General features: G+C 56.5%; 44 protein-coding genes, 2 tRNA genes and 1 rRNA gene (1 of these 47 running past the window's edge). 17 read left to right on the top strand and 30 right to left on the bottom strand.

All coding sequences use genetic code 11. From position 1 onward, the window contains the following. The 3 genes in view from LN415_02585 to LN415_02575 are tightly spaced (at most 4 nt apart) and all read right to left on the bottom strand, a layout consistent with a single transcriptional unit that may run on beyond the window. Nucleotides 1-512 carry the 5' portion of a HesA/MoeB/ThiF family protein gene (locus LN415_02585; GenBank protein MCJ2555979.1) on the bottom strand. 274 nt of this gene lie to the left of the window's left edge, so 512 of the gene's 786 nt are visible here — the first part of the coding sequence; the start codon lies at nt 510-512; its stop codon lies off the left edge, out of view. After that, nucleotides 500-970, bottom strand: coding sequence for a hypothetical protein (locus tag LN415_02580; GenBank protein MCJ2555978.1), 471 nt, complete (start codon nt 968-970; stop codon nt 500-502). Before LN415_02580 ends, LN415_02585 begins: the two co-directional genes overlap by 13 nt. 4 nt (nt 971-974) lie before the next feature. Further along, nucleotides 975-1,220 (bottom strand): hypothetical protein, encoded by a 246-nt coding sequence (locus tag LN415_02575; GenBank protein ID MCJ2555977.1) that lies wholly within the window; start codon nt 1,218-1,220, stop codon nt 975-977. Between the two features lie 162 nt (nt 1,221-1,382). Between LN415_02575 and LN415_02570 the strand changes: the two genes are divergently transcribed. Next, complete coding sequence (locus tag LN415_02570; GenBank protein MCJ2555976.1) at nt 1,383-1,673, top strand: hypothetical protein; 291 nt, start codon at nt 1,383-1,385, stop codon at nt 1,671-1,673. A 12-nt stretch (nt 1,674-1,685) separates the two neighbouring features. On the opposite strand, the gene LN415_02565 is transcribed toward LN415_02570, so the two are convergent. The 8 genes from LN415_02565 to LN415_02530 form a co-directional block, all read right to left on the bottom strand. Then, on the bottom strand, nt 1,686-1,940 hold the full coding sequence (locus LN415_02565) for a hypothetical protein (protein ID MCJ2555975.1): 255 nt from the start codon (nt 1,938-1,940) through the stop codon (nt 1,686-1,688). Between the two features lie 54 nt (nt 1,941-1,994). Next, complete coding sequence (locus LN415_02560; protein MCJ2555974.1) at nt 1,995-2,420, bottom strand: NusA-like transcription termination signal-binding factor; 426 nt, start codon at nt 2,418-2,420, stop codon at nt 1,995-1,997. Nucleotides 2,421-2,429: 9 nt separating this feature from the next. Continuing rightward, nucleotides 2,430-2,702 carry a 50S ribosomal protein L30e gene (locus LN415_02555; GenBank protein ID MCJ2555973.1) on the bottom strand — a complete coding sequence of 91 codons (273 nt, stop codon included), beginning with the start codon at nt 2,700-2,702 and terminating at the stop codon, nt 2,430-2,432. Nucleotides 2,703-2,704: 2 nt separating this feature from the next. Then, the gene (rpoA2, locus tag LN415_02550; protein ID MCJ2555972.1) at nt 2,705-4,177 is read right to left on the bottom strand and encodes a DNA-directed RNA polymerase subunit A''; all 1,473 of its coding nucleotides are present in this window, start codon (nt 4,175-4,177) and stop codon (nt 2,705-2,707) included. A 2-nt stretch (nt 4,178-4,179) separates the two neighbouring features. Further along, nucleotides 4,180-6,936: a DNA-directed RNA polymerase subunit A' gene (locus LN415_02545; protein ID MCJ2555971.1), complete on the bottom strand. Its 2,757-nt coding sequence runs from the start codon at nt 6,934-6,936 to the stop codon at nt 4,180-4,182. 4 nt (nt 6,937-6,940) lie between these two features. Further along, on the bottom strand, nt 6,941-10,534 hold the full coding sequence (locus tag LN415_02540) for a DNA-directed RNA polymerase subunit B (GenBank protein MCJ2555970.1): 3,594 nt from the start codon (nt 10,532-10,534) through the stop codon (nt 6,941-6,943). A gap of 4 nt (nt 10,535-10,538) precedes the next feature. Continuing rightward, entirely contained in the window at nt 10,539-10,790 is a 252-nt protein-coding gene (locus LN415_02535) for a DNA-directed RNA polymerase subunit H (GenBank protein MCJ2555969.1), read from the bottom strand. 58 nt (nt 10,791-10,848) lie between these two features. Continuing rightward, nucleotides 10,849-11,035: transfer RNA gene (locus tag LN415_02530), tRNA-Lys, on the bottom strand. A gap of 282 nt (nt 11,036-11,317) precedes the next feature. Between LN415_02530 and LN415_02525 the strand changes: the two genes are divergently transcribed. The 4 genes from LN415_02525 to LN415_02510 all read left to right on the top strand — a co-directional run bounded on the left by LN415_02525 (nt 11,318) and on the right by LN415_02510 (nt 17,155). Beyond that, nucleotides 11,318-11,485 (top strand): zinc finger domain-containing protein, encoded by a 168-nt coding sequence (locus tag LN415_02525; GenBank protein ID MCJ2555968.1) that lies wholly within the window; start codon nt 11,318-11,320, stop codon nt 11,483-11,485. A gap of 9 nt (nt 11,486-11,494) precedes the next feature. After that, a complete protein-coding gene (locus LN415_02520; GenBank protein ID MCJ2555967.1) occupies nt 11,495-11,758 on the top strand; it encodes an elongation factor 1-beta in 264 nt (87 codons plus the stop codon). Between the two features lie 119 nt (nt 11,759-11,877). Beyond that, nucleotides 11,878-15,726 (top strand): hypothetical protein, encoded by a 3,849-nt coding sequence (locus LN415_02515; GenBank protein ID MCJ2555966.1) that lies wholly within the window; start codon nt 11,878-11,880, stop codon nt 15,724-15,726. Nucleotides 15,727-15,808: 82 nt separating this feature from the next. Next, nucleotides 15,809-17,155, top strand: coding sequence for a mechanosensitive ion channel family protein (locus LN415_02510; protein MCJ2555965.1), 1,347 nt, complete (start codon nt 15,809-15,811; stop codon nt 17,153-17,155). Here the strand turns inward: LN415_02510 and LN415_02505 are convergent. Beyond that, a complete protein-coding gene (locus LN415_02505) occupies nt 17,148-19,424 on the bottom strand; it encodes an amino acid permease (GenBank protein ID MCJ2555964.1) in 2,277 nt (758 codons plus the stop codon). The two genes, LN415_02510 and LN415_02505, sit on opposite strands and share 8 nt — an antisense overlap. Nucleotides 19,425-19,554: 130 nt before the next feature. Here LN415_02505 and LN415_02500 point away from each other — a divergent pair, with 130 nt between their 5' ends. The 3 genes from LN415_02500 (at nt 19,555) to rrf (ending at nt 21,712) form a co-directional block, all read left to right on the top strand. Continuing rightward, nucleotides 19,555-20,508 (top strand): radical SAM protein, encoded by a 954-nt coding sequence (locus tag LN415_02500; GenBank protein MCJ2555963.1) that lies wholly within the window; start codon nt 19,555-19,557, stop codon nt 20,506-20,508. A gap of 67 nt (nt 20,509-20,575) precedes the next feature. Then, nucleotides 20,576-21,484, top strand: coding sequence for a hypothetical protein (locus LN415_02495; GenBank protein ID MCJ2555962.1), 909 nt, complete (start codon nt 20,576-20,578; stop codon nt 21,482-21,484). A 106-nt stretch (nt 21,485-21,590) separates the two neighbouring features. Then, nucleotides 21,591-21,712 (top strand): 5S ribosomal RNA (rrf, locus tag LN415_02490). A gap of 79 nt (nt 21,713-21,791) precedes the next feature. Here rrf and LN415_02485 read toward each other — a convergent pair. The 3 genes from LN415_02485 to LN415_02475 form a co-directional block, all read right to left on the bottom strand. Further along, nucleotides 21,792-26,162 carry a DUF11 domain-containing protein gene (locus LN415_02485; protein ID MCJ2555961.1) on the bottom strand — a complete coding sequence of 1,457 codons (4,371 nt, stop codon included), beginning with the start codon at nt 26,160-26,162 and terminating at the stop codon, nt 21,792-21,794. 101 nt (nt 26,163-26,263) lie between these two features. After that, entirely contained in the window at nt 26,264-26,971 is a 708-nt protein-coding gene (locus tag LN415_02480; GenBank protein MCJ2555960.1) for a winged helix-turn-helix transcriptional regulator, read from the bottom strand. Further along, complete coding sequence (locus LN415_02475; protein MCJ2555959.1) at nt 26,958-27,836, bottom strand: circadian clock protein KaiC; 879 nt, start codon at nt 27,834-27,836, stop codon at nt 26,958-26,960. Before LN415_02475 ends, LN415_02480 begins: the two co-directional genes overlap by 14 nt. A gap of 147 nt (nt 27,837-27,983) precedes the next feature. Here LN415_02475 and LN415_02470 point away from each other — a divergent pair, with 147 nt between their 5' ends. The 3 genes from LN415_02470 (at nt 27,984) to LN415_02460 (ending at nt 32,908) form a co-directional block, all read left to right on the top strand. After that, entirely contained in the window at nt 27,984-28,307 is a 324-nt protein-coding gene (locus tag LN415_02470; GenBank protein MCJ2555958.1) for a hypothetical protein, read from the top strand. Nucleotides 28,308-28,382: 75 nt separating this feature from the next. After that, a complete protein-coding gene (locus LN415_02465; GenBank protein ID MCJ2555957.1) occupies nt 28,383-31,673 on the top strand; it encodes a DNA polymerase II large subunit in 3,291 nt (1,096 codons plus the stop codon). A 65-nt stretch (nt 31,674-31,738) separates the two neighbouring features. Beyond that, on the top strand, nt 31,739-32,908 hold the full coding sequence (locus tag LN415_02460; GenBank protein ID MCJ2555956.1) for a glycosyltransferase family 4 protein: 1,170 nt from the start codon (nt 31,739-31,741) through the stop codon (nt 32,906-32,908). Between the two features lie 2 nt (nt 32,909-32,910). Here LN415_02460 and LN415_02455 read toward each other — a convergent pair whose 3' ends face one another. Together LN415_02455 and LN415_02450 are read right to left on the bottom strand one after the other, a co-directional pair. After that, a complete protein-coding gene (locus LN415_02455; protein ID MCJ2555955.1) occupies nt 32,911-33,702 on the bottom strand; it encodes a methyltransferase domain-containing protein in 792 nt (263 codons plus the stop codon). Between the two features lie 4 nt (nt 33,703-33,706). Beyond that, nucleotides 33,707-34,852 (bottom strand): glycosyltransferase family 4 protein, encoded by a 1,146-nt coding sequence (locus tag LN415_02450; GenBank protein MCJ2555954.1) that lies wholly within the window; start codon nt 34,850-34,852, stop codon nt 33,707-33,709. Nucleotides 34,853-34,989: 137 nt separating this feature from the next. On the opposite strand from LN415_02450, the gene LN415_02445 reads away from it, so the two are divergent. Next, entirely contained in the window at nt 34,990-36,678 is a 1,689-nt protein-coding gene (locus LN415_02445; GenBank protein ID MCJ2555953.1) for a hypothetical protein, read from the top strand. Nucleotides 36,679-36,724: 46 nt separating this feature from the next. After that, on the top strand, nt 36,725-37,927 hold the full coding sequence (locus LN415_02440; GenBank protein ID MCJ2555952.1) for a cysteine desulfurase: 1,203 nt from the start codon (nt 36,725-36,727) through the stop codon (nt 37,925-37,927). A gap of 300 nt (nt 37,928-38,227) precedes the next feature. On the opposite strand, the gene LN415_02435 is transcribed toward LN415_02440, so the two are convergent. Together LN415_02435 and LN415_02430 are read right to left on the bottom strand one after the other, a co-directional pair. After that, nucleotides 38,228-38,647 (bottom strand): hypothetical protein, encoded by a 420-nt coding sequence (locus LN415_02435; GenBank protein ID MCJ2555951.1) that lies wholly within the window; start codon nt 38,645-38,647, stop codon nt 38,228-38,230. Nucleotides 38,648-38,704: 57 nt separating this feature from the next. Further along, on the bottom strand, nt 38,705-39,166 hold the full coding sequence (locus LN415_02430; GenBank protein MCJ2555950.1) for a carboxypeptidase-like regulatory domain-containing protein: 462 nt from the start codon (nt 39,164-39,166) through the stop codon (nt 38,705-38,707). Between the two features lie 384 nt (nt 39,167-39,550). On the opposite strand from LN415_02430, the gene LN415_02425 reads away from it, so the two are divergent. After that, nucleotides 39,551-40,288, top strand: coding sequence for a Fic family protein (locus LN415_02425; protein MCJ2555949.1), 738 nt, complete (start codon nt 39,551-39,553; stop codon nt 40,286-40,288). Nucleotides 40,289-40,314: 26 nt separating this feature from the next. Here LN415_02425 and LN415_02420 read toward each other — a convergent pair. Then, a tRNA-Thr gene (locus LN415_02420) sits at nt 40,315-40,387 on the bottom strand. Between the two features lie 132 nt (nt 40,388-40,519). Between LN415_02420 and LN415_02415 the strand changes: the two genes are divergently transcribed. From LN415_02415 to LN415_02405, 3 genes are read left to right on the top strand one after another with little or no spacing between them, the layout of a single operon-like run. Next, entirely contained in the window at nt 40,520-42,145 is a 1,626-nt protein-coding gene (locus tag LN415_02415; GenBank protein MCJ2555948.1) for a hypothetical protein, read from the top strand. Between the two features lie 40 nt (nt 42,146-42,185). Beyond that, nucleotides 42,186-43,199, top strand: a complete 1,014-nt coding sequence (locus tag LN415_02410) for an archaeosine biosynthesis radical SAM protein RaSEA (GenBank protein ID MCJ2555947.1) — start codon at nt 42,186-42,188, stop codon at nt 43,197-43,199. Nucleotides 43,200-43,229: 30 nt separating this feature from the next. Further along, a complete protein-coding gene (locus LN415_02405; GenBank protein ID MCJ2555946.1) occupies nt 43,230-43,541 on the top strand; it encodes a DUF5611 family protein in 312 nt (103 codons plus the stop codon). A gap of 130 nt (nt 43,542-43,671) precedes the next feature. On the opposite strand, the gene rpl12p is transcribed toward LN415_02405, so the two are convergent. The 10 genes from rpl12p to LN415_02355 all read right to left on the bottom strand — a co-directional run bounded on the left by rpl12p (nt 43,672) and on the right by LN415_02355 (nt 57,651). Beyond that, nucleotides 43,672-43,974, bottom strand: a complete 303-nt coding sequence (gene rpl12p / locus LN415_02400; protein MCJ2555945.1) for a 50S ribosomal protein P1 — start codon at nt 43,972-43,974, stop codon at nt 43,672-43,674. A gap of 19 nt (nt 43,975-43,993) precedes the next feature. Beyond that, complete coding sequence (locus LN415_02395) at nt 43,994-44,977, bottom strand: 50S ribosomal protein L10 (protein MCJ2555944.1); 984 nt, start codon at nt 44,975-44,977, stop codon at nt 43,994-43,996. Nucleotides 44,978-44,987: 10 nt separating this feature from the next. Further along, the gene (locus tag LN415_02390; GenBank protein ID MCJ2555943.1) at nt 44,988-45,626 is read right to left on the bottom strand and encodes a 50S ribosomal protein L1; all 639 of its coding nucleotides are present in this window, start codon (nt 45,624-45,626) and stop codon (nt 44,988-44,990) included. An 86-nt stretch (nt 45,627-45,712) separates the two neighbouring features. After that, nucleotides 45,713-46,198, bottom strand: coding sequence for a 50S ribosomal protein L11 (locus LN415_02385; protein ID MCJ2555942.1), 486 nt, complete (start codon nt 46,196-46,198; stop codon nt 45,713-45,715). Next, nucleotides 46,198-46,647 carry a transcription elongation factor Spt5 gene (locus tag LN415_02380; GenBank protein ID MCJ2555941.1) on the bottom strand — a complete coding sequence of 150 codons (450 nt, stop codon included), beginning with the start codon at nt 46,645-46,647 and terminating at the stop codon, nt 46,198-46,200. Before LN415_02380 ends, LN415_02385 begins: the two co-directional genes overlap by 1 nt. Nucleotides 46,648-47,129: 482 nt before the next feature. After that, nucleotides 47,130-47,354, bottom strand: a complete 225-nt coding sequence (locus LN415_02375) for a protein translocase SEC61 complex subunit gamma (protein ID MCJ2555940.1) — start codon at nt 47,352-47,354, stop codon at nt 47,130-47,132. 13 nt (nt 47,355-47,367) lie between these two features. Then, entirely contained in the window at nt 47,368-48,477 is a 1,110-nt protein-coding gene (gene ftsZ, locus LN415_02370; protein MCJ2555939.1) for a cell division protein FtsZ, read from the bottom strand. A 144-nt stretch (nt 48,478-48,621) separates the two neighbouring features. Then, entirely contained in the window at nt 48,622-49,728 is a 1,107-nt protein-coding gene (ftsZ, locus tag LN415_02365) for a cell division protein FtsZ (protein ID MCJ2555938.1), read from the bottom strand. A 114-nt stretch (nt 49,729-49,842) separates the two neighbouring features. After that, on the bottom strand, nt 49,843-51,144 hold the full coding sequence (locus LN415_02360; protein MCJ2555937.1) for an HD domain-containing protein: 1,302 nt from the start codon (nt 51,142-51,144) through the stop codon (nt 49,843-49,845). Between the two features lie 687 nt (nt 51,145-51,831). Continuing rightward, entirely contained in the window at nt 51,832-57,651 is a 5,820-nt protein-coding gene (locus tag LN415_02355; GenBank protein MCJ2555936.1) for a hypothetical protein, read from the bottom strand. Between the last annotated feature and the right edge of the window lie 20 nt (nt 57,652-57,671).

The following is a 57,671-nucleotide window of genomic DNA, read 5'->3' as shown; positions in this document are numbered from 1 at the left end:
CACCTGAAGCAAGGTGTTTTCCCCGGGATGACGACATGGACGCTTCCGTTAACCCCGTCGGTCGACGCCCCGCCGTCGATCAGCGGCTTCCCCGACTTGACGCACTGGGAGTTCATAAAGACCCTGACCTGGAACGTGTCGACGCATCCCAGCACGGCGTCGCTCTTGCCGACTTCCTCGACGAACAGATCGTAGCCCTTTCCGTCCGTTATGTCAAACGGATGACCTATGCCAGTTACCTCCGGATTCGCCTTCCTCAAGTGGGCCTTCAGCGCATCCACCTTCTTCATCCCAACTTGTGACGTGTCGTAGATGAGCCTGTTAAGATTCGCCTCCTCGAGCGTGTCGTAATCCATCAGCACGATCTTGCCGACGCCGCACCTGGCGAGTATCTCAGCGCTCACCGCACCGAGCCCGCCGACGCCGACGATGAGGATCCTCTTCTCCTTAAGCTCCGAGAAATCTGCAAAGGGGAACTGCATGAAGCGGGAATACCTCTCTATTTCAGCCACCCCTCTTTGCGCATATCGTGAAGAACGCTCTGGACCCAGTAGCTGACCTCCCGCTTGAGATAAAGAGCAATGCCGCAGTATTCGTCCCACCAATAGTTCTGCTCCATATGCATATCGCATATCCTGAGCCCGAGGACCCCGTCATCCAGCTTCCTGTCCGTGTAGTCCATGAGCTTGGGGACCCTAACGGCCGGAGGCATTGTGGGATAGGCGTCCTTCAATACAAGCTCCATCTCGAATTCCAGGCCCACGTCCCTCACGCTGCCCACCCATCTGGTCGCGCCGTCGCTCGTCGGCCTCAGTTCGAACCATTCGCCCCCCTCGAGGAATCTGAGATATTCCGAGAATCTCGAAATAGCGTACTTCTCCTCCCTCACTCTCTGGAACCAGTCGGCGTCCCGCGGAGATGATATCGTTGCACACTGCAAGAAATAGAATAGGTCGTCTTCCCTCTTCAAGAAATCAACCAACGATGGACGGGTCAATAACGTGTATGTTCGTGCTCTTATCAGAGATCTCCTCCACTGTCCCGCCTGCTATAGGGGTGCCACCTGGGTATGTTGCCGAGAGCACGCCTGCATCCTTGTCCTGCTTCTTGGCCGCCATCACAAGGGCTTCCTGAAAAAGCATCTCGTTCGGCACCTTCAACGTGACAACCGGCTTCTCGGGATCGCTGATGAAGATAAAACGAAGAGTTGTCATTGCCATATGTATCCCAACTCAATACGTGCGTGGTGCTATAAATCTGTTGCGTCAGCGTTCTCGCGAATCGACTCGAGTAAGACACCAGCCCAGAGTGAACAGCGCTCCATCGTGCTCGGTCAGGCGAGTGGGTATATCCATAAATATGAGAGAGCGGTTTGAGGGTTTGTGACCGACTTCGTTCTCTCTAACGGCCTGGGTGCATGGGGGTCGCCGATTGTTGTCGTTGGGATACTCGTGCTCATCCTCATCATCATCTGGGTCATACTCAAGATCTACGAAAAAAGGGTTGAGAGGACGAGGCCCGTCGAGCATCTCTGCGACTACTGCGGACACATGGTTCTGGCGGTCTCGGACTGTCATCACGCGCCCGTCAAGGAGAGGTTCCTCCATGGCATATGCAAGGAGTGCGGGCGGGAAACGAGATTGGTCTGCGGGAAGTGCAAGCGGCCCCTGTAGCCCTTGTGAGGTTCAGGAGCTGGGTCCTCTTCCGAAACCCGTGAAGTTCTTCATGTACTGCTCGAAGGTGTCGCAGTTGCCCTTGCCAGGACAGAAGAACCTCTTGTACTTGGGGCAGTAGAGACCGTACCACGCCTCGAACGTGCAGTCTCCCATCTCAATCTCCTTGGACCCGGAGAAGATGTGGCAGTTATCGAGTCCGATACATTCATCGCTGTCAATCGCGGGGTTACAGCACTTGTTGTCTTGAAAGATATACTTGCACATGTTCCCATCCCTTCTTGACACAAAGTATCGAGGAATCGGGATATAAGTATGTCGCTAGTCGACACTTATGCTGTCTATGGGATGATGTCTCCTGACTATCCGCCTGGCCAGTCTGAGGTTGCTGCCATCCCTTCCAATGGCTTTGCCCTTTAACGACGGGTCCACCTTGACCGTTGCGTGGGTGCCTCTTGGCCTGTCCTCCACTTCCACACCTTGGACCTTGAACTGATGGAAAAGGTTGGCTATGAACGTCCCTGGATCGTTAGAGTGCTCCACGATGAGGATGTCCTTCTTCATCATCCTCCTGAGCTTCTGGGCGATCTCTCCCTTCTTTCCGACCGCCATCCCAAGGTACCCGGGCTCAACGATGAAGATGACCTTGTCGTCCGTGTCGATGCAATCCTTAACCCTGGCACCGGTTATGCGCTGGAAGAACGCGATATAACTTATGGTGTTCTCGTCGAACGTGATTCCTTCCACAAGTTCACCCTAGGCACCCAATATATCAGAGTCACCGGGTTCGATGACGGCAAGCACCGAGATAGAAAACGGCTTTCCACAGGCTGATCCGAGGTCGGCGTTCGTTCCATCGAATCTGAGCGTTCTCGTCTGGGATTGATCCAACAGGAATTCGTCCGGACAGTTCTTCGAAAGGATGACGAGCTTCGCGCTGCCGTCTCTTACCGCTTTCTTCGTCTGGTCCACACCGAATCTGACTGCCCCTGTCTCGATGGCCTTCCTAATCTCTCTGCCGACATCCACGGCTATGCCCCCTTCTTGGACTGGGCAATCGGTCGATACACCAGCGTTACTGCGCCGGTACCCAGTGTGACCGGTTGGCCGACGATGATGTTCTCTGCAACACCGTCCAGGTAGTCCTCCTCGCCGATGATTGCCGCACGCATGAGGTGCAGGGAAGTGATTTCGAACGCCGCCCGCGCCAGGACACTGGACTTCCTTCCAGAGATGCCGTGGCGACCTATCGCCTTCACGTCGCCGTCATTGGTCATGATGTCGGACACGAGCATGATGTGTCTCAGGTCGACGGTCAGACCCTGCTCCCCGAGGGTTGACGAGGCCTCCTTTATGATCGAATTCCTTGCAGCTTCCACACCAAGGACCTCGTATATCTCCTGAATGTGGTTTGTCGTCGTCCTTGTCGGGTCGACCATTTCCATGTCGAGAACCTCTTTGAAGTTGGAGCCCTCCGTGTAGATGACGTACTCGCGGGTCTGCTTGCGGATTATGGCCCTTGTGATGCCCTTTATTCCCTTGATCCTGAGGACGGCCAGGTTCTCTCGCAACCTCTGCAGTTTCTTGTAAGAGCTCTCTCCTGTCTTCACCACGAGTATCTCCTCGCCGGTCTTGGCTTCCTTCTCATACTCGACGATACCCGTGCCCCTCATCTTCTTCGCGGCCTTCTCGAGTTCCTTAATCGTGAGACCGTCGGAGCTGAGCTTGTCGACGTCAGGGCGGATTATCACCTGCATATTGACCATATCCGTCTCGATTCCGCTGACATCTTCGAGGTTGGTGGCCTCGATCTCTGACGCCACCCTCCTTGCATTGTCCAGCTCATTCCTCACGGACGCCTTCAGATGGATCTCCATCATGGGCGTGCTGGGTGATCTGCGGGCGTCCACGATCTCGATCAACCTAGGCAGACCTAGCGTGACGTTGATCTCCGCAACGCCAGCATAGTGGAACGTTCTCATGGTCATCTGCGTGCCCGGTTCACCGATGGACTGCGCGGAGACTATGCCCGCCGACTCGTTGGGGTCGACGAGATGGGAGTCGTACTTCTCCTGTATCCGCGTGAGAATCTCCTTCTTCGCCTTCTTGGAGAGCTTTATCTTGTCGATCCTGTGCGCAAGTTGGGTGATCACCGCCCTTGGTAGGCTCCCGCCTAGGTCATCAACCACCTTCGTCAGCTCCACCTCGAGCTTCGTCTGCGGCGGGACCTTCTTCGGGATCTTGATGTCGGGCTGGAGTTCGATCTTCTTCGTCTTCGACTTCTTCTTCGCCTTCGACTTCTTCTTTCTCTCGGGCTTCTTGGCCTCGACACCGAGCTTCTTGAGCACGCGGATAGCATCATCCTCGGAGATGTACTTCGAGAGCTTTTCCACGCTCGCCTTCTTTATCGACGAAAGGGTGAATCCGGCCTCGGCGAGCGTCTCCGCGGCCTTGGAGCCTATCTTCCGCTTCTTGAGGGCCTCCACCGTGTCCTTTCTCGCCATGATCAATCCTCCCCGGATTTCCCTTCTGCTTCCTCCTCGGTCATCTCCATGCCCTCCTCCAATCCTCCGTATCTTCTGACGGCTCTCTCATCGGGAAGAGTGGCGAACTTCTTGGGACCGAGCACGTCCCTCAATATGTCATCGACATCGACGGCGCGGCCTTGGACGCTCCTGCTCGGATCAATCCCGTCCTCCCCGAACTTGAACTGAACTATCGTGTCAGCGGTGTTCCTGACGCTTCTATCCTCCTTCACCTTGAGATCCTCCAACGCGTTGATCAGCCGCCTCTGCATGTAGCCGGACCGGGATGTCCTTACGGCAGTGTCCACGAGCCCCTCTCGTCCTCCCATGCTGTGAAAGAAGTACTCCGTTGGGGTCAGCCCGCTCTTGTAGCAAGACTTCACGAACCCCTTCGCCTCTGCACCGAGATCGCCCTTCGGGAAGTGGGGAAGGGTCCTGTTCCAGTAGCCTCTGGATATCCTCTCTCCCCTCACTGCCTGCTGACCTACGCACCCGGCCATCTGGCTGAGGTTGAGCATGGAGCCCCTGGCACCGCTTCGAGCCATTATAACAGCCGAGTTCTCGAGACCGAGGTGCTTGCCCGCGTGATTACCGGCATCGTCTCTCGCCCGTCCGAGCTTCTTCATCGCCTCCACCTCGAGCGTTTCTTCAAGCGACCGCCCGGGCATCTGTTCGAGGTCGCCCTCCTTGTATGCCTGGACAAGCGCACTGACTCCATCGACGGCCTTCTGAAGTATCTCGGCGATCTTCATCTTCTCGCTTTCCGGGATGTCCTCATCGTCGATCCCCGTCGTGAATCCACGGACCATGATGGCGCCGATGGCGAACTTCGTCGCTTGGTCGATGAACGTCCTAGCGCGGTTGGACCCGTAGTCACGCGCTATCTTGTCGAGTATCTTCCCGTTGAAGGCTCCGATGGATTTCTCGTCAACCGTTCCCGAGATGATTTCACCGTCCACCACCTTGACATATGCATCGCTCTCGCAGTCCTCCTTGTCGCAAGTATCACAGTTCTGGCAGATGGAGGCTCTGAATACCATGTTGAGGTCGTCGGGAATGGCCAGGCTGAAAAGCTGCTTCCCCGTCCAGTACTCCACACCGTCCTCCACGATCGTGGGCTTCGGCAGCTTGAGATCACCGACGAACGAGAGTATGCGAGAGGACTGCTCCATATCGAACTTGGAGTCCCTGTGCGTCATCAGGAAGCCGCCGCTGATGTGGTCGTGGATCGCCCCGATCACCGGACCGCCGAATCGCGGTGACAGTATGTGCTCCTGAACCCTCATCAATATCTTAGCCTCGGCCCTGGCTTCCTCGCTCTGAAGAACGTGGAGATTCATCTCGTCGCCGTCGAAATCTGCGTTGTAAGGTGGACATACTGCCAGGTTGAACCGGAAGGTCTTGAACGGCATGATCCTGACCTCGTGGGCCATCATGCTCATTCGGTGGAGCGATGGTTGCCTGTTGAAGAGGACTATGTCGCCTTCCTGGAGTTGCCGCTCCACTATGTAGCCAATGTCGACGGTCTCGGCAACGGTCTCCGCATTCTTGTCAGTCACTCTGATTCGTCTCCCATCCTGCCTTATCACGTAGTTGACGCCGGGTATGTAACCGTCCCCTTCTGGCAAGGGTCCCCGCTTCACCAATTCCTGCACCCAGTCCATGTTGTACTGCTGCACGTGTAGCGGCACCGTCAGTTCCCTTGCGGCCTCGACCGGCACTCCCACCTCGTTTATGGAGAGCAGCGGGTCCGGCGATATGACCGTCCTCGCGGAGAAGTTCACGCGCTTCCCGCTGAGGTTGGACCGGAACCTGCCCTCCTTGCCCTTCAGCCTCTGGACGAGTGTCTTGAGTGGACGACCGGAGCGGTGTCTGGCAGGGGGAATCCCGCTCGTCTGATTGTCGAAGTATGTCGTGATATGATACTGAAGGAGTTCCCAAAGGTCCTCCACGATGAGCTGTGGAGCGCCGGCGTCCCTGTTCTCTCTCAGTCGCTGATTGATTCTCAGAACATCGACGAGCTTGTGCGTGAGATCGTCCTCGGACCTGTCCCCGCTCTCGAGCGTTATGGACGGTCGCACTGTCACTGGCGGGACAAGCAGGGCCGTGAGGATCATCCATTCGGGCCTTGCGACGTTCGGGTTGATTCCCATTGAAGGTAGGTCATCATCCCTGATTCTCTCCAGACGCTCCCTCACCTCCTTTGGTGTGAGCTTGTGGCCGTCTTCTCTGAAGGTGGTCGGCTTGTCCAAAGTGATCTTGGATTGCTCGGTATCGCAATGGGGGCAGATCTGTCGCTTCGCCGCGTCGCGAGCGGTCTCCTTCGCCATTATCGTCCTGTCGAGCTTCGTCCCGCCGATCTTATCCAGGGCTTCCATCTCCTTCTCGTACGCTCTGATTTCCTCGTCTCTAAGGAGCAGCCGTCCACATTTCCTGCAGGTCGCCTGGAGGAGCTTCTTGAGCTCCTTCACATATCCGACGTGGATGACCGGCATAGCTAGGTCGATGTGCCCGAAGTGACCTGGGCAATCGTCGACCTTGCCGCCGCACGTCTTGCACCTAAGTCCTGGCTCTATGACCCCCAGATGCGAGTCCATGAGGCCCATGTCTATCGGAAAACCATCGTCATCGTAGGTGTCAGCTGTGATGACTTTCGTCGCGGACATCTTCCTGATCTCATCGGGCGAAAGCAGAGCGAACTTGATTGATTTTATCCTCTTGGAGACTCCCCGCAGCATTTGATCACCTCAGGTCCTCGAGCTGTAGTCGCATTGCCACACTCAATGAGAGAAGCTCGTCTAGGAGAAGCTTGAACGCGTACGATGTCTGGACGGGATGGATCCTTGTGTTGTTGCCACACACGGGACAGCTCAGGTTCCCCTTGCGGTCCTTGATGGCGAAATGACCGCAAGTCGGCTCGCCGCAGACGTATTGAAGTGTTCCATCAGACTCGTCGAGAAGCCTGTCCTTGATCACCATGGCCACGCCGTGTCCAATCAGGCAGTCTCTCTCCATCTCTCCGAACCTCAGGCCGCCCTGCCTGGACCTTCCCTCTGTGGGCTGTCTCGTCAGAATCTGGACGGGTCCTCGAGACCGGACGTGAAGCTTTCCAGAGACCATATGGTGCAACTTCTGATAGTAGATGACGCCCATGAAGATCTCAGCCTCAATCATCTGGCCGGTCCTTCCATCGTACATGACTTCCTTGCCGTTGTTCTTGAATCCTGCATCCGTCAGCGCCGTGCGCAACGCCTCTTCCCTCTCTCCGCTAAAGGGAGTGCCATCGATCATCCGGCCCTGCATCGCGCCAACCTTCCCGCCAATCGTCTCCAGAACGTGGGCGACGGTCATTCGGGAAGGAATCGCGTGAGGATTGATTATGAGATCCGGAACGACTCCCTCTTCGCTGAAGGGCATGTCCTCCTGAGCGGCGATGAGACCTATCACGCCCTTCTGACCGTGTCTCGAGGCGAACTTGTCACCAAGCTCGGGAACCCTGAGGTCTCTGACCTTAACCTTGGCGAGTTTGCTTCCGTTCTCGGACTCTGTCAGCATGACGCTGTCAACCCAACCACTCTCGCCATGCCGGACCGTGATGCTCGTCTCTCTCCTCTTCTGAGGCGTCAGGAAATCCGTGTCCTCCTCAAGGAACCTGGGAGGTGAGGTCTTTCCGATCAGGACGTCCCCTCCATCCACTGCGACCTCTGGAGTTATCAACCCGTCATCGGGGGTCAGGCTGCTGTAGGACGTGTCAGCTCTGGCTCCCCTCACGTCAGGAGAGGGTATCTCGAAGTGGTCCTCCTGACCGCCTGGATACCTCCTCTCTTCCGCCTTGTACGTTCGCAGAAAGGTGGACCTGCCCAGGCCCCTCTCGATGCTGGCCTTGTTCATCACGATTGCGTCATGGATATTGTACCCGTAGTGGGACATCACCGCGACCACGAGATTCTGACCAGCGGGTCTTTCCTTGAACTTGACGTACTCCATCCCCTTGGTCTCGACAATCGCGGCCTGGGGGTAGTGAAGCAGATGACCTCTCGTGTCAGGCCTGATCCTGTAGTTCGCAGCAGGAAGGCCGAGCGACTGCTTGGCCATCCCCGATCCCATTGTCACTCTGGGAGTGGAGTTGTGCTCGGGATATGGAACCAGCCCGCTCGCAACGCCGAGGATGACAAGCGGGTCGACTTCCAAGTGCGTGTGCTCCTTCGTCAGAAGGGAGGGCACATCGAAGGACTTGTTGCAGTGAACGCACGTGAGCCTGGCGAAATCATCGGGCTCACCCATATTGGTCCACTCAACGTCGTTCCTCGAGAGTGGTCTGTTGCAGTGCTCACAGCGCGACGGCGTGTCGTAGGCGTACACTGCGACGTACGTATCCTCTTCCTCCTCAGCGTCGATCCAATCCAGCATGCCGTCCTGGGGAAGGTCTGTCGCGTTTCGCTTGCCTGCACGGATGTCGTCGATATGGGCCTTCGTCAGAACGGGCCTGCCGTCCTTGACCACGAGCAACGGACGCCTCACCCTTCCCTCATCGCAGTTGATTACTATCTCGTTCATGTTCGCATCGAAGCGGGCGTTCACCTCAGTGGACAGAAGACCGTTCCGTCTCCTTTCCCGGACGCCCTCGATCAGCCGCACAGGGTCATCGTGCAGACCCACCAGGTCACCGTTCACGTAGACCCTGGTCATCGTCGTTCGCTGACCTTTGATCTGCTTCGTTCCGAGGTCGGCCAGAAGCAGCTTGACTTCATCTTCGGAGAAGCCCTCCGACACGTCGACGATGAGCGCGCAGTTCTTCACGAGACCGCAGTTCTGGCCTTCCGGCGTCTCATTCGGGCAAAGCCGCCCCCATTGTGTTGGATGCAGGTCACGGGCTTCGAAGTGGGGCTGGCTGCGTGTGAGCGGTGAGGTGACCCTCCTCAAATGAGACATCGCACTCATGTTGGATGTCCTATCGAGAAGCTGTGACACGCCCGCCCTTCCGCCAACCCAGTTTCCAGTTGCGAGTGCATGGAGAAGCCTCTGCGTGAGAAGATCGGGCCTGATGGCAGAGGATATCTTCAGCTCCTTCCTCCGTGAATAGCTCCTCTCGAGCTGATACTTCAAATCCTTCATGAGGTTGGCAAATGCGACTCGGAAGAGGTCCTCCATGAGATCGCCAGCCAGTTTCAACCTCTTGTTAGCGTAGTGGTCCTTGTCGTCCTCCAGCCTCTTGCCAAGGGACAGCTCAAGAACCGTCCTCGCTATCCTTCCGAGGAATATGGCCTTCTTCAACCTGTCGTCCGAGCTGTCACCGAGATGCGGGAGCAGCGAACGGTCCAGTATGCTCGAGACCTTCTTCTCTCGGTACTCCTTCGCCTGTCCCGTCGCGAATTTCTTCTCGAGCCACAGGAGCGCGTCTTCCTTCGTGAATATTCCGTTCGGAGGATAGAGCTTCTTGTTCTGGCATTCCTCGATGTTCGCGTAGATGACATTGTCCATCTCCTTTTCGGAGACTATCGCTGAGAATATCTCTCCGTCAGTATCCATCCCGAGGGCCTTCAGCAGGATCATGAGCGGGATGTGTCCCGACGCTGTGGGGACGGCTACGACGAGCATCCCGTCCTTCTTCTTCTCCATCAGCGTGAGTGCCCGGTATCCTTCCTTCTGGGAGAATACCTTTGCGACTTCGGCCTTCCTGCCGTACCGTTCACTCGTTTCAACGAGCACCCGATTCGGCGCCAGGTCCTCGAGCGAGATCAGAACCCTTTCTGTCCCACCAATGATGAAGTAGCCGCCCGGGTCATGTGGGTCCTCTTTCAATTCGGTGAGCCGGTCCAGGTACTCCTCCTGCGTGAGCTCCCCGTCCACTTCCAGGTTCTCCTTGTGGAGGTGACATTTCTTTGACTTCGCCATGATGGGGAGGTTGCCGATGGGCACCCGCTCGGGTTCCTGCTCGATGTCGTTTATAATCTTTGTGAACCAAAGGTGGATAGGGGCCTGATAGTTCAGGTTCCTCAGTCTGGCTTCCATCGGAGTAAGCTCGTCCGTCGCCCCGTTCGCCTCTCTGACTATCGGAGTATCGATCTCGATTGTGGACTTGGCATCTGAGAGTATCCTTGCCTTCTCGTCTCTTGGCCTTCCGATCCGGATTTCGATAACGTCTCCGTCCGTTCTGTCCTCGTCAAGCTTCACTATCCCTCTCCGCTCGTCATCCACAGAGGTCCGCAGATTGTCGACAATCTGCTGCATCCTGCTGTTCGGATTATCAAGCGTGGGGAGGAAGTCATTGAAGCTAGCTATATGGTGGTTGACGATACTCCGCTCTCTGAAGAAAGCTCCTACCAACTCTCGCACTAAATCACCTTCCGACTACGAGTCTGTACGCCACCGAGACTCCAGATGTCTCGCTTAACCTCACTATCCTGATGACACGACCCTCCTCGATCGGTCCGTGTTTCCTTTCAAGGAGCTGTACACACGGGTCGTTTCTACGTATCTTTGGGAGCTGATCTTTGTGAACCTTGAGGCCCTCAAGGATCGTTCCTTCATCCTTCTCGGAAAGCAGATGATGCTCGGGTACCAACCTGTGCTCCATAACATTGAACTTCAACCTCGTCCACCCCAGTCTTTCTCTACCATACGCGTAGATGCCGCCGAGCCCCCTCAGACGGGCCCGCGGGGATTTTCGAAGCCCTCGGGATGAAGGCTTTTTCGAACCCCGGACCACCTGGTGTCTTTTCGACCGTCTCTGATGGATTATGCTGGCTTTCCGAAACGGGTCAACTAAAAGCCAGATGCTCTTTCTAGGGACGTGATGACGGTCATATGCGTCCGACCTAGCTGAGCTACGGGCCCAGGGCTCATCTGAGGTCTCGGCATGATTCCATGCGAGATTACCATCCTTATATTAAAAGCTTGCGCTGATTTTGGTGCCGTCGTGTGTTCCGGGCCGCCGATCCTCTTTAAATGTCGAAGGAAATATATTTGTCAGTGGAAAAAATTGTGTTTGAATGATAACTATTAATATCCCCTTTCTTCGCCTTCAAACAAGTTTCATTCTCCAACACATCGGAAAGGGCACATTTAAGTCTGACGTCTCATATGTCCCCCGCAATCCTCGGAAATCGCCAAGGTGAAATGATGCCAGAGAACCGATGTTCGTCATGCGGTGTCGTGATGAAGAGAAAGGGAGCCGCGGTCTTCAAGTGTCCCGTCTGCGGAGAGGGGACCATAGGTCGATGCGCTCAATGCAGAGACCAGAGTGTCCCGTATAGATGCGAAGCCTGCGGTTTCGAGGGGCCTTAGGGGTTTGACATGGGAGAAGTTGCCATTACGTACAGACTCATGCCAAGCGGGTTGGAAGTGGATCTGAAAGGTGTCCAGGACAAAGCGATGGAAGTCCTGGGGGAGCGGAGATTCCATTCATCTGAGGTGAAGCCAATCGCCTTCGGACTGAACGCCCTCGAGGTAACTGCAATCGTGGAGGAGGTAGAAGGGCTCGGAGAGAGGTTGGAGAGCGAGCTGGCAGCAATCGAGGGCGTGCAAAGCATCGAAACGGTCGCATTGACGAGACTCTAGGGTTCTTTCTTCCGCTGCCATTCAGATTTTCCGGATTGCTAATACTGGGAATCGACTTATAGCGACCGGGCGTTCTCCAATCGGAGGGATGTCGAATAAGACTAGACAATAGAGCGAGGGTGCCCTTTGCCTTTCTGGGTGTGTTGATTCTTCTGACGTCGATGCTCAGCATGGCATACATCTCCGGACTTCAGTTCCAGCACGTGAAGGACAGGGTGACGGAGGATGTCATCCAAGAGGGAAGGGAAGTCTCTGTCCTCGTCCACAGGGAGGTTGAGACCGAGGCCTACTGGATGGGAACCAGGGCGGTCCAACTGGGTGGCGGAAACCGCTCGAGGATCGCTCACCTGTACGAGGACATGATGGATTCGTATCTCAATGGGTCATTCCCGCGAGACGTCGAAGGTTTCCACTTCGATATCCGCGATCACAGCAGCTCAATCATCCTCGAGAACTGGATTCTGCAGGACTTCGGGAAGGAGGCCAGTGTCGAGAACGAGACTTTCGGGAACCTGACGTTCGAGGAACTCGAGACGGACCGCTCAGGTTACTGGATGGAGGTATGGAGAACTGTGACGTTCTCGGTGGCGGGGCACGTCACGTACGTCATGAACAAGGACGGGATTGCCACGAGAAACAAGCATGGGTTCTCTCAGGACTTGGACTCGTTCGTCCCGTTTCTGAAGGGCAAGATGGACAGCCTTGCTTCCGCCGCACAGTCCGAGTTCGGGGACATCGCGAGGATCACGGAGTATATGCTGTCGACGCTGGCTCAGGTGAGGGTGCTCCAAGGATGGGGTTCCTCACGACAGGATGCCCCTTCAACCGGCGAGATAATTGGAATTCAGGACGTGGAGAGGGCGCTGAATCTGGCCTTGGTCCTCGAGCAGCTCGCTCTATTCAGATCGGTTGACGAGGATGCCATAGAAGCGTTCGATCTCGTCAATAGTGGCGAGGGTAAGAACACGAGCCTAGCTAACCTCCTGGAAACATGGGTTGGAGCGGGAAGCTTGGACCCATCGGACCTATTCCTCCTTCATACGGGACAGGGAAGGGCGAACGTGTCAATCGGCACAATCGTCTCGCAGGCGATCTACGCCATGATCGACCGGATGACGCTGAAATACTTCGACTACTTCGGGCTCACTCCAGTTGCGGATATCTCCCTGCAAGCAGCCCAAGTGCTGGCCAACTCCATACAGGATTTTCTCTTCTGGATTTCGGGCGAAAGCAGGGAGGCCTGGTTGACCAGATCATGGTTCAAAAACATGGCCCGCGAGACGAAAGCCAGCACTCTGATATCCAATCCCGTTGTGTTCCCGGCCCCGGGCTCGGAGTTCCAGATCACAACGGAGACGAGCGGTGTCGTCAACTTCACCATACCGGGATTCGCTGCATACATACCATTTGAAGTCGTGGACGTGGCGGGGGGCTTCGATGGCTTCTGGAGGAGCTGCTATCATCTGGTCTATGACAGCGACGTGAGGGTCGTGTACAAGACGCAACGGGACCTCGTGAAGGAGATGGCAGGGAGGGTTGGCGAGATGGCCGAAGCGGCGGGTCCCTTCTCCGCAGTCTCGATGGACGGCATTGTGCCAACTGACAACGTCTCGGCATTGCAGAACCTTAGCGAGGCGGTAAGGGAGAAGACCTCCAGCTTGCTCGTCCAGATACAGAACAACGAGACCTTGGTAGTTGAAATCATAAGCGAACTGTGGGATGCCCAGGCCAACCTAACTGCGAACGTGATCTCACGAATCGTGGATGAGGTCGGCTCACTGGTTGGTGATGAAGGCAAAGCCCTCGCACACGAGACGATTCTCGAGCAGATGATCCGACGGGTCGAGAGGCAGACGGAATACGAGAGCCTGACCGTCGAGGAGAGGGGGCAACTCGCCGAGATCGTGGAGTTGTCCGTTCTGGAGAGAGGGCTTGGCAGAGAGGCACATGGACTGCTTATCAACCAGACGATCTTGAATCTGGAGGAGATGAGTTGGAAGGCAACTTCGATGGACACGCCGTCAGAAGACGGGGGTCTGTACTCGAGGCTGAGGGATTTCGTGGTTTCGTCGTCGGGCATACTGGCAGAAGCCTCGGACAACGTCGCTCAGCTCGTGGAATCCACCGTCGAAGCGGAAGATGTCGAGAACATCCGTTTTCTCGTTTCGATAACGAACGAGACATTCCGGTTCTGGCGTGGAGACGCAAACCACGCGGAAGCACCAAGAAGGAGTTTCAGGACAGAGGTCACCCAGAAACCGTCATACCTGTCTGGGGAGAACTGGCGGGCGGCGTGCGATGCCGAAGAGCTCCGTGTTGGGGCCTTGTGCATTTCCGTGGACAGCCCCCTGGATTCTCGACCTGGGTCAGGAAGAAACGTTCACTATACGGATGTCACCCGCAGCTCCTTCGCTCCGTACGTGTCAACTTGGAGGATACGGGTCAGAGCGCTCACCGACGTCCTCGTCACCACAGACTGGGCATCGAACAGCATCACGAGCCAGAAGGACAGAATCGGGACAAGCATCCCCCTGGAGTTCGAGATATCGATAAGCGCAAGATCAGGATGGCCGCTAGCGGACGTTGCATACGATTCGAGCAATACTTTCCTTGAGGACATATGGGAGACCTTCTGCAAGTTCCTCGAGGATGTTTGGGACTGTCTCCTCAAGGTTCTCGATTGGATCCTGGATGCGATTTCGTGGCTCGTATCCCTCGTGAAGGAGCTCATCGGAACGCTTCTGTCGTACGCCCGGGACGTGCTGAAGGGCATAAACGACGTCATAGAGACCACGACTGAGCTGCTGAGGTCCTCAATCTCGAGCGTTGCAGGTCTAATCGGTGGCATGATCGAGGAAGTCATATCCGCGTTCGGAGCAACAACGTTTCAGATGTCCGTCTTGGGAGGGGAACTCGAGATTGGCCTCAACCAGGGTAGCGGCACGATTCTGGCGGGGGTCTTCGAAGCCGGAAGTCTGAGGACCGTAGTTGTGCTAAGCAAACTGGATGATATGAACCTGACACAGGATCAGAAGAACAAGGTGACCTCCGAATACGACGTCACGGTCAACCTCGAGATCTCATATGGATATCTGGTTTTCAATGGAACATTCGATCCGGCGATGGTCCTTGAGGGATCCTTCTTCCATGCTGTTGCGGAATGGGGGGAAGAATGGCAGATTGAGTTCGAGGTGCCGCACATCGAGAGATTTCACGAGAAGAGATACGCGGTCGAGATTCCCTCGATTCCCACTCCCGTGGGAACGCTTGACATCGAGCTGGGAATGCTCATCAAGCTCAGAGAGGAGCTCGTGGAACTCGACCTAGTCGGCATCGTCTCCCGGTCCTTCGAGTCGGCCTGGGCAGAGACCCTCGGGGAGGAGATCTCGATCGACTCTGCCGCCAGATTCGCCGAACTTGGAATCTCCAACACGATGAGCGAGTTGGTCGAGGCAATCGAGAGCAACATAGAGAGGGTCATAGAGGTTGTCCTCTACTTCGAGGGTCAGGTCAAGGTTGGCGGGACAGCTGGTATCGGAGTCAGGCTCGCGTTCATCATCGGGAAAGAGGTCCTGCGCGAGAGCTTCCTCTGGCTGTCAGCCAAATTGAGGGGGCTCATTTCGGGGTTTGGAAGCCCGCCTTCAGTAAGCGTCGAGCGGAATCTGCAGGACGTTCTTGCCGCCAATACGTACCTGGGCTTCGAGGTCCTGCTCTCGATAGGAACTCCGCGACTGGTCAAGATGATGAGCGCCAATCACGAATTCGGGACGGAGGTGCTCTTCGTCATCTCCATCCGCATGAACGTCGCTGCGTTGGCCTTGTTGCTGGGGATGGGCTCGGGGTCCTGGAGAGTGGATTTCGGAATATGCATAGAAGGTTTGCCATCGAGCTTCTTCGGGGATGCGGTCCAAAAAGGGGAGACGGCCAATCTCTGGCTAGTGCGCGGCAAGGCTACCCAACTGAATTAGTGCTTTTTCGAGCCAGAGGCTCATTCTCCGCTTTGGGAAAACCTCCGAAAAGGCTTTAATAATGCTGCATAATCTCAATCGGATGGCGTTCACGCTTTCCCTCCTAGATCCAGTTGTTGGTTTCCTCACGGAATTCGGTCCGTGGCTCGTGGCGATAATCCTACTCATAGTTGTGTGGATGTACGGTCTCGCATGGTTGACGAGGTACTTCGAGTATCTCAAGATGCACGAGAGCAAGTACCTAGACAACAGGGCCCTGGACATAATAAGATCGATTGTTCAGTGGATGTGGGTGGGCATCCTGGGCGTTCTCGTTCTTCTCATAGTGTACATGCAGTCTGGAGAGGAAGGGTTCCTCCTAGTCTTGAACAGCCTCATCCTGCCAATCCTCTTCGTTGTCGTGGTCCTCCTGATCACGGTCATCCTCGCGAACATGTTGAGGAGGTTTGCGGAATATCTGCGGATGTCGGTCGAGAGAAGACAGGAAGGCCTCGTTGGCCTTGAGGCCCTTGGATTCGTTGAGCTCTTCCTCAAGTACCTCATATATGTGCTGGGAGGGTTGATCGCCGGGCTTGGCGGGCTTTGGCTCATCGGCGGAGCCGGTGTGGAAGGCGTGAGGGACTGGGTGAACGAGATCATTCTGTATCCGATCCAGGCTGTCAATCTCCCGCATATAGGTGCGATGGTCGTCGTTGTAATCGCAGTGACGCTAATCATCTTGCGGCTCACATCGTCGCTGTTCGAGGACATGAGGCGAAGGAGCAAGAAGTTCCCTCCGCGTGTAATCGAGCTCCTGAGGAGGCTTTCCAGATACATCATCTGGGGAGCAGCGGTGGTCGTTCTCGTCTTCTTGATCCTCTCGGTGCTTCTGGACCCACTTGAGGTGATACTCGCGGCGGTCGTGTTCGTGCTCCTCGCCCTCGCTGGCATTTACGTGGGAATCGATACTATTAGGAATGCCTTGTCGGGAATCGGGCTCATGATGTCGGATCCGTTCGATGAGGGCGACAGAGTGAAGATTCTGGATGATCTCGTCTGCGACATCAAGAACATAGGCCTTGCCCTGACGCAGGTGGAGACGCTCAGGGGAGAGATTATCAGTGTTCCGAATAGCGAGTTGATCGGAAAGAGAACCGTGAATTTCAGCAGATCGGAAACCTACGCCATGGCCGTGGAGACGAGAGTCGGGTTCGACATCCCGCACGCCAAGGTCGAGGAACTCCTCATGAAGGCGGCGGACAAGACAGATGGGATTGTGGATGAGCCGAAACCGAGGGTCTTCGCCAAGAACATCGATGATGGGCTCGTACTGTATCAACTGCTCGCTTATACCGACAAGCCAGAGACCATGAAGGCAATCAACAGCAAACTGATCTACTGCGTTCAGGATGTCTTCCTGGAAGCTGGCATAAAGTCCCTTGTCAACTAGTCTTCACCTTTCTCAACATGAGAATCGGTGTCTCCGTTCTTGCAGCGATGTCGTCCCGTATCGGCCCGAAGACGTATTTCTTGAGAGGCCAATATGCGCTGGCACCCATCACCAGCAAATCGTGCTTCTTGGACTCGGCTACAACAGTGCGGACGTACTCCCGGGAGGTCACTACCTTGGTGTCCACGCCGACACCGTTCTCGCGGCAGATCGTTGACAGTCTCTCGACGGCCCTCTCGTCCATTCTCCTCTTGCTTGCGTCCGTCACCACACCAAGGACGGTGATGGTTGCCTCAGATCTCTTTGCGATGCTGGAGGCCAGTTCTGCGGCGTGCGAGGCGTGCCATTCATGACCTGCGAGAAGGAGTATGCTGTCGAGCGTCTCGGGCATGCCTTTGTACTTGAAGACTACGACATCCGAAGGTGCCCTCTGCACCAGGTAGTCTATGTTGGTTCCGAATATCCTTCGATGAGTTGGCACCCCGCCCGTCCATCCAAGGACTATGAGGTTCACGTCCTCGTTCTCGATGGTCCGGATGATGGCCTCGTAGACATCGTGCGAGATCTTGAGGAGCGCATGGACCTTGACATCTTTCTTCCTTGCGGACCTCTCTAGACGACCCATTTCTCTTATCGACGAGTTCACTTGTCCGTAGCCCACTGACTTCAAGGGCGTGGCTTTCGGGACGTCGAACACGCTGAGTATGGTGAGCTCTCCATTCCTGTCTTCCGCCAGAGAAGCTCCGAAATCGACCAAGGGCATATCCTCAGGTCCTTTGATCGGGACCATGACCCTGTACTTCTTCTTGTCTATCTTGGCGGTTCCCTTGGAGAGAACCTCGAGGACCTCGACCCTTCGGGCAGGCTTGATCTCAGTAATCTCCCTCCTACCGCCCGTCGGGTAATGGATCACCAATCCAATGAGAATCCACGTCAGCGCTACATACCACGCAATCTGACCGGGACCGAAGTCTCCCTCCAGAGGTTCCAAGAACCAGATGTAGGCAGCAAGAGAGATATTCAGGACGATACCTATCAGCGGCACGACGGGGACAAACGGAACCTTGAACCCTCTGTCCAGATCGGGCCTTTTCTTCCTCAGGGATATCACAGATGCATTCGCGAGGGTGAAGAGCAGGAGGAACATCACGGATGCCGATGCGGCGATCTGCTCTATGGGAAGGAGCACGGCCATCATGCCTATGATAAGACCGCTTGTCAGTATCGCATTGGCAGGTGTTCTCCTTACCGGATGGATCTTCCCCAGTCGATGAGGGATGGTTCCATCCCTGCCCATGGCAAACGAAACCCTCGAGGAGGAATAGACAGTTGCATTCAATGCGGAAGTTGTGGCAAGAAAGCCTCCCGCAAGCATCAGTGCTGAACCACCTACGGGGATGATCCCGTTTGCTGCCCGAATCATCGCGAGTTCGGGGGAATTGGAATCCATGAATCTTGGGTCCACCAGATGTTCATAGAAGACGAAGAACGTGAGCACGTAGAGAAGGACGACAACTCCGATTGAGATGAATATCGCTCTGGGGATGTTCCTTTTCGGGTTCTTGACTTCTTCGCCAGACTGAGCGATGATCTCGAATCCCTGAAACGCGATGAGCGTGAGGCCCATGGCCAGGAAGACGCTGGACACGTTCTGACCGACAAAGTCATCAACGAAATCGTTCAAATGTGCAGGATCGCCGAAGATGGCTATGAATCCGCCCAAGACGAAAACCGCAAGTATGCCCACCTTTGCCGCCGTAAGCCACGACTCGGTCTTTCCGGTCGTCTCGACGCCGAAGTAGTTTATGAAGACGAAGGTCAGGACGATGAGAACCGCGATAATCTGGACGAGCCAATATGGGGAATCCTGGATGACCCCCGCAACTTCGGGGCCAAGGGCGAATACGGCGAAACTGCCGAACCCAACCGCGTAGAGACTGCATGCAATCGTGGCAGCGATCCACGACGTCCACCCGCTGAAGAAGCCCGCAGGAGGCGGGAGGCCTTCCCTTGCCCAGATGTAGACGCTGCCGGCGGCGGGAAAGGCGGAGCCAAGCTCGGCATAGGAGAGTGCGGTAATCAATGCCACCAATCCGTTTAGAGCAAGGGCGATAATGGCTGCGCTACCAGCCACGGAGGATGCACTCCCCATGAGGACGAAGATGCCCGCCCCGATCATCCCGCCTATCCCTATCATGGTGACATCTAGAAGACCCAGATTACGGCTGAGCTGAATCTCAACTTCAGGTGTCGTATCCTCACGGTTCATGGAGAGTCGGATATACAATATCGAGGTGTATAAAATCTTTCGGAGGCTGGACCATAAGGTTTTTCATCTGACGCGGCCATAAAATGTCGTGAAGAGCTCCAGGCAGGTTCTTTCCAACTATTTTTCCATCTTGAGTGGGGATAGACTCCCCGCGTTCCTCGCAGAGGCTGCCCAGGGCATAGATTCGGATCTCACGGAGGATACTCCCACGCTCTGGGCGGATCACGGCACCTTCTTGGAGGCGGAGGGCAAGATCCCCGACCCGGGAAAGACCCTGATCGATCTGAAGATCGAGCTCGCCCGAAGGATCATGGAGAGCTGCCATCTCTGTGAGCGGTCTTGTGGAGTGAACCGACTGGCGGGAGAGAAAGGCTACTGCAAAGCAGAAGAGGCCAGAGTGGCTTCCAAGTTCGTCCATTGGGGAGAGGAGCCGGACATCATCCCCTCGTACACGATCTTCTTCAGCAGGTGCACTTTCAGATGCATATTCTGCCAGAACTGGGACATAAGTCAGCGAAATGCGGGAAGATGCATTCCAGCGGAGGTCCTTTCCCGCGACATAGAGAGGATGGCCGGCAATGTTAGGAACGTCAACTGGGTGGGCGGGGAACCAACGCCGAACCTTGAATACATACTACAGGTCCTGCGGGTGTGCTCCGCGCCGTTGCCCCAAGTCTGGAACTCGAACATGTACATGTCGAGAGAGACTATGACTCTTCTTCGCGGAGTCGTCGACGTGTATCTCTCTGACTTCAAGTACGGGCCTGGCGAATGCGGAGAAGAGCTCTCGGACGCTCCCAACTATTGGGAAATCGTGACGAGAAACCACAGCTTGGCGAACGAGCACGCAGAGATCGTCATGAGACACCTCGTGATGCCGGGACACGTCGAGTGCTGCACCAAACCGATCCTCAGGTGGGTGAAGGAGAACCTGGACACGAGCAAGATAGTGGTCAACGTCATGGACCAGTACAGACCTGAGCACAAGGCATTCTATCATGAGAAGATAGGAAGACGAATCACAAATCGCGAGTTCAACGAGGCGCACAGGTTTGCGGAAGGTCTTGGTCTGACACTCACGTGACTCTTGCGGGTCGTAACCATACCACTATCTTTTTAATTTGGAGTCGCTATCGATGTGCATGGAGGAATTGGACATCCTAAGGCTCGTCCTCGGTCTGTTCTTCCTTGTTTACGGGTCGGTCTCCGACATGAGAACGAGAAGGGTCTCGAACATCGTGTGGGTTCTGATGGGCCTGTGCGCCATCGCAGTCCTCGAAGCGCAGATGTTTTCGAACGGATATTCTCTCCATCACCATCTGATCCTCGTGCCCGTGGCGATCATGTATTTCGACGTTTTCTGGGACAGAGACACGATCCTTGAGATCCCGGAGAACTGGCTCAGGGCAACCGTAATCGTCCTCTACGTGTTGGCTCTGGTCGTCATCGCATTCCTGCTATACCATTTCCTCCAGATCGGAGGGGAGGCCCTCACGAAGTTCCTCCAACTGCTCACGATTCCGGCGATGATTCTCATGGCCTACGTCTTCTACATGACAGGGCTTCTTAGGGGAGGCGCGGACGCGAAATCGTTCATGGCCATAGCCATCCTGGTCCCAATGTACCCAGCATTCCACGGGTTTCCTCTCTTGGGTTGGGGCGAGCTGAGCGGGTTCAGCATTGCGTTTCCATTCGCGCTGGTAGCCCTGCTCAACGCGGCACTCCTGATGGTCTTCGCACCTCTCGCGTTCCTGATCTACAACCTCTCGAAGGGCGATCTGAAGCTGCCCGAGGGGCTGTTTGGCTACAAGACGGACCTAAGGGATCTACCGAAGTTCGTTTGGCTGATGCAGAGAGTCGAGGACGGAAAGCTGGTCAGGGAGCTCCTTCCAAGACGCAGCAGGAACATAGAGGAGGAGGCCCAGAAGCTGATTGCGGCGGGTCACGACCGGGTTTGGGTGACCCCCCAGATCCCTTTCATCGTGCCCCTGACGATCTCCTTCGCACTCTCCTTCGTCCTCGGCAACCTGCTCTTCGGACTGTTCTCCCTGTTTGCCTAGTTCCCGCCAGAATGCACCGACTTCTTTGTTTGGGAGGCGTGGAACGCGAGCGGACACGATGGATTTGAAAAAGGTTATATACGGTGGTGAGTAATCAGCTGGTTGGTATGACGGCCAGAGTGGCGGAGATACACCTGGTCCCATCCCGAACCCAGAAGTTAAGCCCGCCCACGTTCTCTCCGGTACTGTGGAGCGCGAGCCCACGGGAAGCCTAACCCTCCTTGAGAGGGTCTCGGACTGTTGGCCCAGGTACGCTAGCCATTGCTCGCTGGGAGCAATCCCTTGAGCGGCGGTGAATCGTGCCGCTTTAACGGTCGTTGGTCCGCGGAACGCCGTCAGCCACCCTCCTTCTTCTGATGAGGACAAAGACCGCCAGAATCGTGGCTAGAGGCATGACCATGTCCTGGAATTCAGGGATGTAGGTCGACGCCGAACCCGAAGATCCCTCCAATCCGTACGAGTTCTGTGTCGTGTAGTTCAGGAAGGCGTAGTTGACCAGTGTGATCCCGGGTGGCACATCGAGGTCAACGGTGACCGTAATCGTGAATGAATGAGAACCTGGTGCGACATCTGTGAAATGCCAGACGTAGGTACTCCCGGTCTGGGACTCGTAAGGATCGCTCGAGGACTGGAAGGTCACGTTGTCTGGAAGGGTGTCATTCACCCATACGTGAGCTGCGTTCGCTGAGCCTGTGTTGTTGTAGTAGATAGTGTAGTTCAACGTGTCGCCGGGCTGAGCGATGGATTTGTCGACAGTCTTGACTATGGTTATTATGGGGCGCGACACTGTGAAGGACGTTGTGGAGTCGGAGCCTGGTTGCCAGACATTATTGTTGTTCGTGTAGTTCAGAGTGATGAAGTTCGCAAGAACCGCTTGATCCGCGGCCGTGTCGTTCACCTGGACCGTAATTGTGAAGGAGTTCTCGGACTTGGACGGAACGTTGTTGAAGAACCACCGATACGTGTTCCCGCTCCTTGATAAGTACGCCTTGCTCGAAGAGATGTAGGTCACAGCATCCGGAAGGGTATCGTTCAGCCAGACGCTCTTTGCCCTACTTGACCCTGTGTTGTTGTAGTAGATAGTGTAGACGACCTCCTCACCGGGGGCTGCGGAGATCTTGTCCGCAATCTTCTTCACAACCATGGAAGGTTTGGTCTGATCATTCATCTCTCCTTTCGTGGAAGATTTCGAGATGTACCAATCATTGACGCTGTCAGTATCGAGGGGCTTGTCCGTCTCGGACTCCCTGTATCTGGACCAGCTCTCGGACACCTTGGTGCTTGGGTAGTCTATCTCGTCAATGTCTGAGGTCCCGTTGACCAGCTTGACATTGGCCCCTCCGTCAGGGAGCTTGTCCCCACTAACATCCACTGCGAGGTACTCGTTGCCACTGCCAAAGGCCCCGATCGTTGTCCCCTGGGGAAATGTGTATACCGTGATTCCATCCACCGTGACCTCCCATCCGGAGATGTCAATCTCGCTGTCCGTTGGATTGGCGAGTTCGAACCACTCGCTCTTCTTCTTGTCAGGCCTTATCTCGTTCAGCACGATATCATCGCCCTCCGGACTGCGTGTCCTGCTCCTGCTGGTGGAGTTCGTCAGCGCGACATCGGAACGGTCGTAGTTCTTGCTCCAATCGATCATGAAGACGTGGGCGACGAAATCATCGGTCAAGTTGAGGACTTGAGCGGGCACTCCCAGCTCCATCCTGATACTGTCAGTCGCAGCGTCCAACGGCGAGCTGAGCTCCCATGGGATCTCAGAAGACTGATTGTAAACGTAAACGCCAGTGGAGTTGATGCTGCCGCCTTTTCCTACGACAAGCAACATGAAATCGTATCCGACGAACTGGCCATCCGCGATCGTTCTCAGGCCTGTGCTCGGGCCGTCTCTGTCCAAATACACAACGACTCTGTCCATTCCCTCGGAGACCCTCGCGGGCGCGGGACCGATGTAGATCCTGACGCTTTCACCGGCGTAGGGTTCTGTGAAGTTGGACGGAAGGACTGTCTCTAGCCAATAGTCATCGCCGAAGGGGTGGTCCTGTTCGCCGTCACCGTCAACATCGCCTCCCTCGGATATGTCCGATGTACCGTCGTTGTCGAAGTCGAACCTGTATATCCCGTTCGGACCGTCGAGGTCGTCCGGCACGGTATCACGGTCACTGTCTAGATAGGGAGGGATGTATGGTCCAGGTCTCTCGTAAGAGGCGGGAATCAGATTGCCGCCAAGCATCCTTCCCAAGCGGTCGACGTCGAGGTAGAAGGAGACGTTCTCGGCCCTGTGAAGTGAGTAGTTCCTGAGGTCGATGTTCTCGTTCACCGTGGCGTCGCCGGGATCGATCCTTATGACGTCATCGTTGCCGTCCATCTGGTATGACCCGTTCCAGTCCGCGAATGCACCGTCCACGGTTACTTCAGGCGGGGAAAGGATGTAGGAATTCGTCAGAAAGCCTTCCCTGATGAGTACCGTCGAGTTCGCGACGACACTGTCGAGCCTGAGTCCGAAGGAGTGTGTCTCAGGCATGGAGGTCAACTGCGCCACTGCGAAGAGCGTGACGTTGCCCGTGAGCGGGCTCGAGGATGTGTTCAGCTGGAACTGGACTATGCCGCTGGCAACGTCCGAGGTCCCCAGGAGAGCGTCCGATGCGTCCCAAACGCCATTGACGTTCGAGTCCTGATACAGCGCAACAGTGACAAGATCGTCAGAGAGGTTGCCCCGTGTGGAAAAATCGAGCGACAGGGTGCTCAGGGCGGTCGCCTGGACCCGCATAATCAGGGAGAGAGCGGGGAATTCCAACTGCGTCACAACCTCCGGGGCCACGGTCTCGACATCCACTGTCAGTGCCCCGCGGTCCGTCTCCACTATCGCATCCCCCACATCCATGTTCCCGAGGATATCCATGGTCGCCAACAGCATTCTGGCGCCGTTGTTGGGAAGACTGAAGACCGCCTCAAGCTTGTTGTGCTCCACGGCGCAACTGGCGGACCCGTCCTGTCGGAACCCATGCCAGTTGTCCCTGCCGCGCGACGGGGAGAACTCCATGGAACCGCTTCCTGTGCACGAGTTGTTCCAACCGCTGAGGCGCACGAGATCGTCCACGCCAAGATCGCCTGCCTCGTAGCCAGTCGAAGAGTCTCCGTCGCTGTCGATGAATAGGAAGAGATTGTCGAGGCCTTCCTGCCCCGCACCGTTGAAGAACGAGCCTTCTACTTCTGCATACACATATCCACGGTTGAGTTGCCTGAACAGCCGGTAGGAAACGATGTTGATATCTGCGTTCTCCAGCTGATCTGAGGAATCGTCAAGGAATATCGGGGAGCTCCTAGTGGAGAGTACAGACCAATCATCGAAGTGTCCATCGATTTCGATCGTAGTTCCCGCCGGGGCGAAGAGTATTGAACCCAGCATGGGCATGAGAATGAGAAACGTGAGAAGAGCTGCCACTCCTACGAGACCTCGAGACCATCTCGACGGTCCTCTGGGAATCTCCATGGGTCTAACCCTGCCCGCTCTGCCGTTGATCAGGCCATTACCGTTTATCAGGCCGTTGACTAGGCCGTTGACCCGCCCGACCCCGTTGACAAGTCCGTTTACGAGACCGTTGACCCGCCCGACCCCGTTGACAAGTCCGTTTACGAGACCGTTGACCCTTCCATTCACGAGGCCGTTGACCAGGCCGTTGGTCCGTCCGAGGCCGTTGATGAGACCTTTGCCAACGGACCTTCGGCTCAACACGTCCCGCTGACTGAGCGTGGCCATCTCCCTGATGTTCCTGACTCTTTCGAGAGTGGCTGACCCAATGGCCCTCCCATAGCACTCAACTGCTTCGTCCTGTCGACCGAGCTTCTCAAGTAGCTCTCCCTTGGTCTGCCACGCCATCTTGAGCGAGGGATCCAACCTCAGGAGCGCATCGTAGTGTCGAATGGCCCTCTCGATGGCGTCCGCGTCTTCGTCAGATATCTCTTCTTCCGCCTCTGGAACAAGGGAGACATCCCCTTTGGACCGGAGCACGTTGAGGACTTCCAGCTTGTACTGCTCCTCCATCTCTGGATTGAGTTCAGAAGCCCTGTCGTAGCATTCGATTGCTTCGTCGTACCTCCCCAGCTCGACGAGGAGCTCGGCTTTCTTCAGCCAAGCTCTTTCTAGCGTGGGGTCGACGTCAAGGAGTCTGCCGTAGTGACTGATCTGTTCCTCGATCTTCTGGGCGCGCGGGAGTTCCTCTCCCTCCTGGATGCGCTTCCATCTCTCAAGGAAGTCCCTGGCCAGGATCTTGGGTTCTCCCTCTTCCTCCCCGACGTCCTCGGGAACCTCTTCCTCGTCCAGCGGGATGTCCTTCTCAAGCTCTTCCAGCAGGCTGTCCAGCGATTCCATTTCGAGCTCCTTTCTGGCTGGCAGGACCGTCCCGCAGGAAGAGCATCGTGTGTCGTCAGTTTCCACAGAACTCCCACAGACTGGGCAAACGAAGGGGAGGTTCTCCTGGAGGAACTTCTCCTCGAAAAAATCCTTGACTCTGGTCGCAAGCTCCCACCCGACGCCGGCGACCATCGCGATGTCCTCGACATCCGCGGATAGAATCGAGTCGACGGAAGAGAATCCTTCCTCGATTAGCCTCTTCGCCCGTTTCTTGCCTACACCGGAGATCTCAGAAAGGAGACTTATGAAGCTCTCTTCCATCGGGTTCTTCTACGAGACGTGGATATATACCGTTTCTAGAACTGGTCTGGAACTCAGTCTGTTGGTTTTGGAACCGTCTAGTACGGTTTTGTGTTTAGGTCCTATTCCAGTACTGTTCGGAAGGGATCAACTGAGAGGTCCAGTACGGACTTGAATCGCGACCTCTGAATCTCGACCATCAACTCCGTATCCGATTGGCGGACGACCTTGGGCTCCAGTCCATCGGTCTCCAACTTCCTAAGAATGTCCTTGCGGAACTCCTTCCCCCTCTTGTAGTTCCGATCCTTCGCCCTCTTCAGTCCATCTGATGGGAAATACCTGACAAACCTCCCGTCGGTCGTGCGAGAGATGAGATCGAGACCCTCCATTCGCTTGACGAGTCTTAGGATTGACTGGTCACTCGTGCTGAGCATCTTCGCCAGTTCCCTTTGAGAGAGTCCTGGCTGGCTCAGTATCGTGAGAAACAGCTTCTTGGCGGCCTCGTTGTTCAGCAGTTCCAGAAGCTCGCCATCCTTTTCGTCAACGAGTCCCACAGGAGAGTATGTCACCTTGTTGCGGACATTTCTTTGGTTGATGTAGCCGGATTCCATTAGCTGTCGCAGGTGCCAAGCTGCGGTGCTCTGTGAGATGTCGTTTGCAGCCGAGACCGTCTTGAGCGGGGATCCAGGATATCGGCACAGGAATGCGAAGAGCCTCTGCCGGACGGGGCTCATGAGGACGGACTCTAGACCGGCTCTCTCCTCATCGTCCCCGCCAAGCATGACCCTCTCAAGGGCCTTGCCGACTCCCCTGGATTTACTTCTTCTCATATTCCTCGATGATGTCTTCGATGATCTCGCTGGCCTTGATCCCCTCAAAATCGTCATCGGTGAGATCCTTGAGAGCCCTGGAGAGCCGTGCCCTAACATGAGGCGGGACCTTGTTCCCAACGATCTTCTTGAAGTCTTCTCTCAGTTTGTCTGGGATCTTCTTCGTCTCGACCTTCCTGTAGTTCCCCCTCTCGACTATGAGACCCAGACCTTTGATTATGCGGTAGGGATGTGCCAAATCGCTGTGCTTGCTGCTCCGGCATTTCACGATCTTGAGCGTTCGGCTCACTGCACCGTCAACTGGCCGGTATCTGAGATGAACCACGCAATCCGCAAGGTACATGGGTATGATCGTCTCGGGTCCCGAAAGGTCCCCTGACGAGCCGTGCTCCTCCAGCGTGCAGAGAACCGTTCCCACTTTCCGAGCCTGCTTCAATAGGAATCCGATCAGGTCTCTTCTCTCATACTGATCCTGAACCGACCACATGACCGGAGTCAGAGGATCGATTGAGATGCGAGCATTTGACCCGCCCCAATCCGCGACGAAGGATGGAAGCTCTTTCTTTATGAAGCTGGAGAACTCCTTTCCGGAAGCGTCGATGAACACGAGCTTCTCGTTGTCAAGGTAATCGAGTATCTCGCGCCACCCCATTTCGATGGCTTCCCTGATTATCTCGTCCTTGTTCTCGTCAAGGCTTACGAAGATGCTCTCTTGCCCCGCTTCCAGTCCCCTTCGGACGAACTGGGTGGCGAATGTGGTCTTGCCGGCGCCCGAGGCTCCAATCACGACCGTCGTGGAGTTCTCGTTCATGCCGCCGTCCAAGAGAGGATTCAGACCGTAGATTCCGCTCTTGATCTTCTTCATTCAGCTTTCTGATGACTTGTCTTTATAAATATCTTTTGTCATGAATATTTGCCCCGAGAAGTCCTAGGATCGGGACCTGGATCCAGCAATCTCAGGTTGGATGAATTCCTTCGCGAGGAGCAGAAGGGTCTTTTACATCGATCATCTATGCCCTTGCTGATATCCTTGCCCGTGAGATACTACTGTGAGAGATGCAAGAGAATCGCCAAGAAGGGGCCGACCTGTGCCGCTTGCGGGGGGGCTGTGACGCGTCACGATCTGAAGATGACGCGCTTCCGACTCATCTCCTTGGTCTGCTGGGCACTGGCGATTCTCCTCCTGTTCTGGCCGTTCCTTGCACCCCCAGAGCTTCTGGCGCTTTTCTATCTCGCGTTCCTCTTCATAGGCGTGGCCGTGGCGATGGAGTGGTTTGACGCGAGGGTCATAGCGATTAGAGTTCTCAGAGCCCTTCGCGAATCGAGAGGCCCGTAGAGCCGCCCTCGATAGGTTTATAGAAATGCTCCGCAATACCCTGTTGCTTCTTCTAATCCTGAGAGTGATGCGAGGATGGGTGGGATCGTCTGCAGCCAAGAGATGCGAGAGTATTTCGACACTCTGGAGAGTGATGCGGAGAGATGCTATAAGGTCGCCTCGAAGGCCCGGGGACTGGGAGATGATCCCGAACTCGATGTTGAGATCCCTCGCGCTGAGGACCTCGCATCGAGAGTTGAGCGTCTGCTCCAGGACTACGATGTCAAGGGAATCGCGAGGAGAATCAGAAGCCTCTCGAAGAAGCACGACAGAGAGGAGGTCTCCCTGCTCATTGCGAAGGAGCTCGCGAGAAAAGGTCGAGGACCCAAGGAGGTCGCCCTAGACAGAGCGATCCGGGTGGGACTCGCAATACTGACGGAGGGGATACTCGTCGCTCCGCTCGAAGGCCTGGCATCCGTCAAGATAAAGAAGAACAGGGATAACACGTCCTACGCGGACGTCTACTACTCTGGGCCGATAAGATCCGCCGGCGGGACCGGGCAGGCTTTGAGCGTCCTGATAGCAGATGTCGTCCGTCGAGAACTCGGGATAGGAGCCTACAAGGCAACGAGAGAGGAGGTTGAGCGCTTCAAAGAGGAGATACCGCTCTACAGACGCCTGCAGCACCTCCAGCACACGCCGACAGCTGATGATATCGATCTCATCGTGAGCAACTGTCCCATCGGAATCAACGGAGAGGGGACTGAGGACTCGGAGATCAGCGGTCACAGGGACCTGCCGAGAATAGAGACCAATCGGGTGAGGGGCGGGGCATGTCTTGTCATCGCGGAGGGGCTGTCCCTCAAGGCGCCGAAGATAAGGAAGCACGTCTCCAAGTTGAAGATAGACGGATGGGGTTTCATCGACGACCTGGTCCACGAGAAGACAGATGATGAGGCCGAGGAAATCCAACCGAACTACAGGTATATCGAGAACATAGTGGCTGGCAGGCCCATCCTGTCTCATCCCAGCAGGCCCGGCGGGTTCAGATTGCGGTATGGGAGATCAAGAGCCACCGGGCTCGCCGCGCTGGGAGTCAGCCCCGCGACGATGAAGGCACTGGACAGCTTCATTGCGGTCGGCACACAGATAAAGATAGAGAGGCCGAGCAAGGCTGGAGCCGTCACTCCGTGCGATTCAATCGAGGGGCCGATCCTGTTGATGGACAACGGCGACCTCATCGAGGTCTCGGATGAGAAGGACGTTCCGTCCCGCGGCGTCAAGAGGATAGTGGACCTCGGTGAGATACTGATTCCCTTCGGTGAGTTTCTCGAGAACAACCATCTGCTCATGCCTGGGGCATATGCGCCGGAGATTTACGTTCAGGAGTTGCGCTCGAAGTGTGAGGAGCTCCCCTCCGATTGGAGAGACCCAACACCGGAGAGAGCCATAGAGCTGTCAGAGTCCCTCGGCGTCCCGCTGCATCCGAAGTACAACCTCTTCTGGCATGATCTGACCGTCGAAGAGATCGGGGAGCTCAGGGGCCATGTCGCGGCCAAGGGTCGCCTTGAGGATGGAAGGCTGCTAATCCCCCGAACGGATGCGATCAAGGACTTAGTGGTCAGACTCGGCGCGACCCACACAGAGAGCGGAGATGGCCTGACGTTCGAGAAGTACTCGCTCCCGCTCATCAGATGCTTGGGGCTCAGGACAGATGATGGCGAAATCAAGAAGGAGGCCGACGTTGATACTTCCGATCCCCTGGATCTTGTAACGAAGTTCGCGGGATTCGAGGTTAGAGCCCGGGCGCCCTCGCGCATCGGTGCGAGAATGGCCCGGCCCGAGAAGGCAAAGGAGCGGTTGATGAAGCCGGCACCTCACAGCCTGTTTCCGGTCGGAAACTTTGGCGGGCCGCAGAGACTCCTCAAGTCCGCGATCGCTTCGCAAGACGTCTCCATCGAGGTTGGAATCAGGGTCTGCCAGGAGTGTGGCTCCAAGTGGATTCTTCCGAGATGCCCGTGCGGCGGGAGAACGAAGCCGACGAAAATGGTCAGGCCCCAGAGGATTCCCATTGCACGAATCCACAAAGAGGCCGTTAGAAGACTGGGCGAGGGCAAGGCTCTGGACGCGAAATGCGTCCGGGGGATGATATCGAAGAGCAAGACGCCTGAGGCCCTTGAGAAGGGGATTCTTCGCAGCAAGCACCGTGTGTTCGTATTCAAGGACGGCACGACGAGGTTCGACATGACGGACTTGCCGCTGACTCACTTCAAACCTGCGGAGATAGGTCTGAGCGTGGACAGGGCCCGCGAACTGGGTTACGCAAAAGACGCGAGCGGACATCCTCTTGAACGTCCGGATCAGCTGGTGGAGCTCAGGCCGCAGGACATCGTCGCCTCAAAGCTCTGTGGAGAGTACCTCTTGCGTGTTGCTGGATTCCTCGATGACCTGCTCGAGAAGTTCTACGGCTTGGAAAGATTCTACAACGCAGAGAGTCCAGATGACCTGCTCGGGCACCTCCTCGTCGGTCTTGCACCTCATACGTCAGGCGGCGTTCTTGTTCGGTTGATAGGCTACACTGATGCCAGAGCCTGCTACGCCCATCCGTACTTCCACGCGGCTAAAAGACGCAACTGTGATGGCGATGAGGATTGCGTCATGCTCCTTCTTGATGGCCTTCTGAACTTCAGTCGTTCGTTCCTGCCTGAAAGGAGGGGAGGACTAATGGATGCTCCCCTTGTGCTGACCACCAGGATAAACCCGAACGAGATAGACAAGGAGGCCCACAACATAGACCTCGATGAGGGCTATTCGCTGGAGTTCTACGAAGCGGCGAACAGGTTCGCCCATCCGAGGGATGTCGAGGACCTCGTGGACACTGTGGGGAAGAGGATAGGCAGCGTGCTGCAGTACGAGGGGCTCGGGTTCTCGCATAGAACGTCGAACATCGCTTCGGGTCCTCTGACGTCCGCGTACAAGGCTGGATCGATGGTTGAGAAGATGGAGGCTCAGCTGGGTCTGGCTCGAAAGACACGAGCGGTTGATGCCCCTGACGTCGCCTCGAGGATAGTGACTCATCACTTCCTGCCCGACTTGATCGGGAACATGAAGGCGTTCTCGACCCAGCATGTGAGATGCACGAAATGCAACGCCAAGTTCCGCAGGATACCGCTCAAGAAGAAGTGCTCCCGATGCGGCGGGAACCTCACGCTAACGGTCCACAGGAATTCCGTCAGGAAGTACCTGGAAGTCTCGAAGAGGATCTCCGAAGAGTATACGATTCCCAAGTACCTCAGACAGAGGATAGATCTCATCGAAGAGGCCATCGAGTCCCTCTTCAGCAACGATAAGGTCCACCACCTGAAGCTCGACGACTTCTGCGAGTGAGCGCAATACTATTAAAGCCCGGTTGGGTATTTGTTTCCAGAAGGTAACACGGGAGCTGAAGCATCGTGAGAATCCTCCAGTTGTGCGTCAGGTTTCCGCCCGCTCCTGGGGGCGCTGAGACGCACGTACACTCGATCTCGAAGGAGCTAGTGAAGAGGGGTCACGACGTCACCGTGTTTACTTCGGATCTCTACACGGAGACGCCGTTCGTTCGGCTGACCGAGGTGCCCGATACGTCCGACGGAATACGCGTCAAGAGGTTCCGAGCGCACACGATGGGCGGAGAGATGCACTACGTCCTCGTTCCGTCCCTCTTGTGGAGATCGATCCGAGAGAAGGTCGATGTCGTACACGCCCACTCATATGGATATTTCCATGTCAATGCCGCATTCCTAATGAGAAGACTGCGCGGTGTGCCCTTCGTCTTCACTCCCCACTTCCATCCAGAGTGGTCGATGTGGGGCGGGAGCAAGAGGAAAATGCTGAGGAGGATCTATGACAGGTGTCTTGGGTCATGCATCTTCGATTCCGCGGACAGAATCATCGGCGTCTCGAAGGCAGAGATGAGCCTCATGAACGGTGGTCGCTTCGCGGAAGGGAGGACCACTATCATACCGAACGGGATATCGCCCGGGGATTTCGACCCGCCTCCAGATGGCCGACTGTTCAGAGAGCACTATGGATTGGTCGGGAAGGTCGTCCTGTTCGTCGGGCGTCTTGCGTCCAACAAGGGCCTGGACACGCTGGTGGATTCCATTCCAGAAGTGATCGCTGAGCATGATGACGTGAAGTTCGTACTCGTCGGGCAGGATGAAGGGATGAGGGAGAGTCTGCTCAAGAGGGCGAACTCGCTGGGCGTATCGGATGCCCTCGTCTTCACGGGCCACATCACCGATGACCGCCTGTTCAGGAGCGCATTTGCCTCCTCCGATGTGTTCGTGCTCCCTTCCGAGTACGAGGCCTTTGGGATTGTGTTACTGGAAGCGATGATGTGCGAGAAGCCCTGCATAGCAAGTGCCGTGGGCGGAACGTCAGAAGCCGTTGTCCAAGATGAGACCGGACTTCTCGTCGAGTACGGGAACGCTGGCGAACTCGCAGAGATGATAACTGGAATCCTGTCAGACCCCCAGAAGGCGAAGGAGATGGGCAAGGAAGGGAGGGAGCGGGTCCTCAGGAAATTCACATGGGGACGTGTTGCGGGGGAGATCGAGAAGGTCTACGAAGACCTCATCTGAGACTACATGACCTTCCGACACGACAGCGCGAGGTACCGACCGAGATATCTCATCTTCGGCAGGATATTTGCGATCGCATCCAAACGCTCGGCGATGGCCCTCAATCTCGTGGAACCGCGTACGATCTCGTCGAGGGGGCCCTCCATCTTGTCTGGGAAGAAATAGGATCCTCTGACGTCCTCAATCCTGAGGCCGTATCGCTCCAAAGATGAGAGGAGCGAAGAGACTGAACTGAATCTGTCGACGGGGACTGCTGAGAACTCCCTCTTGTGCTCTTCTTCGCTGAGGTAGTAGGGCCTGATGCCCAGTAGCCTGAACAGCATGAGTCTGTACCAGCTCGCCAGAGGTACCGTTAGATGGATTGTTCCATCCCGCTTCGCGACAGCTGCCAGTTGACCGATTGCACCTTCCATATCATCGAGGTGCTCGAGAACCTCGGTACAAACCACGACATCGAAGGACCCGTCGCGGAAAGGAAGAGCCAATGCGGACCCAAGTACGACATCCGCTCCTGAGCGAGCCTTGGCGGATTTGAGAACGTCCATGGACACATCGACTCCGACGCGGTTCCCGCCTAGATGCATCATGGTCGTTCCGTCACCGCACCCCACATCCAGGACCCTCCCCCCGCTCCTCACATGTGACCGGAGCATTTGCAGTGTCCTGACCAATCTAAGCCAAGGTGCCAGATGCAAGAAGTGAGAATCGTCCAGAGACGCATATCTCGGACCCCCGCTCATCGCTCGGGCACTCGTGCCCTGTGGTTCGGAGCGTCCAACAAGGTCACTGTCCATCCGCTCATCCTCGGAGAGCCTTGCGATAGAGCTTAGCCAGTCTTTCGGTCGATTTCCGCCAACTGAAGTCCTGTGCCGATTCGAGCGCACCTTCCTTCAGTCTTGCCGCCAGGTCAGAATCTCCCAAGACGCTCAGAATCGCCTTGGCCAGTTCGTTCGGGTCGCCCGCCTTGGCAAGGAGACCGTTCTCACCGTGACGGATGATCTCTCTCGTTGAGGGAACATCGCTCGTGATCACGGGCAATCCGCATGCCAGGTACTCGAATATCTTCAGTGGAGAGAACCCGAAGTCGGCGTGAGGATACGGGGCAACCGCCACATCGCTTTCCACGAGGATGCGAGGAACCTCCTCGTGTTCGACCCTACCAAGGAAACTGACCCTATCAGCGATGCCGAGGCTCTTCGTCTGCGCTATCAGATGGCCGATCTCGTATTCCTTCGCACCACCCACGAGTAGCAACCTCATGTTGGCATCCTTGCGAAGAGCTATTGGGAAGGCCTGCAACAGCTGATCGACACCGTGCCAGGGCCCCAGAGCTCCGACAAAGCATACGATGGAATCGCCTCCGGCATCGAGCCTATCACGCACACCAAATGGTTCGACTCCAGGATTGAAAAGATCGAGGTCCACACCGTTTGGGATTATGCTGACCTTGTCTGCATCAGCCCCCCACTCGTCAATCGTAACTCGCCTGAGACTCTCGCTCACGGAGAAAGCGTGGTCGGCCCTCTGCAACGTCCGTTGGCACCACCACAAGGCCATCTGCCGATAGAGTCTCGTTGCCGCGATCCTCGACGTGAGGGCTTCCGTTCTTATCCAGTCATCGTCAATCTGTAGAATCGTGGGAATCCCTGCCTTGCGGGCGATGGCGATGCCCGACCCGCCAAAGAGGTATCCGCGGTCGTGCACGATGTCGAACTCGTGCTCCCGCAGCAAGGACCTGACCTTGCTCTTCGTGTCCCGCGTGAAGAACAACCTATTCAACGGGACATCTTTCGAGAACACCCTGTGGTAGGTAATCCCCGCCTCGTGAGAGGGTCTGTTCTCATCCCTCCGGCAGATGAGATGGACCTCGATCCCCAAGTCGACGAGATTCTTCGCGAACTCGTGCTGATGAACGGACTGAGCCAAGGGCTCAGGGATCTTCACGGAGGGAGCCACCATGCAGACTCGCATAATTTCCAGAGACAAGTCCACCCAGCTCTATTTACTTTTTGGCCTGAATGGGAGCGCGAGCCAGATGCTGCCCAATAAGGTTAAAGTACTCCCTCCTGATTTCAAGACAAATGAAAAAGTCGACCGCTTCCGCACTTCTGGCGATATTCCTCATCGCCATGTTCATCAGGTTGTTCCCGCTAGTGAGACACCTGTTCTGGGGAGCGGACGTCGGCGAGTACTACTACATCAGCACGCAACTCGTGGCGAATGGGTCGATATCGGGAGCCTACGCAGGATGGGGTTTTGCATATCCGCTGTTCCCGGGCATGGAGATCGTCGTCGCCAGCACGTCGCTGCTTGGGATGGACACGTCAATGGCCCTATCGTTGATGATCCCGATTCTGGCGTCCCTCATCGTGCTCCCCATCTTCATGATGACGACCGAGATCACGGGCGATGCCAGAGCTGGACTGATCGCAGCGGCGTTCATCGCAGTGGCCATGCCCCACGTCTATGCCACCTCCCATCCAATGCCCGCAGCCATGGGAGATCTGCTCTTCGCCACATGTCTACTGCTCTTTCTGAAGTGGCTGAGGAATCCCAAGTTCGGGCTTCTGCTGTTCCCTGTCACTCTCGTCCTCATCGTCACACATCACCTTTCGACGTACTTCCTTCTCATCTCCCTCATATCCGGAGTGTTCCTGGTCCAGCTTCTCAGGAGCCGCACCTCGAAGGAAGTGCTGAGGAGGGAGTTGACGTATGTGCTCTTCACGGCCGTCACTGCCGCTCTCTTCTGGTTCGTTGGGGCACCAGGTTTCGCCGAAGAGGTGGTCTCCAGCGAGAGCCTCTTCCTCTCTCCCTTCCTCTTGGGTCTGCTCGTGCTCGTGCTAGTGGCCGGTACCCTCGTAGTGTATGCAAGGAGAAAGCTTCTGCCGAATCTCGTGCTCAGATACCCGACGTTCAGAAGGGCGGTGGCGACGTACACCACCGTGTTCGTGACATCCCTATCGATACTTCTCTTGAACGCGCTTGTTGTGGTTCCGGGCACGACTATCAACCTTGCACCAGTGGTCGTCATACTTTTCTTGCCCCTGGTTCTCTTCATATCCTTCGCGGGTCCCGGCTCCCGCCCAATCGGCTTCAACCGCAGTGGATCCTATCCGTTCGCCTGGACTCTCGTCATATCGATTTCGACTCTCGTTGGAGTGGCTGCCTCCAGCAGAATCCTGCTTCCCTATCGTCACTTGGAGTACCTCATGCTCCCGATCGCCGTGCTCGTGGGCTTGGGGGCCGTCCATGCGTTCGGTCTCATCCACTTCGAGGGAAACCGTCGCCGAGCGGGGGTGGCCGTGGCGGTTGCCCTCGGTCTGATTGTGACGAACGCTGTCGTCGCCTACCCTCCGAGAGAGCTCATGGGAGGCTGGGAAGAGGGCATGAAGCCAGAAGCGGTCAGTCTCGCTCTGTGGACAGGGGAGCATACGGACGGCTTGGTCGCGGCGGACCATCGGGTCTCCACGATGCTGTTCGGCTTCGGGCGCGTGGATGCGACGTGGGACACGGTGACGCTCATCTTCCATGCCGAGGATTTCGACGAGGCGCGGGAGGAGCTCGAGAGCGTGGACTCGCCCTCCGGGAGACGGAGGGCCGCCTATGTGGCGTTCGATGGCGATACTGTTACAGGTGTGGCACTGTATCCCTGGGATGCTGCCGAGCCTATGAGCGATGAGGCTGTCGAGAAGTTCAAAACGACCCCGTTCCAGAAGATGTACGATGATGGCCACTCCAGTCTGTTCCTGATCAACTGGGGTCTGACGTAGGGCGGCAAGACAAAGGTTTATTTCAGAATCGGCAATCCCACTGTGTATGGACGTTCCCGCCATTAGGAAGGATTTCCCAGTACTCCAGGGTGACGATGCACCGATCTTCTTCGACAGTGCCTGCACGACGCTGAGACCCACTCAGGTCCTCGAGGCGATGAGCGAGTACTACGAGAAGTATCCATCCTGCGGCGGGAGAAGCATACACAAATTCGGAACCCGCGTGACCCTCGAGGTCGACGAGGCCAGGAAGAAGATCCATCGCTTCCTCAACTCGGAGAGGCGAGAGGAGATCGTGTTCGTGAAGAACACGACGGAGGCGATTAACATGGTCGCCTCGTGCCTCAGTTTCGAGCGGGACGATGTCGTGCTGACAACGGACAAGGAACACAACTCCAATCTCGTTCCCTGGCATGAGCTCTCGAGGAAGAAGGGCGTGACGTACCGGGTCGTGAGGTCCAACGAGGACAACACGTTCTCCATGGAGAACCTCAAGGAGATGATGTCAAAGAAGGTGAAGCTCGTCAGCATGGTTCACACATCCAATCTCGATGGGCACACCATTCCGGCGAAGGAGATTGCGGAGATCGTTCACGACTACGGTGGGCTTTTCATGATGGACGGTGCGCAGAGCGCGCCCCACCTGCCGGTCGATGTCCAGGACCTGGATGTGGACTTCTTCGCGTGCTCCATCCACAAGATGTGCGGTCCGAGCGGCATGGGTGTGTTCTACGGGAAGTACGACCTCCTCGAGGAGCTCGACACGTTCATCGTTGGCGGGGATACTGTCTCGGACTCGAGGTATGAGGGTTGCGAGATCCTGAGACCGCCCCACAAGTTCGAGGCGGGGCTCCAGAACTTCAGCGGCATCATAGGAGCCGGCGCGGCGGTGGACTACCTCTCGAACATCGGCCTGGCGGAGATCGAGGAGCATTCACGCATGCTCAACAGAAAGGGTACGAAGTTGCTGGAGAACGTTCCCGGTCTGGATATCCTAGGTCCGGACGTGGAGGGCCGGGGAGCGATTCTGCCTTTCAACATGGAAGGGCTCGATCCCCACGATGTCGCCATGATCCTGGACGAGGTGGCGAACATAATGATCAGGAGCGGGATGCATTGCGTGCACAGCTGGTTCAACGCCCACAACATGAAGGGCTGCTCGAGGGCATCTTTCTACATCTACAACACCGAAGAGGAGGTCGACGTCCTCGGCGAGCGGATCACAAAGATGTCAGAGCAGTTCTCCTAGCCTCCTGATGTGAACCACTTTCTGGCGGGCGTCCTCGAGTCTGATCCTCTCTACCACTACATCGCTGTTCTTGAGCTTGGAGAGAGCAAAACGCAGCGTTCTGGAACCCAATCCAGTCTCTTCGCGAAGCTCCTTGTGAGTCGTTGGGCCATTGTACAATAAAACTCTATAGACTAGCTTGGCCGAGGGAGGCATTCCCTCGAGGGCAAAGACCCGCCCTGTCGTTCCGGACAAGGTTCCTCATAGTTTTCTTCCTCCAGGCCGATTATCGGCGGGGATGCGGATAACTGTTGCGGTGGCTCAGCCAATCGAGAGGTGCGCATATGCGCCGGGACCGCCGCTTCTGACCTCCAAGTGGACCTCCCACGTTCCGCTGGACAGCCTGAGAGGGCCATCGCTGGCGGTCATCCTCAGACCGTAGTCCTCCAATGTGAGATACCGCGTGTCCTCACCGATGAATCTGTACCTTATGGAGGCGCACTGAGGAGAGTCCAGTGGTCCCCCGAATTCGACGAAATCTATGTGACGCAGCACGCCATCACGAAGCCTGATGGTGATGTCCGCTCGACCGCCCCCCGCATCGAGATACAGAACAGAAATGTTCACGAACCTGGTGATTTCGTTGACCAGATCGTCCTCGGTCCTCAAACGGTCATACGTCTCGAACGCGGAAAGGACCATGGGAACGGATATGGCAACGACGACGGCGAACAGAAGCATGTTCGTTGATAGACCGACCGAGCCGCCACCGTTGCTCGCGTTTAGAGGATGCGTGGATCACACCCTTACCACGGGAAAGGTCCTTGTCAATTTGATGTAACCAGATTTCTCCACGAGTATCTCCAGATGGCCTATGGGCGATCCCCCGTTCGGAAGGAACGCATCCGAGACGTCGATACGAGCCTCACCGTCCTCATTTGTGGTCCTGTATTCTGACACTCCACACCCTTGGACGACGACGACAGCTCCCGACAACGGGTTCAGGCCCTGGTCGAACACGATGACCGTTATCCTCCTGGGCGAGACTTCCGCTTCATCCAGATCATACTCCAACGTGTCGATCTGTTCCCCGCCATCGGTGATCTGAACATCCCGAATCGATTTCGGAGGTTCCAAGGATGACATCCATCCAAGGACCATCGCGATCACTATCCCCGTGACGACAACCGCTATGAGCAACTGAAGAGGAAGACCCTCAACAGAGCCGCTAGAACCCATCCTGATATCTTTCGACCTCACTACATCCCTCAGGACGTTGAAACGCCCTTGTGAGTATTCAAGCTTCGTTCAACTACAATTGTGATTGTGCTCGGAAAAGCCACCGGAGAGGCTCGAACTCCCTAGAGTGTTGAGAAACTGGTAACACGGAGTGCACCAAATACGAGGGTTATCTGGTATATGGCATTTCCGACTTGACAGATGAATGCCATATTACTTTAAATACCTAATATGGAATATAGCACCTCTATGCGAGAATCTATATTGCTGGAACTCCGTCAATCCCTCTTGACCCGCAGCCCCTTGCCTTCCCTTCCGGAGTCGGTCTGGAAAAGAACAGGGGCCCTGAACACATGGGGTACGAACGCCATCGAGGGTAATACGTTGACGTGGCGGGACGTCGAGATGGTCCTGTTGGAGCAGCGCAGCGTGGGAAACCGCCCCATCCCAGATGTGCTGGAGACGCTGCATCACGAGACGGCATTTCGAGGTTTGATCCAACGGCTCGATGCCCCGATCCGGTTGCAGTCGGTCTTGGAGCTTCACGAGACCGTCTTTCGTGGTATCCATCCTGACGCCGGCCAGTGGAGACGAGTGAGCGTCCGGATTGCCGGCTCAAGGCATTCCCCACCAAGAGCGGAGAAAGTAGTTACGGCAATGGCTTCGTGGGAGGAGGAGTACGCAGAACGCGACCTGGCAGGCGAATCGACATTCGGGTTGGCGTCGTGGATGCATCATCGTTTCGAGTCGATTCACCCCTTCACCGATGGCAATGGACGTATCGGGAGGCTGCTCCTCAACTTGCACTTTCTCAAACACAGTTGGCCACCAGTACACGTGTTGCCACCAGATAGGGATCGATACATCCACTCCCTTGAATCGGGGCATTCGGAGGATCTCAGTGAGCTGAAGGCTTTTCTCAAGACCGCTATGGCCCGTTCACTTCTGGACTTGCTTGACCAGGTGGGGACGCAAGAAGATGAGCTGAAACCTCTTGGGGCCCTCGAGGCTCGAGGTGACCACTCCACGAAATATCTGGGGCTCCGTGCGAGTCAAGGAGAACTACCCGCTATCAAGACTTCAGGAAAATGGCATTCCAGCGACCGGGCCACGCGTCTCTACGCCCAGTTCGTTGGCCGCTGAGGATCGCGGCTCGGCTCCTCTTGACAAGCCACCGGAGAGACTCGAACTCCCGACCTGCTGATTACAAGTCAGCCGCTCTTCCAACTGAGCTACGGTGGCACAATGCGTCTCAAGCCCAGGCGGCTAATAAAGATTATGGCCTATTGAAAATCACATCACAACAAATATATAAGTCTGCTATTATCGTCGAAGCGTGATATAATGGTGGACTGCCCCAGGTGTGGTGCGTCCTTGCCAGATGACGCTGAGAAATGCGCGATTTGTGGCGGGGATATGAAGGAGATCGCCTGTCCTGAGTGCGAGAGACCACTGTCATATATCGCTGAGCATGAAAGGTACTACTGCTATGAGTGCGAAACCTACGCGCCGAAGGGGATAGAGATGAGCGATGAAGAGAGGAAGTGCCCGGAATGCGCCAAGTACCTGACGTACGTGTCCCAGTACGACAGATGGTACTGCTTCAACTGCCAGTCCTACGCGCCCAAAGAGGAGGTGGAAGAGACGCCAGAAGAAGAGCTGGAAGAGCCCGAGGAAGAGGATAAGCCAGAGCTGACGGAGGAAATCGTGAAGGCCTCAAAGCGCGACGACCTTGTAGCGCTCTGCAGGGCCTACGGGCTGAAGGTCGGCGGGAAGAAGAATGCCCTCCAGGACAGACTCCTTGTCTGCATAGAGGAGCGGGAGGAGGTCCAGCCACCTGAGGAGGAAGCTCCTCCGGAGGAGGTCGAGGAAGAGGTTCCTGAGGAGAAGGAGCTGCCCGAACCGCCCGAAGAGGAGAAGGAGCTGCCCGAACCGCCCGAAGAGGAGAAGCTGCCCGAACCGCCCGAAGAGGAGGCCCCACCTGAAGCTGAGGAAGAGGCAGAGGAGGAACCCGCCGAAGAAGCTCCTGAAGAGGAGATCGTTCCAGAAGAGGCGCACCTCGAAAAGGAGATGGAAGAGATCCTGGTGGAGACGGGCGTGGAGGAAGTCCCAGAGGCCCCTCCCGAGGAGGAAAAGCCGTTTGAGGCCCCGCCGCCTGAGGAGAAGCCACCCGTTGAGGAGAAGGTCGTACCCGCGGTCGCGATGGCTCCGCCCAAGGAGAAGCCAGGGGTCAGGAGATGTTCCACGTGCGGGGAGCCTCTGACGTACATCGCCAAGTACGAGAGGTGGTTCTGCTCGACGTGCAAGAAGTACGCGCCTGAAGCCAAGAAGGCGGAGGCCAAGGTGAAGAAGTGCCCGACGTGCGGGGAGCCTCTGACGTACTACTCACAATACGACAGATGGTACTGCCACACATGCAGGAAGTATGCACCGAAAGAGGTCAAGAGGGCCGCAGTGGCGGTCGAGGAGGGCACATGCCCGAAGTGCCATGGCAAAGCCAGTTACGTGGAGAAGTATGACAGATGGTACTGTCCCACATGCAAGTCATACCTGCCCGTCAAGAAGCCAGCAGTCGTCGTGCGGAAGAAAGCGGCGAAGAAGTGCCCGACGTGCGGGGAAGACCTCACGTACGTCGAGAAGCACGATCGTCACTACTGCTACGTCTGTGCGAAGTACGCTCCGAAGGAGACCCAGGCCAGGGCAGTTCGTCCAGCCGCGGTCGTAGTACCATTGGGGAGATCCGGGAGCGCGAAGGCCGGGATCGCCATGATAGCAACCGGAGCCATGTTCTTCCTGGTTTCCGGACTGCTGACACTGCTCATCGCCGTAGGAGCGATTTCTGAATTCTCGTTCTATGAGAGCGCTGGTCGGATAGTCACGCTGTACGGCATGTCTCTCACGACCGACTTGTTCGACCTGTTCCTGTTCCTCGGCATCGTCTTCGTTCTGTTCGGTGTCGTCGCAGGTCTTGTCGCCACAACGAGCCCCAAGACGAAATAGCCAAGTATTTTTGCCTCCGCAACCTATTCGAGTGGGTACAATGACCCTGGAGGACATCATCAAGCGGCTCAGGAAGCCGGGCAAAAGGGATCCCGAGAGGTTCATCTCGACATGGACCGAGCAGGAGGTCCTGGACGGCGAGACTATAGAGTGCCATGTGATCATTCTCCGGACAAAGGGCTGCTATTGGTCCAGAACGAGCGGGTGTTCCATGTGCGGATACATTGACGACTGCGCCGAGGACGTCCCTTCAGAGGGCATACTCACGCAGTTCGGGGAAGCCATGAAGCGCCATGGTGGACAGAGGTTCCTGAAGATATATACATCAGGGAGCTTCCTTGATGGTGACGAGATCGGGATCGATGCGGTTCAGAGAATGCTCACCGATGCGCTCGCCCGTGCCGATAGGGTGCTCATCGAGAGCAGGCCGGAATTCGTCTCCAGGGAGCGTCTTGAGGAGCTGCCCGAGCCAAACAGGATCGAGATAGCCATGGGCCTTGAGTCGGCGAGTGATGAAGTCCTCCAGAACTCGATCAACAAGAAGATGGACTTCGAGGATTTCAGGAATGCGTGCGAGCTCTGCCGGGATCTTGGGATAGGGGTGCGTGCCTACGTTCTGGTAAAACCCCCGTTCCTCACAGAGAAGGAGGCGGTGATGGATGCCGCGGCGGCAGCGCGATCGGCGTCCGGTCTCGCGGACGTCGTCTCCCTCAACCCTGTCAATGTCCAGAGGAACACGCTCGTGGAATACCTCTGGAACAGGGGCGAATATCGACCTCCTTGGCTGTGGACGGTCCTGGACGTCGTCGAGCGGAGCAGGGACACTGACTCGCGCGTCGTCGTTTCAACGGCGGGAGCCGGCAGCAGGAGAGGCGCCCACAACTGCGGCGGGTGTGATTCGGCGATCATCGATTTCCTCCGCGAGTTCTCGTTGGACGGCTCGGCGAGTCCACCAGATCCGAGATGCGGCTGCCGGGAGCAATGGCTCGATCTCCTGGACGCGCAAGGGCCTATGCAGTGCTCGGCTGACCCTCGCTCCTTCTTCGACAGATAGCTTTTTTGGCGGGATTCCTCTTACCCTCTCATGCGCCATTATCCCATCAAGAGGGGAAACGAAGAGAACCTGCAGCCGGACAACCTCCGCGCAATCGTGACGGAGAGCTTCGGCGACTGCTCAGAGGAGGAGGGAAGATTCACCGCGTCCTTCGGTGCACTGAAGCACATCTCCGCCTGGATCGACGGAAAAGACCTGATTCTCGACACGGAAATGGATGCGTCCGTTCCGGATGACGTTGCGTTGGAGACCATAAAAAGATTCAACGACTTCCTTCTCAGGGCTACTGGCTACACGGCCAAGGAAAGAAAGAAGAGGGCGGAGAAGGAGTCCAAGAAGTAGTGGCACATCAGCACTCAAGATCTTCGTCATCGCCCTCGGGCTCAGACGGCCTTTCTCATCACGATTCCTGAGCGTGGATCAACGCGCCTGGCCCCGCCGGAACTGCAGCTTGGGGCTGGAGGGAGCCAGGCTATCCGAACAACGCTCCCAGACCGGCGGCCGCCTCTTCTTCGCTGACTTCTTCCTTCTTCTCCTTCTTTTCCTTCTTCTCCTCTTCCTCGGGCGCTGCGGCCACAGGTGCAGCAGCGGCGGGGATGGAGAACGCGGTTGACATTGCCTCTTCGATGTCGACGCCCTCGAGCGACGCGGTCAGAGCTTTCACCCTTGTGGGGTCCGGCTTGACGCCTGCCGCCTTGAGGACCTTTTCGACGTTGTCTTCCGATATCTCCTTTCCTGCCGAGTGGAGGAGCATTGCCGAGTAGACATATTCCATTAGTTCACCTCCGTGATTCTCATTCAGATTGCGCTCCGGGATCCGACGCGGGCTCTTCCTCGGAGACTTCCTTTTCTTCCTTCTTCTCGTCCGGCTTCTCTTCTGGTTCACGCTTCTTCCCTGGCGTGAGCTTCTCCGTGAGCTCATCGTCGAGAGCGTCAGGGATCTGCGAAGATAGACTGAGCATCTGCCCATGAGCCTTCTGCAATAGAAGCTCTGCCGTCTTCTTCGTCAGGATTCCAGATGCCATGGCCACGTTCAGCGCTCTCTGCTCCGCCTGCACTATGAGGGGCTCGACGGTCCGATCCGTGACGTAGTGTATGAACATCGCCAGGTTCATCGTCGCGACAATTGCGTCGGACAGGCGTGACATGAACTCGACGTCATCGATTCTGAGGTCCTCTGGCGAGAATATCAGGCCGTTCTCATAGACTCCCGTCAGGTTCAGTCCCACGATGATGGGATAGATCTCGAGGCGGGTGAGGACCTGAGCCACTTGTTTGGGTATCTTCTCCCCTTCCTTCACGAGGACCGTGTCCTTCTTTATGACCACCTTGCCTCTCTCGATCGAGGCGGGCAGTCCTGCTCTCTGGAGCTCGCTCATGATCGGTCCTGGCTTGAAGGGCGTGTCACCCTCTTTGACGAGAATGTCCTCGGGACTTATCTCTCCGCCCCTGGCGGGCGCCTTCGTCTTCGTGGACTCCATCTCCTTGAAGAGCTTGAAGGGATTGAGGTCCGTCAGCACGAATGCCACTTGCCCGTTCAAGCTGTCCACGAGCTGCTCGATGCCCTCTCTGCTATCCGAGAGTCTCGTCAGTGAGTGCCGGATCAGGCTCTTCTTGGAGACCATTATCCTGACCCTCCCTCTCAATTTCTGGCGAATGTGCTGGAGCTGAGGAGCGGGGATGCCCCTGACGTCCGCGATCGCAACTACAGGGCTCTCCGTGACCGCTGTGGTGAGTTCCTCGACTTTCCGGATCTTCCACTCAGATACTTCCACCATAGCCATCACCTCACATAATCTTGACAGCAGGTCCCATCGTCGTCTTCACATAAGCCGATTCGATGTTGTCCCTCCCCCTATCGAGGCGTGAGACCAGCCGCTTGATGATCTCTTCCAGATTGTCGGCGAGGTCCTCGGGCGACATGCTCTTCGTCCCCACCGGGGCATGGAACGTTCTCCTGTCCTTCGTTCTGATCCTCACAGTCCGCTTCATGTTCTCGATCATCGGCTTGGGGTCTGCGCCTGGCGGTACGGGCTTGGGCATCTTCCCCCTTGTTGCCAGTATCATCCCAAGGCGCTTGCCTATCGTGGGCATGAGCGGGGCCTCCGCGAGGAAGAAATCAATCTTCCCTGCAATCTTTCGCGCCCTCCTCTTGTCATCCGCCAGGTCCTCGATGTCCTCGGGCCCGAATATCATGTCCGCGGAGCCTTTCGCCTTGACGGCGAGCTCCCCCGTGGCGAAAATCGCTATCCTGACCTGCCTCCCCCTGCCCTTTGGAAGGAGGATCTCCTCCTCTATCCGGTTCTTGGGCACGGAGAGATCCACGTCCTTGAGATTGACCGCGATTTCAACGCTCTCATCAAAATTCCTCTGCTTGGAAGTTTCGATTGCCTTCCTTATTGCCTCAACCGTTCCCTTCTCGACCAAACAGAGACCTCCCGTAGTGTCAGCGGCTTTCGCCTCCTACAGTGGGAGGCTGAGTATCCAGTGCTCCGATATAAGTCTTTGGATTCTCAATCGCCCACGAGCACTCCGTCGAAGACGCCGTCCTTGATCTCCTTCTGCATGTTCTTGGGGTCCTTCCCTTCCACGGTCACGCCTACGGAGACGCACGATCCGATGATCTCGAGCACTCTCTCCTTCTCCTTCTTGCCGAGCATCGACGACTTCTTCATGCCGGCGACCTTCTTGACCTGCTCGATCGTCAGGTTGCCGACTTTTGTCCGAGTCGGGTCTCCGGATCCCTTCTCCACTCCCAGCTCCTTGAGGATCAATGCTGAGGTCGGGGGCGTTCCCACTTCCACTTCGAAGTCCTTCGTGGACGCATCGACTGTGAGCGTAACGGGGACCTTCATCCCCTCGAACTGCTTCGTCTTCTCGTTTATGGCGTTGATGACCTCCATGATGTTGACCCCCATCGGACCAAGAGCCGGTCCAAGAGGCGGTCCAGCAGAAGCCTTTCCTCCATCAACGAGAACCTTGAGAACCTCGGCCAATATCACTCCTCCCTCTCTTCCTTCTGGATGACCCGCACACTGTCTCCCCTCACCGTGACCGGTATTGGAACGACGGCTTCGAAGAGTTCGACCGTGATCTCTTCCTTACCCTCATCGATCTGTTGGACCCTGGCCTTCTCGCCCTTGAACGGTCCCGCGATGAGCTCGACGATGTCGCCTTCGACAATCCCGGACACGAGCGGTTTGGGCTCCAGGAAATGATCGATCTCGCCGAAGGACGTGTCCCCTTTCACAATGCCCCGGGCCCTTCGGATGCCCTTCACGATCTCCTCGAGCCTGTCGGGGTTCATCGTCTCAACGAGCACGTAGCCCCTGAGGGTCGTCGGCGATAGGACGGAGAACACACCGGTCTTCGGGGACTTCGCCCTCGCCGCGATGGAGTCCGCGACGCTCTTCTCATGGCCTATGGAAGTCTTGACGGCCATCACCATCTGCCTGACGGTAGTGGATATCGTTTTCATGTCGGAAAGAGCCGGATCTCCTCTTGATGTGGCAATGACCACCACGTTCAGACGGTCACCGTATTTCGGTCCCCTCGGGGCGACCACGTTCAACGTGAACTCCTTCTTCTCATGCGAGCCCGTCTCGATCTCCCTTTCGGTCAGCTCGGTCAGCGTGATATCCCACAAGCTCCTGAAGAGTCCCTCAATCTTGACGGTCCACTCAGAGTGCTCTCCTTCCTCCTCCTCGGCATACATGAGATCGAGCTTGATCTGAACGGTGTCCTCGGCGTCCCCGAGGTTCTCCAGCGTCATCTCGAAGTCGTTGGACGAGCCCGACGTGACCACCCGAGTGGTCTCCTCGCACGTGAGTGCGATTCCGTACCGCTCGGGACGTTCCTCGGGTTCCTCCTCTTCCTCTTCTTCTTCCCCTTCCTCTTCTTCAAAAACTCCCACTGGATCAATCTCCCTAGCTATGCAAACATCTTTGGAAGCTCTACCATGATGAGGAATATGAGAAAGCCCACCGCACCAATCAGGAGTATGCCGAGACCCGTGATTTGAAGAACCCTGATGTACTCGTCCGTCGTTGGTTTTCGAGCCATCCTCAGGATCCTGCCGTACTTCCCCCTGCCGATCCTCTTGGCCTTCTCCTCAATCTTCCTCTGTAAGTCCCATGACTTGTCAACGATGTCCATTGGTCGCACCGAACTACTTGATTAAGTCAATACCGCCTACTTCAGCTTTTCGGACCTCTTCTCGGCCCAGAATCTGTCTGGACTTCACGCCCGTCAGAATCACCATGACCCGCATGAGGTGCTCCAGGGACGGTTCCACCGCGGCTCCCCAGATGATTCGCGCGTTCCGGCTGATCCTGCTCTGAACTATCTCGGCGACCTTTTCCGCTTCGCTGACGGTCATGCTTGTACCGCCGGTGACGTTGACCAGCGCGCCCGAGGCATCGCTTATGTCGACATCGATCAGAGGAGAGTTTATTGCTTCCTCGACAGCTTCCTCGGCCCGGTTATCGGAGTCGCCCTCACCGAGGCCGATCATCGCCACGCCACCGCCCTTCATAATCGTCCTTATGTCGTTGAAATCCAGATTGACCAGGCCGGGTTTCGTGATGACCTCGGTGATTCCCTTGATCGACCGCATCAGAACCTCGTCGGCCACCTTGAAGGCAGCGTTGAGCGCCAGTCTCGGGACCAGCTCGATAAGCTTGTCGTTCGGGATCACTATCACCGTGTCAGCGTAGTTCCTCAGCTTCTCGAGCCCGTACTCCGCGTTCTCCATTCTGACCGTGCCTTCTGCCCTGAACGGAAGAGTGCAGATCGCGATCGTGAGCGCCCCGACCTCCTTGGCCAGGCTCGCAATGTAGGGTGTTGCGCCCGTGCCCGTGCCGCCTCCGAGACCACACGTGACGAAGACCATGTCCGCCCCTTGGAGCAGACCTCGCAGCTCCTCCTCGCTCTCGCGGGCGGCTTCCTCGCCTATCTGCGGCAGCGCTCCGGCCCCCAGACCTCTCGTGGACCTCTTGCCCAGGAGCAACTTGTGGGGCGACCGGATGGTCAGCAGGTGCTGCGCATCGGTGTTCGCCGCGTACAGCTCCGCGCCCAGAACGCCGGCATCCACGAGCCTGTCTATCGTGTTGGACCCTCCACCGCCCACACCTATGATCCTGATGTTCGTCTTCAGTTCCGCTAGAATCCTCTCGAGCTCTTCATCATCGGCGCTGAACCCGCCGAGTTCAGTGGGCGCTTCCCGAGCAATAGTCTCTTCACCCGCTCGAGATAGAACTTCTTCTACTACAGATTTCATCTCGAATCCTCCAAATCAATCCATGGATACAAATGGGTTGAAGGTTTTCGTTCACGTAAACCACACTTGGCTATAAAAGGTTTCGGTAGGATGGCCGGCGGTCGCCGGATGTCTGGCTATGACGATTTTCTCGCGTTGGAGGGGCTACTTCACGACGTCCATGTCCATCTTCTTGCCGATGGGTGAGGTCGTCTTTCCGAGTATCTGTTTGGACCTCACTCCGGTGACGATGAGCATCACTTTCAACGTGTGCTCGAGTGTCGGATCGACGCTGGCGCCCCATATGATGCGCGCGTTGGGGTTCACCCTGTCCTGTATCTCCTCGACCACCTTCTCGGCCTCGGACACGGTCATGTCGTTGCCTCCCGTGACGTTGACGAGAACGCCTCTCGCATCGCTCACATCTACGTCGAGCAGCGGAGACTCGATCGCTTCGGTGAGGGCTTCGACCGCCCGGTCCTCGCCGACCGCATCGGACTCACCGAGCCCGATCATCGCGACTCCCGCGCCCTGCATTATCGTTCTGATGTCGTTGAAGTCGAGGTTCACGAGACCCGGTTTGGTGATGACCTCCGCAAGGCCCTTTATCGCCCGCACAAGCACCTCGTCGGCGAATCGGAACGCGGCGTTGAGAGAGAGCCGCGGAACAAGGTCCAGGAGCCTGTCGTTCGGTATCGAGACGACTGTATCGGCATTCTGCCTGAGCTTCTCGAGGCCCCACTCGGCGTTCTCCATCCTCAGCTGTCCCTCGCCCTTGAAGGGAAGCGTAACGAATGCCACGGTCAGAGCTCCCGCGTCCTTGGCGAGCTTGGATATCACATGGCTCCCGCCGGTACCCGTCCCGCCGCCCAGACCGCACGTCACGAAGACGATGTCGGAACCGTGCAGGAACTTCTTGATGTCCTCCTCGTTCTCGCGCGCCGCTTCCTCTCCGATCTGTGGCAGGGCGCCCGCTCCCAGACCCTTGGTCACCCTTCTTCCGAGGAGTATCTTCTTGGGCGAGGGGGTCGCCAGGAGGTGCTGAGCGTCGGTGTTCGCCGAGAACAGCTCCGCACCGGCTATGCCTTCCTCCATCATCCGGGCGATGGTGTTGCAGCCGCTGCCCCCGCACCCGAATATCCTCACCTTGGTCTTCATCTCGGCGAGAAGCGATTCGAGTTCCGTGTCGGCGCTCATATCCTCATTAACCGCTGGCGCGGTGCTCACAGGCTTGTCGTCTCTTGAAAGTGCTTCCTCTAGTAGGGTCTTCATTCTCAGACCTCCAGTATTTGTGAGGAATCCCATCCCACAAATCGGAGGATAATGCTGTTACGGATATTTAGAGATATTGGACTGCATCGGACGGTGCTTCTAGCGGTTCCTGGATCAACCGAAAATGACCTTGGGCGCTGCCTTCCCGACCGCTTCCCTTGCTTTCGGATCGCACGAGACGAGAAGGACCCAGTCCGAGACCTCTCTCCTCTGCAGGGTCTTGCTCAGACCGCTCATGCGCCTGAGAGGTCTCACCTTCTTCCCGTCCAGTATCTTGACGTCGAGCTGGTTCATCCTCGGCTCGGTGACGAGGAGCTCCGGGCGGGGCATGTCCAGTATCACTTCCCCGCGCTTGGCGTTGGCTCGGTCCGCGATGGAGTCCTCGACCGCCCGTCTCCTCCTCAGGTCCGTGAGCTCCGAGAGCGTCCCCCGCCTGTCGCCGCTGAGCTCCTTCTCCTCCAAGATGTAGGCCTTCTTGAAGAGCTTCCTGTACTTGATCCTCATCGCCATGTCCCGCTGCAGTCCGCCTTGCGAGACCAGCCAGGACATCAGCTCCGAGTCCACCATCCTCTGAATCCTCTCGTAGTCCGGCTCGGCGGCCCGCTCGACCGCCCGGGCGAGCATAAGCTCCGCGACGCGGACCGTCTTGTGGAAGTAGACCGATGAGTACATCAGTGCGCGAGCGACGAACATGCCCTCCACCGAGCTCATCCCCTTCTTGTCCGTGACTATGTCGTTGTCGAATATCTGGACCGTCTGTATGAGGCGGTCGACGTCTATCACTCCGTGCGCGACTCCGGTGTAGTGGGAGTCCCGCAGGAGGTAGTCGATCTGGTCGACGTCGATGGCCCCGTGGATCATCTGCGAGAGGTACTTCCTTGCCTCCGACGGCTTCTGCCCGCCAAAGTCCGAGAGCTTGGAGAAGCCCAGCTCCCGTGAACCCATCACGATGTCGGAGACCAGCTTCGGATCGAGCCCGTGCTTCTCGAGGACCTCTGGAACGGATGGGACGTCGTCGAACTGCTCCTTCTCCGGTCCGGCGATCATCTCCTCCTCTCCGCGTATCACCTTCTTCGCGAGCAGCATGTGGTCCAGCCCGCTCAGCTCGGAGATGTAGTACTCCAGCATGTGCGAGAACGGTCCGTGGCCGATGTCGTGCAGGAGCGCGGCGGCCGAGACGGAGAGCCTCTCCTCCTCGGGGAGGTTGAGTATCGCGCTCATCCTCTGCGCCAGATGGCAGCACCCCAGCGAGTGCTCGATCCTGGTGTGGTTGGCACCCGGGAAGACCAGGTATGTTAGCCCGAGCTGCCTGATGCCGTTAAGTCTCTGAATCTCCAGCGTCTCCATGAGGTCCAGGAACGGTCTTTCGAACCTCATGCTCCCGAAGATCGTGTCCTGTATGATCTTGAAATCCATCGGTGAGCCATCCGCACGGGGATATTAATCACTTTTCGATGGGCATATGCGTTCGTCTGAGCCTGTTGGATTCGCTCTTGGCGCTGGCGCCAAGCGGGCTAGGAGTAGGACAAGAGTCGGGTGGTATTTGCGCTTTCGCGGGAAGAGAGCAAGAACGGAGAAGAAACGGAGTGGGTACGGAGTGGTTACGGAGGGGAAACGGAGTGGGTCTATAGAACACTAGGAGAACACTTACAGGAAGATAGGAGCGAGCTTACAGAGAGTTAGGAGAGAGTTAGGAGAAAAACGACGGAAACGCTTAAGAGCACTCTGTCAAGGCCTCCTAAGCAGAGTTGAAGCGGAGTGGGTGTGGAGGGGAAGTGGAGGAGAAGCGGAGGATCACTAGTGAGACATAGGAGAAACAGTGGAGAAGCACTGGAGGTCATCCCGCGAGGGCGAAGGAGCACCTGACCACCGAAGGAAGCTCCCGCACAAACCTTTTTACCGTCGCACGCGAATGTGATAGCGCTCCAGTGAGAAGGTTGCAGTGATCAATGATCTGCAATGCAAGCTGGGGCGGACATCGCGATGGTTCCCCATGACGTCCACGTAATGTGGTTCAGTGATTGGAGGACAACCCCGGTGTCCAACAAACCCTCGGCAAGGGTCAGGGCGAGGAGAGTGCAACGCAGCCCATGATTCGCGCTGTTACTGCCGAGGGACAACCTCGGCGTCTTCTTGTGCTGTGTCCTTCTTCGACTGGTCGCCTCTCTTCCTTCGGATCGCAAAGAGAACGAGAATGAGGACTGGAATGAGCGGAATAGCGATTTCCGAGAACTCCGGGATGACGTAGCAGGTGATGTCCTCGTAGTCAGTCTGGCTTCCGATGTCGGATCTGAGTGTCCAATTGCCGCCGCTGTCGATGGACAGGTAGACCTGGCCAGTGTCTTCGATGACGTAGATGTAGTCGTATCTCGTGTCAATGCAGATGCCGTTGTAGATATCGGTCCCGATATCTCCCATCTGTGAGAAGGTGTCCCCGTAGTCCATCGAGCGGTAAACCTCCCCGGAACCCTCGAGGACATAGACATATCCGTTCGAATCGATTGCGATGTCCTTAACGTCGTTACCAGCGCTTGCATCTCCTCGGGTCGTCCATGTGTCTCCACCGTCAGAGGAGTACGCTACATCTCCATCCGTCTCTACAACGTATAGGTCATCGTTCGAGTAGTTTGCTTCAATGCCGATCGAACTGGCTCCCGCGTCCCCTTTTGTGGCGAAGGTTGCGCCGCCATCGGTCGAGAGGTATATGTCCCCGTCAGTCTGAAGCAGGTAGATGTAGTCGTTGGAATCTATCGTAAAATCAATGCCTGCAGGAGCTCCAGCGAAAGCGTCTCCTCGATAGACCCAGTTCTGGCCCATGTCTGTGGACCTGTAGACGGAGCCGTTGTTCACAAATGCATAGAGGTCGCTGTTGCTTCGGTTGATGCAGATGGCGACGAAATCAGCCGTTGCATCGCCCTTGTAGCTGAAGGACTTCCCACCGTCCGTGGATTCATAGACCTCACCCGTTACCTCCAGGACGAAGACGTCTGAGTCCCGGATAATTGCGTTTGTGGAGGAAATCGCGCTGAAAGAACCCACAGTATCAGGGCTCTGGACCGTGATGTCGCTTGCACCGTTTATCTTCGCCCCAACTGTCACTCCAGTCGTTGCCGAAGCTGAGATGTTGTACATGACCAGGAGATCTTTGTCTATTCCGGCGCTGATACTGATGGATAGGCTTGAGAACGTGTAGACGCCGCTCGAGAATGCCCCAGTGGCTATGTACGTGTCCGTTCCCGAATCGTAGTCACCATCGCCGTTCACATCTTCGTACAGAATGGCCGCATCGATGTCCCCGCTCTGTGTACTGGTTCCCGTCTTCGTTACATCGATCTGGGTTACGGTGACTGAGCCGTAGTCGGTCGACAGTGTCAGATTCAGCATCTCCGCGAAGTCCTCGCCTTGGAAAACGACAGAGAGTGCGACGTCTCCACCATAGACATCCAGCTCATTGGCGTTTATCGTTGAATTGGTGGATTGGATGGGGGAGAATGCCCCCACAGTGTCAGAACCCGAGAGGGTTATGTTAGCTGCCCCGTCGATTCTGGCCCCAACGGTGACTCCAGTGTTCGCAGATGATGAGACATTGTACATCACGAGGAGTCTCTCTGGTGTGCCGGCCGCGATATCAAAGGAGAGTCCAGAGAACGTGTAGTTGCCATTGGAGTATGTTCCTGAACCCAGGCACACGTCAGTACCCGCGTCGTAGTCTCCATCGTCATTGACATCGTGCCAGAGTGTTGCCTCAGAAATGTCAGCTTCGGTCGTGCTCGTACCAGTTCTGTTCACGTTCACTGATGTGAGGGTTGCGGTGCCGTAGTCTGCTGTGAGGGTAAGGTTGAGCATGACGACTGCTGTCTGCCCCTGCTCAACGGTGGCCGGAGCCTTGTCGGTCCCCTGGACTGTTACCGTGGAGGTCACTATCATTGAATTCGTGGACTGGATCGGAGAGAACGAAGCCACGGTGTCGGGGCTCTGCACTGTGATGTTGTTTGAACCGTTGATTCTCGCTCCAACGGTGACTCCCGTGTTGGCAGTTGAAGATACGTTGTACATGACCAGAATGGACTCGTTCGTTCCCGCATTGACAGCGAAGGAGAGGCTCGAGAAGGTGTAGAAGCCGCTCGAGTAGCTTCCGACGGCTAGACATACGTCAGTTCCAACATCATAAGCCCCATTGTTGTCGACGTCATGCCACAGCGTTGCGTTGGTGATGTCGGACTCCGTTGTGCTGGTCCCGGTTCGATTCACTTCAATCTGGGTGAGCGTGATCGAGCCGTACGTTGTCGATAGGTTCAGGCTCAGCATCACGACCTCTGTCTGACCCTTGCCCACGCTTGCCGGGGCTTTGTCCGTCCCAGAAACCGAGAGCTGATTCCCCTGTATCGTCGAGTTGGTTGAGTTGATCTCGGAAAAGGCGGCAACACTATCAGGACTTGTGACCGTGACGTTGGACTCGCCGTCGACCTGGGCGCCCACGGTCACTCCTGTGTTCGCGGAAGACGAGACGTTGTAGATCACGAGGAGATACTTCGGACTGTTGACTTGAACGTGTATTGACAAGCTGGAGAACGTGTAGTTCCCACTGGCATAAGTTCCCGTTTTGATGAAGGTGTCCGTGCCGCTGTCATACTCTCCGTCCTCGTCCACGTCCAGCCAGAGCGTGGCCGCTGCGATATCGGTCTCTGTCGAGCTTGTCCCAGTTCTGTTCACATCGATTTCGGTGACCTCGATCCAGCCATAGTTGGCCGATAGAGTGAGGTTGAGCATTACGACGAGTGTTTGGCCCTGTTGCACGTTTGCTGGTGCCTGGTCCTCACCAGTGACGGTCAAACTGGCAACATAGTTCACATGTCCTCTCGTTCGCTGATTCACGTCCGGACCGCCGTTGTTGTCCCAATCGCTCGCGGCATTCGTATCGGAACTGGTCTTGCCCCTTCCCGCCGAATCGGTGCCGCTTGGTGCCGTCAAGGTTCCTGTCCATGAGTTCTCTGAGGCTGGATCAGACGGACAACTCTGGATGTCGCTTCCGCTACCATACTGCATGTAGTCGATTCCCATGTCGTTGCCGCCGAACTTGAGCAGAACGTCTTCTCCGGTGTTGTTGAATTCGGTCGTGCCGATGTAGAGCGTCCCATTGCCATCCGAGAAGTCTGTGTCATCTGTTCCTGAACCTGCCATGAGGATGAGGTAGACATCATTCGGAACAACGAGTGAAGAAGTCATCGTCCACGTGAATCCATCTTGGTCGGAAAGAACGGTTCCATTGATCTCGATGGAGTCTCCACCATTATAGAGCTCGACCCATTCACTCGTGGTGTTGGGGGAAACCTCATTGATGACCAGCCTGGGTCTGGTGTAGAAGAGATCGCCCCAGTCGTTCGGCGTGTCCTCACGGCTGTTCGTCTCCCCGGAGCCAGTTGCGTCGGGCCAATAGTAGTAGACGCTACCCGTGTCGTTGGAGACGTGTATACAGAATCCTGCAATATGGCCATCCGAAGGCGTGCTCGTGTTGAACACGTATTCGAGAGGTATTCGGAACTCATAGGTGACGTACGTATCTGTGTCATCTACCGAGGCGTTCCAGGAGGAGCTCGGCGTCCACGCATCGTCCCATCCACTTCCGGACCCTGCACTGTCCCTCTTCTCGCTCGTGCCAGGGTTCTTCACGAAGAACTTGTAGTCGTCGGTCTGCGGATCAGTGCCGCCATCGTGGTTTGTGTCGAAAGCGATCTCTGCGTAGTCCTGGTTTGATCCGCTCCCAGTTCCCTCGGAAAGCACCTCTATCGCCACGAACAGGTCAGTGCTGTTGTAGACCACGTACGTCTTGATGTACGAGCCGTATGTGTCCGTCTTCGCGGTACTCGTCCAGTCGTTCTCATTGGTCTCGTTGATTTCTCCATCTATCGTGATGTCGATTGTCCCGCCGTCAGGTGCGACAAGCCCGTAGCCTCCATTAGCGTCAGCGAAATGTCTCGTTCGGGATTCAGGAATGCTTCGGGTCGTGATGTTCGACAGTGCATCATCAGAGTAGTCCTCCCCCGCCTGGCTCCAGGCCGAAGTGTGGAAGTAGGCACCGAAGCCGTCCCCAGGGCCAAGTCCAATTGACGTCAGGAGAACCTGAACTTCCAGCTGGGAGTAGTCTGTGCCTGCATCGGCATTCCCAAGTGAGCTCCATATCCACTGGCCTGGACTCGTGCCGGCGTGTTCGAAGAGCTCGCTGCTGATGATGTGGCCGTTCTTGCCCCTCACCTGGACCATGTACTCGGCACTGACCGGGCCGATACCGTATCCAGTTCCGGAAGTCCCATTCGTGTCGATGAAGATCAGTGAGGTGTCCTCGCCTAGGATTATTGGATCCACTTGCTGACCTATGAATATGCTGACCGTCACATTTGCGTACGCTGCCAGGTAGTCTGCAGGTATCGTCGTCTGCAGCCATTCGTCTAATCCTAAGGGATAGTCAGTATCCCCGTCCCCGTCATAGTCGTATCCCGTCTGAACGTCGGGCACACCGTCGTTATCGAAGTCAAACGGTCGCGTGCCATCACCGTTCGGTCCGTCAACAGTGTCCGGAACGGAGTCCCGGTCGCTGTCGATTATGACCGGTCCACCTCCGGTTGGGATGGTCGGGGTATCGTATGGGACGGATGTCCCGCCGAATATCTCCTCATCGACCTTCAGGTAGAACGACGCGCTCGTGTTGTCGTTCGCGGCATCGTAGCTTCTGATGTCGATGCTCTGTATCGAGCTGGTCTCGGGCTCGTCATTGGAATCCAGAGACATGCCGAGCCAGTCCGCGAAGCCTCCATCAATGACGATGTCGGAAGGGATCATCTCGATATAGCCCACGTCCAGAGTCGCTGCCACTCTCTCGACCGTGACCACTCCGCTCGTCAGGGTCACAGCACCGGTATGAGGGATGCTGGCACCCATTGTGTTTCCGCTGCTCGTGGATGCGATATCCGCAACCACGTGATACCTCTCCATCTCCTGCGACTGGATTGTGATCGGAGCATCGAAGATCACCGTCGGTCCCATCCATATCCTCTGGGACACCGGCGTCCCGCCCAGATCGACGAGCTTCACCGCACTAACGTCCGCATACTCTGCAGTCCCGGTTATCGCCACCTCGATGCTTAGAACCTCGATGTCAGTGTCAACGGCGAAAAGGTCCACCTCGAGGAGGACCTGGTTCACGCCTGTCAGGACATCATTCTGGATACCGCTTCTCTGCCGCACAAGGAGTATGCCCTCGCTGTTGCTGCTGATGAAGTCCGCGAGATCTTCGTGGTCGTTCCAGCTCTTCGCATGGAAGAGAACGTCTATCGTCGTCGGCTCAGTCGCTATTGTCGGCCAATACACCTGGGTCTCGAGGTTCTGCCCGCTGATCTCGGAATGCACGTTCACCTCGGACAGCCAGCTGTTCCAGTCCTCCTGGCCTCTGTTCGTGTCGAACCTCATCAACCTGGAAGTGGCGACCTCGCCGTTGGTGCCATACACTTCGATTATGAAATCTGCGCCTATCCCCCTGATCTGGTAACCCGTACCGTAGCTCCTGTCGACGTCGATGAAGATGTGAACCGTGTCCGCCCTGCGAGTGGTAGGCTCGCCCTGCAGGACGCTTCCGCTCACTCTCAGGTAGAACGATACATACTCCACGTTGTTCTCGACCGCCGTCTCGATGATGTCGATGTTGGGATTGATCATGAAGTCTCCAGAGCTCTGCATCCTCGAGGCATCTGTCCAATCACTGAACTGACCGTCGATCCTGATGCTGCCCATTGTCGCGACCTCCTCTCCGACAGGACCGAATAGCGAGGACATCAGCAGCGCCACAGCAATCAGCGGTATGAGAAGCACCTTCCAGCGACTGAACTTCGCTTCAGATGAGAACCTCAAACCGCCCAGACCGTTCGTCAATCCCAGCCCGTTTGTGACCC

The sequence above is a fragment of the Candidatus Thermoplasmatota archaeon genome, assembly GCA_022848865.1.
In the GTDB taxonomy this organism is placed as follows: Archaea; Thermoplasmatota; Thermoplasmata; order RBG-16-68-12; family JAGMCJ01; genus JAGMCJ01.
The sequence above is the reverse complement of the archived record's forward strand: the minus strand, read 5'-3'. Positions and strand labels throughout refer to the sequence as shown.

What these genes read in the sequence shown, in the direction of transcription:
- LN415_02475 (MCJ2555959.1), bottom strand. Translation starts at nt 27,836, where the DNA reads ATGAAGAAGATCAAGAGCGGAATCTACGGTCTGAATCCTCTCTTGGAC.
- LN415_02565 (MCJ2555975.1), bottom strand. Translation starts at nt 1,940, where the DNA reads ATGTGCAAGTATATCTTTCAAGACAACAAGTGCTGTAACCCCGCGATT.
- LN415_02375 (MCJ2555940.1), bottom strand. Translation starts at nt 47,354, where the DNA reads ATGGACATCGTTGACAAGTCATGGGACTTACAGAGGAAGATTGAGGAG.
- LN415_02470 (MCJ2555958.1), top strand. Translation starts at nt 27,984, where the DNA reads ATGCCCTTGCTGATATCCTTGCCCGTGAGATACTACTGTGAGAGATGC.
- LN415_02465 (MCJ2555957.1), top strand. Translation starts at nt 28,383, where the DNA reads ATGGGTGGGATCGTCTGCAGCCAAGAGATGCGAGAGTATTTCGACACT.
- rpoA2 (MCJ2555972.1), bottom strand. Translation starts at nt 4,177, where the DNA reads ATGGCGAGAAAGGACACGGTGGAGGCCCTCAAGAAGCGGAAGATAGGC.
- ftsZ (MCJ2555939.1), bottom strand. Translation starts at nt 48,477, where the DNA reads ATGAAATCTGTAGTAGAAGAAGTTCTATCTCGAGCGGGTGAAGAGACT.
- rpl12p (MCJ2555945.1), bottom strand. Translation starts at nt 43,974, where the DNA reads ATGGAATATGTCTACTCGGCAATGCTCCTCCACTCGGCAGGAAAGGAG.
- LN415_02480 (MCJ2555960.1), bottom strand. Translation starts at nt 26,971, where the DNA reads ATGAGAAGAAGTAAATCCAGGGGAGTCGGCAAGGCCCTTGAGAGGGTC.
- LN415_02510 (MCJ2555965.1), top strand. Translation starts at nt 15,809, where the DNA reads ATGGCGTTCACGCTTTCCCTCCTAGATCCAGTTGTTGGTTTCCTCACG.
- LN415_02380 (MCJ2555941.1), bottom strand. Translation starts at nt 46,647, where the DNA reads ATGGTGATGGCCGTCAAGACTTCCATAGGCCATGAGAAGAGCGTCGCG.
- LN415_02545 (MCJ2555971.1), bottom strand. Translation starts at nt 6,936, where the DNA reads ATGCTGCGGGGAGTCTCCAAGAGGATAAAATCAATCAAGTTCGCTCTG.
- LN415_02425 (MCJ2555949.1), top strand. Translation starts at nt 39,551, where the DNA reads ATGGTCCTGTTGGAGCAGCGCAGCGTGGGAAACCGCCCCATCCCAGAT.
- LN415_02485 (MCJ2555961.1), bottom strand. Translation starts at nt 26,162, where the DNA reads ATGGAAGAGAGCTTCATAAGTCTCCTTTCTGAGATCTCCGGTGTAGGC.
- LN415_02520 (MCJ2555967.1), top strand. Translation starts at nt 11,495, where the DNA reads ATGGGAGAAGTTGCCATTACGTACAGACTCATGCCAAGCGGGTTGGAA.
- LN415_02435 (MCJ2555951.1), bottom strand. Translation starts at nt 38,647, where the DNA reads ATGCTTCTGTTCGCCGTCGTCGTTGCCATATCCGTTCCCATGGTCCTT.
- LN415_02410 (MCJ2555947.1), top strand. Translation starts at nt 42,186, where the DNA reads ATGACCCTGGAGGACATCATCAAGCGGCTCAGGAAGCCGGGCAAAAGG.
- LN415_02455 (MCJ2555955.1), bottom strand. Translation starts at nt 33,702, where the DNA reads ATGGACAGTGACCTTGTTGGACGCTCCGAACCACAGGGCACGAGTGCC.
- LN415_02505 (MCJ2555964.1), bottom strand. Translation starts at nt 19,424, where the DNA reads ATGAACCGTGAGGATACGACACCTGAAGTTGAGATTCAGCTCAGCCGT.
- LN415_02525 (MCJ2555968.1), top strand. Translation starts at nt 11,318, where the DNA reads ATGATGCCAGAGAACCGATGTTCGTCATGCGGTGTCGTGATGAAGAGA.
- LN415_02445 (MCJ2555953.1), top strand. Translation starts at nt 34,990, where the DNA reads ATGAAAAAGTCGACCGCTTCCGCACTTCTGGCGATATTCCTCATCGCC.
- LN415_02575 (MCJ2555977.1), bottom strand. Translation starts at nt 1,220, where the DNA reads ATGGCAATGACAACTCTTCGTTTTATCTTCATCAGCGATCCCGAGAAG.
- LN415_02395 (MCJ2555944.1), bottom strand. Translation starts at nt 44,977, where the DNA reads ATGGTGGAAGTATCTGAGTGGAAGATCCGGAAAGTCGAGGAACTCACC.
- LN415_02440 (MCJ2555952.1), top strand. Translation starts at nt 36,725, where the DNA reads ATGGACGTTCCCGCCATTAGGAAGGATTTCCCAGTACTCCAGGGTGAC.
- ftsZ (MCJ2555938.1), bottom strand. Translation starts at nt 49,728, where the DNA reads ATGAAGACCCTACTAGAGGAAGCACTTTCAAGAGACGACAAGCCTGTG.
- LN415_02360 (MCJ2555937.1), bottom strand. Translation starts at nt 51,144, where the DNA reads ATGGATTTCAAGATCATACAGGACACGATCTTCGGGAGCATGAGGTTC.
- LN415_02405 (MCJ2555946.1), top strand. Translation starts at nt 43,230, where the DNA reads ATGCGCCATTATCCCATCAAGAGGGGAAACGAAGAGAACCTGCAGCCG.